This is a genomic window from uncultured Mesonia sp. (genome assembly GCA_947499595.1).
GTDB classification, from domain to species: domain Bacteria; phylum Bacteroidota; class Bacteroidia; order Flavobacteriales; family Flavobacteriaceae; genus Mesonia; species Mesonia sediminis.
In genome coordinates, this window is record CANMOY010000010.1 from 1 (window position 1) to 56694 (window position 56694).

59 protein-coding genes and 2 tRNA genes (1 of these 61 only partly in view) are annotated in these 56694 nt (G+C 35.8%); 30 read left to right on the forward strand and 31 right to left on the reverse strand.

What is annotated here, in order from left to right:
• Positions 1-186: 186 nt before the first annotated feature.
• The 5 genes from ACH2AZ_RS10735 to ACH2AZ_RS10755 all read right to left on the reverse strand — a co-directional run bounded on the left by ACH2AZ_RS10735 (position 187) and on the right by ACH2AZ_RS10755 (position 5516).
• Positions 187-1383 carry a tyrosine-type recombinase/integrase gene (locus tag ACH2AZ_RS10735; protein WP_394907837.1) on the reverse strand — a complete coding sequence of 399 codons (1197 nt, stop codon included), beginning with the start codon at positions 1381-1383 and terminating at the stop codon, positions 187-189.
• A 498-nt stretch (positions 1384-1881) separates the two neighbouring features.
• Positions 1882-1957, reverse strand: a tRNA-His gene (locus ACH2AZ_RS10740).
• A 58-nt stretch (positions 1958-2015) separates the two neighbouring features.
• Positions 2016-2732, reverse strand: a complete 717-nt coding sequence (bshB1, locus tag ACH2AZ_RS10745) for a bacillithiol biosynthesis deacetylase BshB1 (RefSeq protein ID WP_394907838.1) — start codon at positions 2730-2732, stop codon at positions 2016-2018.
• Positions 2729-4213, reverse strand: coding sequence for a Na+/H+ antiporter NhaC (gene nhaC, locus ACH2AZ_RS10750; RefSeq protein ID WP_394907909.1), 1485 nt, complete (start codon positions 4211-4213; stop codon positions 2729-2731). Before nhaC ends, bshB1 begins: the two co-directional genes overlap by 4 nt.
• Before the next feature lie 79 nt (positions 4214-4292).
• The gene (locus tag ACH2AZ_RS10755; RefSeq protein ID WP_394907839.1) at positions 4293-5516 is read right to left on the reverse strand and encodes an aminotransferase class I/II-fold pyridoxal phosphate-dependent enzyme; all 1224 of its coding nucleotides are present in this window, start codon (positions 5514-5516) and stop codon (positions 4293-4295) included.
• A gap of 160 nt (positions 5517-5676) precedes the next feature.
• On the opposite strand from ACH2AZ_RS10755, the gene ACH2AZ_RS10760 reads away from it, so the two are divergent.
• Positions 5677-6138, forward strand: a complete 462-nt coding sequence (locus tag ACH2AZ_RS10760; RefSeq protein WP_394907840.1) for an Lrp/AsnC family transcriptional regulator — start codon at positions 5677-5679, stop codon at positions 6136-6138.
• Positions 6139-6337: 199 nt separating this feature from the next.
• A complete protein-coding gene (gene lpdA, locus ACH2AZ_RS10765) occupies positions 6338-7738 on the forward strand; it encodes a dihydrolipoyl dehydrogenase (RefSeq protein ID WP_379046635.1) in 1401 nt (466 codons plus the stop codon).
• A 112-nt stretch (positions 7739-7850) separates the two neighbouring features.
• Here the strand turns inward: lpdA and ACH2AZ_RS10770 are convergent, their stop codons facing one another.
• Positions 7851-8786, reverse strand: coding sequence for a YeiH family protein (locus tag ACH2AZ_RS10770; protein ID WP_394907841.1), 936 nt, complete (start codon positions 8784-8786; stop codon positions 7851-7853).
• Positions 8787-8859: 73 nt separating this feature from the next.
• On the reverse strand, positions 8860-9747 hold the full coding sequence (locus tag ACH2AZ_RS10775) for a LysR substrate-binding domain-containing protein (RefSeq protein WP_394907842.1): 888 nt from the start codon (positions 9745-9747) through the stop codon (positions 8860-8862).
• A gap of 92 nt (positions 9748-9839) precedes the next feature.
• Here ACH2AZ_RS10775 and ACH2AZ_RS10780 point away from each other — a divergent pair, with 92 nt between their 5' ends.
• The 4 genes from ACH2AZ_RS10780 to ACH2AZ_RS10795 are packed head-to-tail and all read left to right on the forward strand — an operon-like array spanning position 9840 to position 15074.
• Positions 9840-10379, forward strand: coding sequence for an NADPH-dependent FMN reductase (locus ACH2AZ_RS10780; protein WP_394907843.1), 540 nt, complete (start codon positions 9840-9842; stop codon positions 10377-10379).
• A gap of 1 nt (position 10380) precedes the next feature.
• On the forward strand, positions 10381-11673 hold the full coding sequence (locus ACH2AZ_RS10785; protein ID WP_394907844.1) for an anthranilate synthase component I family protein: 1293 nt from the start codon (positions 10381-10383) through the stop codon (positions 11671-11673).
• 12 nt (positions 11674-11685) lie between these two features.
• On the forward strand, positions 11686-13002 hold the full coding sequence (gene tilS / locus ACH2AZ_RS10790; RefSeq protein ID WP_394907845.1) for a tRNA lysidine(34) synthetase TilS: 1317 nt from the start codon (positions 11686-11688) through the stop codon (positions 13000-13002).
• Entirely contained in the window at positions 12999-15074 is a 2076-nt protein-coding gene (locus ACH2AZ_RS10795; protein WP_394907846.1) for a cytochrome c biogenesis protein CcdA, read from the forward strand. The genes tilS and ACH2AZ_RS10795 overlap by 4 nt, the downstream gene beginning before the upstream one ends.
• A 57-nt stretch (positions 15075-15131) precedes the next feature.
• On the opposite strand, the gene ACH2AZ_RS10800 is transcribed toward ACH2AZ_RS10795, so the two are convergent.
• Positions 15132-15707 (reverse strand): non-canonical purine NTP diphosphatase, encoded by a 576-nt coding sequence (locus ACH2AZ_RS10800; RefSeq protein WP_394907847.1) that lies wholly within the window; start codon positions 15705-15707, stop codon positions 15132-15134.
• A 2-nt stretch (positions 15708-15709) separates the two neighbouring features.
• Positions 15710-16183 carry a 23S rRNA (pseudouridine(1915)-N(3))-methyltransferase RlmH gene (gene rlmH, locus ACH2AZ_RS10805; protein ID WP_394907848.1) on the reverse strand — a complete coding sequence of 158 codons (474 nt, stop codon included), beginning with the start codon at positions 16181-16183 and terminating at the stop codon, positions 15710-15712.
• 213 nt (positions 16184-16396) lie between these two features.
• Between rlmH and nadC the strand changes: the two genes are divergently transcribed.
• The 4 genes from nadC to priA all read left to right on the forward strand — a co-directional run bounded on the left by nadC (position 16397) and on the right by priA (position 21312).
• Complete coding sequence (gene nadC, locus ACH2AZ_RS10810) at positions 16397-17257, forward strand: carboxylating nicotinate-nucleotide diphosphorylase (protein WP_394907849.1); 861 nt, start codon at positions 16397-16399, stop codon at positions 17255-17257.
• Positions 17257-18174: a YihY/virulence factor BrkB family protein gene (locus ACH2AZ_RS10815; protein WP_394907850.1), complete on the forward strand. Its 918-nt coding sequence runs from the start codon at positions 17257-17259 to the stop codon at positions 18172-18174. Before nadC ends, ACH2AZ_RS10815 begins: the two co-directional genes overlap by 1 nt.
• Before the next feature lie 27 nt (positions 18175-18201).
• Positions 18202-18762 (forward strand): chalcone isomerase family protein, encoded by a 561-nt coding sequence (locus ACH2AZ_RS10820; protein ID WP_379046603.1) that lies wholly within the window; start codon positions 18202-18204, stop codon positions 18760-18762.
• Positions 18763-18852: 90 nt separating this feature from the next.
• Entirely contained in the window at positions 18853-21312 is a 2460-nt protein-coding gene (gene priA / locus ACH2AZ_RS10825) for a primosomal protein N' (protein WP_394907851.1), read from the forward strand.
• On the opposite strand, the gene ACH2AZ_RS10830 is transcribed toward priA, so the two are convergent.
• Positions 21309-21995, reverse strand: a complete 687-nt coding sequence (locus ACH2AZ_RS10830) for a LytR/AlgR family response regulator transcription factor (RefSeq protein ID WP_394907852.1) — start codon at positions 21993-21995, stop codon at positions 21309-21311. The genes priA and ACH2AZ_RS10830 overlap by 4 nt on opposite strands.
• 172 nt (positions 21996-22167) lie before the next feature.
• Here ACH2AZ_RS10830 and rpsF point away from each other — a divergent pair, with 172 nt between their 5' ends.
• The 4 genes from rpsF (at position 22168) to ACH2AZ_RS10850 (ending at position 23818) form a co-directional block, all read left to right on the forward strand.
• Entirely contained in the window at positions 22168-22506 is a 339-nt protein-coding gene (gene rpsF / locus ACH2AZ_RS10835) for a 30S ribosomal protein S6 (protein WP_147860745.1), read from the forward strand.
• 2 nt (positions 22507-22508) lie between these two features.
• Entirely contained in the window at positions 22509-22805 is a 297-nt protein-coding gene (gene rpsR / locus ACH2AZ_RS10840) for a 30S ribosomal protein S18 (RefSeq protein ID WP_147860746.1), read from the forward strand.
• 13 nt (positions 22806-22818) lie between these two features.
• Entirely contained in the window at positions 22819-23268 is a 450-nt protein-coding gene (gene rplI / locus ACH2AZ_RS10845; protein WP_147860747.1) for a 50S ribosomal protein L9, read from the forward strand.
• A 79-nt stretch (positions 23269-23347) separates the two neighbouring features.
• Positions 23348-23818 (forward strand): DUF6495 family protein, encoded by a 471-nt coding sequence (locus ACH2AZ_RS10850; protein ID WP_394907853.1) that lies wholly within the window; start codon positions 23348-23350, stop codon positions 23816-23818.
• 48 nt (positions 23819-23866) lie between these two features.
• Here ACH2AZ_RS10850 and ACH2AZ_RS10855 read toward each other — a convergent pair whose 3' ends face one another.
• Entirely contained in the window at positions 23867-25108 is a 1242-nt protein-coding gene (locus tag ACH2AZ_RS10855; RefSeq protein WP_394907854.1) for an ABC transporter permease, read from the reverse strand.
• Between the two features lie 99 nt (positions 25109-25207).
• Here ACH2AZ_RS10855 and hisS point away from each other — a divergent pair, with 99 nt between their 5' ends.
• Complete coding sequence (gene hisS / locus ACH2AZ_RS10860; RefSeq protein WP_394907855.1) at positions 25208-26581, forward strand: histidine--tRNA ligase; 1374 nt, start codon at positions 25208-25210, stop codon at positions 26579-26581.
• Positions 26582-26695: 114 nt separating this feature from the next.
• Here hisS and ACH2AZ_RS10865 read toward each other — a convergent pair.
• A tRNA-Met gene (locus ACH2AZ_RS10865) sits at positions 26696-26769 on the reverse strand.
• Between the two features lie 127 nt (positions 26770-26896).
• On the opposite strand from ACH2AZ_RS10865, the gene ACH2AZ_RS10870 reads away from it, so the two are divergent.
• Together ACH2AZ_RS10870 and ACH2AZ_RS10875 are read left to right on the forward strand one after the other, a co-directional pair.
• Complete coding sequence (locus tag ACH2AZ_RS10870; protein WP_147860751.1) at positions 26897-27292, forward strand: START-like domain-containing protein; 396 nt, start codon at positions 26897-26899, stop codon at positions 27290-27292.
• 51 nt (positions 27293-27343) lie between these two features.
• The gene (locus ACH2AZ_RS10875) at positions 27344-28189 is read left to right on the forward strand and encodes an aminotransferase class IV (protein WP_394907856.1); all 846 of its coding nucleotides are present in this window, start codon (positions 27344-27346) and stop codon (positions 28187-28189) included.
• Here ACH2AZ_RS10875 and ACH2AZ_RS10880 read toward each other — a convergent pair.
• The 5 genes from ACH2AZ_RS10880 to ACH2AZ_RS10900 form a co-directional block, all read right to left on the reverse strand.
• Positions 28186-28746 (reverse strand): YqgE/AlgH family protein, encoded by a 561-nt coding sequence (locus ACH2AZ_RS10880; RefSeq protein WP_394907857.1) that lies wholly within the window; start codon positions 28744-28746, stop codon positions 28186-28188. The genes ACH2AZ_RS10875 and ACH2AZ_RS10880 overlap by 4 nt on opposite strands.
• A 99-nt stretch (positions 28747-28845) precedes the next feature.
• Positions 28846-29118, reverse strand: coding sequence for an HU family DNA-binding protein (locus tag ACH2AZ_RS10885; protein WP_147860754.1), 273 nt, complete (start codon positions 29116-29118; stop codon positions 28846-28848).
• Positions 29119-29302: 184 nt separating this feature from the next.
• Entirely contained in the window at positions 29303-30253 is a 951-nt protein-coding gene (gene fmt / locus ACH2AZ_RS10890) for a methionyl-tRNA formyltransferase (protein WP_394907858.1), read from the reverse strand.
• Positions 30240-32153 carry an ATP-dependent DNA helicase RecQ gene (locus ACH2AZ_RS10895; RefSeq protein ID WP_394907859.1) on the reverse strand — a complete coding sequence of 638 codons (1914 nt, stop codon included), beginning with the start codon at positions 32151-32153 and terminating at the stop codon, positions 30240-30242. The genes fmt and ACH2AZ_RS10895 overlap by 14 nt, the downstream gene beginning before the upstream one ends.
• 12 nt (positions 32154-32165) lie before the next feature.
• Positions 32166-32693, reverse strand: coding sequence for an AAA family ATPase (locus ACH2AZ_RS10900; RefSeq protein WP_394907860.1), 528 nt, complete (start codon positions 32691-32693; stop codon positions 32166-32168).
• 87 nt (positions 32694-32780) lie between these two features.
• Between ACH2AZ_RS10900 and ACH2AZ_RS10905 the strand changes: the two genes are divergently transcribed.
• The 3 genes from ACH2AZ_RS10905 to murA all read left to right on the forward strand — a co-directional run bounded on the left by ACH2AZ_RS10905 (position 32781) and on the right by murA (position 35129).
• Complete coding sequence (locus tag ACH2AZ_RS10905; RefSeq protein WP_379046562.1) at positions 32781-33071, forward strand: DUF493 family protein; 291 nt, start codon at positions 32781-32783, stop codon at positions 33069-33071.
• A 100-nt stretch (positions 33072-33171) separates the two neighbouring features.
• Positions 33172-33816, forward strand: a complete 645-nt coding sequence (locus ACH2AZ_RS10910; RefSeq protein WP_394907861.1) for a DUF4290 domain-containing protein — start codon at positions 33172-33174, stop codon at positions 33814-33816.
• 2 nt (positions 33817-33818) lie between these two features.
• Positions 33819-35129, forward strand: a complete 1311-nt coding sequence (murA, locus tag ACH2AZ_RS10915) for a UDP-N-acetylglucosamine 1-carboxyvinyltransferase (protein ID WP_394907862.1) — start codon at positions 33819-33821, stop codon at positions 35127-35129.
• 75 nt (positions 35130-35204) lie between these two features.
• Here murA and ACH2AZ_RS10920 read toward each other — a convergent pair whose 3' ends face one another.
• Positions 35205-36659, reverse strand: coding sequence for a TonB-dependent receptor (locus tag ACH2AZ_RS10920; RefSeq protein WP_394907863.1), 1455 nt, complete (start codon positions 36657-36659; stop codon positions 35205-35207).
• 99 nt (positions 36660-36758) lie between these two features.
• On the opposite strand from ACH2AZ_RS10920, the gene ACH2AZ_RS10925 reads away from it, so the two are divergent.
• Together ACH2AZ_RS10925 and ACH2AZ_RS10930 are read left to right on the forward strand one after the other, a co-directional pair.
• Positions 36759-37520, forward strand: a complete 762-nt coding sequence (locus ACH2AZ_RS10925; protein ID WP_394907864.1) for an MBL fold metallo-hydrolase — start codon at positions 36759-36761, stop codon at positions 37518-37520.
• 101 nt (positions 37521-37621) lie between these two features.
• The gene (locus ACH2AZ_RS10930) at positions 37622-38023 is read left to right on the forward strand and encodes a hydrolase (protein WP_394907865.1); all 402 of its coding nucleotides are present in this window, start codon (positions 37622-37624) and stop codon (positions 38021-38023) included.
• Here ACH2AZ_RS10930 and ACH2AZ_RS10935 read toward each other — a convergent pair.
• The 7 genes from ACH2AZ_RS10935 to ACH2AZ_RS10965 form a co-directional block, all read right to left on the reverse strand.
• Positions 38020-38679, reverse strand: a complete 660-nt coding sequence (locus tag ACH2AZ_RS10935) for an alpha/beta hydrolase (protein ID WP_394907866.1) — start codon at positions 38677-38679, stop codon at positions 38020-38022. The genes ACH2AZ_RS10930 and ACH2AZ_RS10935 overlap by 4 nt on opposite strands.
• The gene (locus tag ACH2AZ_RS10940) at positions 38676-39011 is read right to left on the reverse strand and encodes a hypothetical protein (RefSeq protein WP_394907867.1); all 336 of its coding nucleotides are present in this window, start codon (positions 39009-39011) and stop codon (positions 38676-38678) included. Before ACH2AZ_RS10940 ends, ACH2AZ_RS10935 begins: the two co-directional genes overlap by 4 nt.
• Positions 39008-40267 (reverse strand): dihydroorotase family protein, encoded by a 1260-nt coding sequence (locus tag ACH2AZ_RS10945; RefSeq protein WP_394907868.1) that lies wholly within the window; start codon positions 40265-40267, stop codon positions 39008-39010. The genes ACH2AZ_RS10940 and ACH2AZ_RS10945 overlap by 4 nt, the downstream gene beginning before the upstream one ends.
• A 2-nt stretch (positions 40268-40269) precedes the next feature.
• Entirely contained in the window at positions 40270-42195 is a 1926-nt protein-coding gene (locus ACH2AZ_RS10950; RefSeq protein ID WP_394907869.1) for a BatA domain-containing protein, read from the reverse strand.
• Positions 42185-43402 carry an ATP-binding protein gene (locus ACH2AZ_RS10955; RefSeq protein WP_394907870.1) on the reverse strand — a complete coding sequence of 406 codons (1218 nt, stop codon included), beginning with the start codon at positions 43400-43402 and terminating at the stop codon, positions 42185-42187. Before ACH2AZ_RS10955 ends, ACH2AZ_RS10950 begins: the two co-directional genes overlap by 11 nt.
• Before the next feature lie 68 nt (positions 43403-43470).
• Positions 43471-44226, reverse strand: a complete 756-nt coding sequence (locus ACH2AZ_RS10960) for a TIGR02757 family protein (RefSeq protein WP_394907871.1) — start codon at positions 44224-44226, stop codon at positions 43471-43473.
• 403 nt (positions 44227-44629) lie between these two features.
• Complete coding sequence (locus ACH2AZ_RS10965; RefSeq protein WP_394907872.1) at positions 44630-45289, reverse strand: ABC transporter ATP-binding protein; 660 nt, start codon at positions 45287-45289, stop codon at positions 44630-44632.
• An 86-nt stretch (positions 45290-45375) separates the two neighbouring features.
• On the opposite strand from ACH2AZ_RS10965, the gene msrA reads away from it, so the two are divergent.
• Together msrA and ACH2AZ_RS10975 are read left to right on the forward strand one after the other, a co-directional pair.
• Positions 45376-45912, forward strand: coding sequence for a peptide-methionine (S)-S-oxide reductase MsrA (msrA, locus tag ACH2AZ_RS10970; protein WP_394907873.1), 537 nt, complete (start codon positions 45376-45378; stop codon positions 45910-45912).
• A gap of 29 nt (positions 45913-45941) precedes the next feature.
• Entirely contained in the window at positions 45942-46235 is a 294-nt protein-coding gene (locus ACH2AZ_RS10975) for a hypothetical protein (RefSeq protein WP_394907874.1), read from the forward strand.
• A gap of 43 nt (positions 46236-46278) precedes the next feature.
• Here the strand turns inward: ACH2AZ_RS10975 and ACH2AZ_RS10980 are convergent, their stop codons facing one another.
• The 6 genes from ACH2AZ_RS10980 to ACH2AZ_RS11005 all read right to left on the reverse strand — a co-directional run bounded on the left by ACH2AZ_RS10980 (position 46279) and on the right by ACH2AZ_RS11005 (position 51068).
• Positions 46279-46611: a hypothetical protein gene (locus tag ACH2AZ_RS10980; protein ID WP_394907875.1), complete on the reverse strand. Its 333-nt coding sequence runs from the start codon at positions 46609-46611 to the stop codon at positions 46279-46281.
• A 74-nt stretch (positions 46612-46685) separates the two neighbouring features.
• Entirely contained in the window at positions 46686-47057 is a 372-nt protein-coding gene (locus ACH2AZ_RS10985) for a hypothetical protein (protein WP_394907876.1), read from the reverse strand.
• A 2-nt stretch (positions 47058-47059) separates the two neighbouring features.
• Positions 47060-48256, reverse strand: coding sequence for an alanine dehydrogenase (locus tag ACH2AZ_RS10990; RefSeq protein WP_394907877.1), 1197 nt, complete (start codon positions 48254-48256; stop codon positions 47060-47062).
• A gap of 54 nt (positions 48257-48310) precedes the next feature.
• Positions 48311-48856 carry a hypothetical protein gene (locus tag ACH2AZ_RS10995; RefSeq protein ID WP_394907878.1) on the reverse strand — a complete coding sequence of 182 codons (546 nt, stop codon included), beginning with the start codon at positions 48854-48856 and terminating at the stop codon, positions 48311-48313.
• Positions 48857-49093: 237 nt separating this feature from the next.
• Positions 49094-49510: a tRNA (adenosine(37)-N6)-threonylcarbamoyltransferase complex ATPase subunit type 1 TsaE gene (gene tsaE / locus ACH2AZ_RS11000; RefSeq protein ID WP_394907879.1), complete on the reverse strand. Its 417-nt coding sequence runs from the start codon at positions 49508-49510 to the stop codon at positions 49094-49096.
• A gap of 10 nt (positions 49511-49520) precedes the next feature.
• A complete protein-coding gene (locus tag ACH2AZ_RS11005) occupies positions 49521-51068 on the reverse strand; it encodes a response regulator (protein WP_394907880.1) in 1548 nt (515 codons plus the stop codon).
• Positions 51069-51102: 34 nt separating this feature from the next.
• Here ACH2AZ_RS11005 and ACH2AZ_RS11010 point away from each other — a divergent pair, with 34 nt between their 5' ends.
• The 6 genes in view from ACH2AZ_RS11010 to ACH2AZ_RS11035 are tightly spaced (at most 34 nt apart) and all read left to right on the forward strand, a layout consistent with a single transcriptional unit that may run on beyond the window.
• Positions 51103-52323, forward strand: a complete 1221-nt coding sequence (locus ACH2AZ_RS11010; protein WP_394907881.1) for an HD domain-containing protein — start codon at positions 51103-51105, stop codon at positions 52321-52323.
• A gap of 34 nt (positions 52324-52357) precedes the next feature.
• A complete protein-coding gene (gene lpxD, locus ACH2AZ_RS11015; RefSeq protein WP_394907882.1) occupies positions 52358-53380 on the forward strand; it encodes a UDP-3-O-(3-hydroxymyristoyl)glucosamine N-acyltransferase in 1023 nt (340 codons plus the stop codon).
• A gap of 11 nt (positions 53381-53391) precedes the next feature.
• On the forward strand, positions 53392-54783 hold the full coding sequence (locus ACH2AZ_RS11020) for a bifunctional UDP-3-O-[3-hydroxymyristoyl] N-acetylglucosamine deacetylase/3-hydroxyacyl-ACP dehydratase (RefSeq protein WP_379046504.1): 1392 nt from the start codon (positions 53392-53394) through the stop codon (positions 54781-54783).
• 4 nt (positions 54784-54787) lie between these two features.
• Positions 54788-55570, forward strand: coding sequence for an acyl-ACP--UDP-N-acetylglucosamine O-acyltransferase (gene lpxA / locus ACH2AZ_RS11025; RefSeq protein WP_147860781.1), 783 nt, complete (start codon positions 54788-54790; stop codon positions 55568-55570).
• Between the two features lie 8 nt (positions 55571-55578).
• The gene (gene efp, locus ACH2AZ_RS11030) at positions 55579-56142 is read left to right on the forward strand and encodes an elongation factor P (RefSeq protein WP_394907883.1); all 564 of its coding nucleotides are present in this window, start codon (positions 55579-55581) and stop codon (positions 56140-56142) included.
• Positions 56142-56694 carry the 5' portion of a UDP-3-O-(3-hydroxymyristoyl)glucosamine N-acyltransferase gene (locus ACH2AZ_RS11035; RefSeq protein ID WP_394907884.1) on the forward strand. The gene runs 383 nt beyond the window's last position, so only the first 553 of its 936 coding nucleotides appear in the window; its start codon is at positions 56142-56144; the stop codon falls past the right edge of the window. The genes efp and ACH2AZ_RS11035 overlap by 1 nt, the downstream gene beginning before the upstream one ends.

A 56694-nucleotide genomic window follows, 5' to 3' on the forward strand; every position in this document is an offset into this window, starting at 1 on the left:
GAATTTGGTCAACGACTAAAAGTTTGGTTTCTAGATTGACTTTTTGATAGCTTTTTTTTCGCCAGTGGTCTTTTTTTGTTTTCATAAGTGACTATAATTAAGGGTTTAATTTTTAGTCAACCTATTTCAGGAAAGTTCATTTTTTGGATGCCTCACAACTGGTTATATCGAGTCAAATATACACTTTTATAGGTTAATATTTCCGGATAAAGATACTTTTTTGGTATCATAGCCTTGTTGATTAAGTTGCTGTAAAGCAGAATCTAATGGACTCTTTATTTGTAGCAACTGCTTACGACTTACGTGCGTGTAAATCATGGTGGTTTCGGGTTTACTATGCCCCAACAATTCTTGTATATAACGCAAGTCTACTCCGGTTTCAAGTAAATGGGTAGCAAAAGAGTGTCGCAGGGTATGCGGAGTTACCGTTTTGGTTATTTTAGCGCGTAAAACAGCACGCTTTAATGAAGCTCTAACACTGCTAGCTTGATAAGCGTATCCAGAACGACCTTCTATTAAAAAATGTCGGGGTTGATAAGTGTTTAAATAATTATATAATAAAGGTAAAATGGTATCGGCTAATATAACTACGCGGTCTTTTCGCCCCTTGCTGCGATGTATGAAAATTTGTCGGCGTTCAATGTTTAAATCGCTTACTCGTAAGGATAGGGCTTCTCCAATTCGTAAACCAGAAGAGTAGAGGAGAGCAAAAATAAACCTATGCTTTAGGTTTTTTGTGGCTTGTAATATTCGCAAAACCTCTTCTAAAGATAATACGCTAGGTAAAGACTTATTGCGCTTGGGGCGCAAGTGGTTCAAATCTTCCTGTAATTCTATGTTAAACAAAACTACATAATGCTTTAATGCACTAATACACTGCCTGTGTGTACTTATAGAAAATTGCTTGGCAGCTATTTCATCTTCTATGAACCGATTAAAATCGGTTAAAGCCAATGATAAAGGATCTTTTTTAGTGTAATGCTCAAATTTTAAAACAAAACTGCAGTAAGTGGCTAAGGTACTTTGGCTATAACGCTTCCCGCGTAAATATTTATAGTACTGTTTTAACCTATGACGCCCCTCTTGGCTTAAATTGTCTGCATTTACAACATTTTGCGTTTTAGGTTGAGGTCTCGCTTTGTTTTTGGGAAGCTTAAATCCGCTTAAAGCGCTATAATCTACATAGTGATTCTTTTTGCGAAAATAAGCATACAAATTGGCGCCGGTCTCTGGCTTTTGTAAAACATAAAAACAACGCTGCGTACTAGAATATTTAACCTTAGCTATCTTCTTGGTATAAGCAATCAATTCGCGATTGTATTCAAAAAAAATACCAATACAATGGGCCTCGCGATGAAAAATAGGTTTTAAGGTTATACGCATTTTGTTTTAATTTTATTAACCGTACAATTTAACAATAATAAAATTAAAAAATCATTAATACGCTTTAAAAAATAGTTTAAACGATGTTTTTATCTTATTAAATGCATATTATTTATAATTTAATCAATTGCGTGTTGCACTGGTATTAATAAAACAAGAGTAGAGTAATGATGGAGATTATTTAAGGTTAAACCGGATTTTGAGAAGCTAGCTTGCTTGTTTATTGGGAAATAACATTATTCCGATTGATTAAATTTCATAAGTTAAACCGAATTAAAAGCTTGAAGCTGATTTTTTAAAGTGCGTCCCGATGAATAAAATTCAACTTAAAAGTTCATTCTGTTAAATGGGTGTGTATGTTTTAAGGCCACTTGTTTCGCTGAGGCGAATAGAAAAAATCTATCCTGATAAAACCCTTAATAATTTCGTCGTAAGTAGAAGGAGTTTTATGCAGTAAATAGCAAAAAAAAAGCCTCGCTAAAAAGCGAGGCTTATAAAGGGTGGAAGATCGGTCTCGAACCGACGACCTCCTGAACCACAATCAGGCGCTCTAACCAACTGAGCTACAACCACCATTTGTTTGCGGGTGCAAATCTAAAAAATAATAACCATTCTGCCAAGAAAAAAATACATTAAATTAAATCGAATGCAGAATTTAAAGCAATGGGTCTTTCGCTGGTAAAGCCTTCGGCATAATCGGTGCCAATTAGTCTACCTAAATTTTGAGCTCTATAGGTCACACTGTCAAGAAAATTGGTGCTAGATATAGGTGTCTCAGGCTCATTGGCATGGGCTTGATAAAACTGTGAACCATATGCTTTTACTGCCTTAATTTTTGTTTCAATGTGAGCTCCAATATCTAGAATTATATCGGGCGTTATTTCCTGCCATTGTATATAATGCAAGACCAAACGCGGGCGCCAAGCGGCTTGAGGTTTACCTTCCCATTGAGTTTCAATTTTACGTAACCCGCTTAAAAAGCAGGCGTCACTTACCAGTTTGCTTCCCTTTCCGTGGTCTATATGCCGGTCTCTTATAGCATTGCAAAAAACAATTTCGGGCTGAAAAGCACGAATTTGTTTAATTACTTCTAGTTGATTGTCTTTGTTGTTGGTGAAAAAACCATCGCTAAAACCTAAGTTATGTCGGTAACTTACACCTAACAAATCGGCAGCAGCTTGTGCTTCTTGAGCACGAAGCTCAGCACTTCCTCGAGTACCTAATTCACCTCGGGTTAAATCTACAATTCCTACTTTTTTACCAGCTGCAATCTCTTTGGCTAAAGTGCCACTGCAACCCAGCTCTACATCATCGGGATGGGCTCCGAATGCTAATATATCTAATTTCATGCGAGGCTTGTTTTGTTATTTTTAAGTTGTCTTATTTTTATATTTAATGCGGCAAACAATAACGTCATAAACGGACTTAAGTAATTGAAAATCGCATAGGTGAAGTAACTCAATACAGGAACACCTAAAACACCACTATGGTAGGCTCCGCAAGTATTCCAAGGGATTAGCACAGAGGTAACTGTAGCAGAATCTTCTAACGTACGGCTTAGGTTTTCTGGCGCTAAGCCTTTGTCTTTATAAGCTTTAGCAAACATTTTACCAGGAACCACAATAGCTAAGTATTGGTCTGATGCGGTTACATTTAGGGCTAGACAACTTATTACGGTGCTGCTAAACAACCCAAAGGTTGAGTGAAACAAGTTGAGCAAAGCTTTGCTTATTCTACTTAAGGCCCCAATAGCATCCATTATTCCGCCAAAAGTCATAGCACAAATAATTAGCCAAATGGTACCGAGCATACCATACATTCCGCCCGAGGAAAATAAATCGTTTAAAGCGGTGTAGTTGGTGGGTACTTCTACACTCACAGTGATCGAGTCAATTATTCCGCGATAAGCGCTAGAAATACTCAAAACATCGGTTCCGGCAATTTGATTTAAAACGTGAGGTTGAAAAAAAATGCTAGCTATCGCTGCCAATAGAGTTCCTAACAATAAAGCCACTAATGGGGGTGTTTTTTTAATGATTAAAAAGACTACCAAAAGAGGTACGGCAAATAACCACGGACTAATGGTAAAAGCGCTGTCTATCGCATTCAATATTTTTTGGGTATTTACTTGATCTGGGGTGTCTAAATTTAAACCGATTATAATAAAGACAATTAAAGTGATTATTATAGAAGGTACAGTGGTGTATAGCATATACCTAATATGGGTAAACAAATCTGTACCAGCCATAGCAGGGGCCAAGTTTGTAGTATCACTTAATGGAGATAATTTGTCACCAAAATAAGCTCCACTTAGTATGGCACCGGCCGTCATTCCTAAAGATATGCCTAATGCCTCAGATATGCCTATCAAGGCAATACCAACCGTAGCAGAGGTGGTCCAGCTACTTCCTGTGGCAACAGAAATAATGGAGCAAATCACCACGCAGGCTGCCAAAAATATGCTGGGGTTTAATAATTGCAATCCGTAGTAAATCATACTAGGGATAATACCGCTAACCAGCCAAGTACCCGATAGGGCGCCAACCATAAGCAGAATCAAAATTGGGCCAGAAGTAGATTTGATGTTTTGCGCTACCTCTTCTACCATAGTTTTGTAGGATACACGATTAAAATAACCTACAATAGCCGCAACCGCTGCCCCCATAAGGAGAATAAATTGATTGGACCCGTCTAGGGCACTATCTCCATAAACATAAACGTTGTAAGCGAGCATGCCTATTAATGCAAAGACAGGCAAAAGTGCCTGTCTTAGACTCAAATTATTTTCAATAATGTGTTGGTTATTCGGATCAGATGATTGGGTGTCCATTTTTTTTTTACTGGCTTTATAGCGAATTAAGGCTAGTAAAGTAAACATTTTTTTAATAATTATTTGCGCTTAATATTAATTAATTTGCATTTAGTAAATCAGAGGCTACTATGCCGCTGGCTTCCAGGCACTTTTTAATGCCATCCCAACTTTGTGCAATGCTATGATCTAGACCAATAGAAAAACGTATCAAACCATTGCTTAAGCCCATAGCTGTTTGTTCCTCTTCAGGGATTTCAGAAGAAGTTGATTTTCCAGGGGCGCTGAATAGCGTTCGGTAAAATCCTAAACTTACCGCTAAATCTCCTAAGTTATAAGCTTGCATCATTTCTAGAAAAACATTGGCTTTTTCAAAACTTCCTACATCAACCGTAAGCATCCCCCCAAAACCAAAATCACTGTAATGTTTTGCCTTAAAATAGGCGTGACTTTTATGTGATGCTAAACCAGGATAAACCGTTTTTAAGCCTAAGCTTTCAAATTTTTTGGCCAAAAAAAGTGCGTTTTTACTATGTTGTTGAATACGTACCGGTAGCGTTCTTAAATTCTTGAGTATAGAAGCGGCACGTAGACTATCTAAAGTTGCTCCCAGTAACATGGCAGCACCTTCATTTACATCACGTAAACTCAGTATAAATTCTTGCTTAGCACAAATCACTCCGCCTAAAGTGTCACTACTGTCATTTATGTACTTGGTAAGGGAGTGAATCACCACATCGGCACCCATTTGGGCGGGACAAAAAGATAAAGGAGAAAAAGTGTTGTCTATCACCAATTTTAAACTATACTTTTTTGCGATGACATTTAGAGCATCTATATGAGCTACTTCTAGTAGTGGATTACTCAGCGTTTCGGCATATAGGACTTTTGTTTGTGGGGTAATACTGGCTTCTACCTCTTGTAAGTTTGTAATATCTACAAAGCGCGTTTTTATACCTAAGCCTGGCATAAAGTTCTTCATGAACGCATAAGTACCTCCATACACGGTACGACTGCTTACCACCTCATCTCCCTGCTGGCAAAGTTGCAACAAAACAGCGGTAATTGCACCCATGCCACTGGCGGTAACCAAGGCATCCTCGGTACCCTCCATGCGAGCGAGTGCTTGTTCAAGATAAGATAGAGTAGGATTGGAGTGTCGAGAATATAAAAATAAGCCTTCGGTTTTGCCTTCAAAGGTTTCAAACATTTCTTGTGGGTTGCGAAACCTAAACGTGCTCGAGTCGGCTATAGGCGGATTAACCCCGCGGTCTTGAGTAGCTAATTGTAGCTCCTGTAATGCAATTCCTGGATGATGCTTCATAGTGCAATGTATTTTATAATAAAAATAAAGATAATCCAAGCTTAAATGATTTACTATAGGTATTATTTTATTTAGTATAAAATTCGATAAAAACATAATTTATAGAATATTATTCTGTATTTTTAATTCTTTACGGATTAAAACGGAATAAAATAAACTTATGCTTGATACTACTGATAAAAACCTGTTGGCCTTACTGCAACAAGATGCTAAACAAACCATTAAAAGTTTAGCATTTAAATTGAGCCTTTCGGTCACAGCGGTGCACGAACGGATTAAAAAACTGGAGAGAAATCAGACCATCTCCCAATATGTAGCTTTGATTGATAAAAATCGCGTTAATAAAAGTTTTATGGTGCTATGTCACCTTAAACTCAATGAACATACCCGCGAAAATATAAGGCGCTTTGAAAAAGAGGTAACACAATTACCCGAGGTGATGGAGTGTTATCACGTGAGCGGAGATTATGATTTTATACTAAAAATTCTAGTGAAAGATATGCCTGCTTATCGCGAATTTTTGGTCGATAAACTCACTGCTTTGAGTGGCATAGGAAGCACTCAAAGTACTTTTATAATAGATGAAGTGAAAGAGACTACGCAAATTGCTTTGAATTATTAAAATAAATTCAGAACAATTAAACCGAGTGCTGCGCTAACAGAGCAAGGGAATTTTATTTGAAGGGTGACAAATTTGAATTTTAGGAAAGTTTATAACCAAAAACATCGCTTTAATCAAAAAACAAATAATAAGCCGCTAACTTGGTCATTCTTGTAGATGTTGTATTTTTGTAATCGTTTAAAAAAACCACAAAAAAATTATGAACACGTACGATGTTGTTGTTATTGGGTCTGGACCTGGAGGTTATGTTGCCGCTATTCGTTGCGCACAACTAGGGCTAAAGACGGCCATTATAGAAAAATATGCTACTAAAGGTGGTACTTGCCTTAATGTAGGTTGTATCCCTTCAAAAGCATTGCTAGATTCATCACATCACTATGAAGATGCCATTAAGCACTTCGAAGAGCATGGAATTGAAATCGCTGGAGAGGTGAAAATGAATCTTGAAAAAATGATGGCTAGAAAAAATACCGTTGTGGAGCAAACCACCAAGGGTATTGATTTCTTGATGGATAAGAATAAAATAGACACTTACCAAGGAGTAGGGTCTTTTAAAGATAAAAATCATATAATTATCAAAGGTGAAGAAGAGGTAACTATTGAAGCAAAAAATACCATTATTGCTACCGGTAGTAAACCAGCTAGCTTACCTTTTATTGAGATAGATAAAGAAAGAATTATTACCTCTACCGAGGCGCTAAAAATGAAAGAAGTGCCTAAACATTTATTGGTTATAGGTGGCGGTGTGATTGGTTTAGAGTTGGGCCAAGTGTACAAAAGACTTGGGGCAGAGGTTACCGTAATTGAGTACATGGACCGTATCATACCCACTATGGATAAAGCTCAAAGTAAAGAGCTTATGAAGGTGCTTAAAAAGCAAAAAACAAAATTTGCACTTTCGCACCAAGTTACTGCCGTAGAAAATAAAGGTGATGAAGTAGTGGTAAAAGCCAAAGACAAGAAAGGTAACGAAGTAGAATTTAAAGGTGATTATTGCTTGGTTTCTGTGGGAAGAAAGCCTTTTACAGCTGGTTTAAACGCAGAAGCCGCAGGCGTAAAATTGAACGATAGAGGTCAGGTTGAAGTGAATGAAAACTTGCAAACTAACGTAAGCAATATTTATGCGATAGGCGATGTAGTAAAAGGAGCGATGCTGGCACATAAGGCCGAAGAGGAGGGTACTTTTGTAGCCGAAGTAATTGCTGGTCAAAAACCACATATCAATTACAACCTTATTCCAGGAGTGGTTTATACCTGGCCAGAGGTTGCTTCTGTAGGAAAAACCGAAGAGCAATTAAAAGAGGAAAAAGTAAACTATGCCAGTGGGCAATTCCCTATGCGTGCCTTGGGTAGATCACGAGCTAGTGGAGATATCGATGGTTTTGTAAAAATCTTAACCAATAAAGAAACAGATGAGGTGCTAGGGGTACACATGGTAGGCGCACGCGCAGCCGATTTAATTGCCGAAGCTGTTACCGCAATGGAGTTTAGAGCCAGTGCAGAAGATATTTCAAGAATGAGTCACGCTCATCCTACCTATGCAGAAGCAGTAAAAGAAGCTGCACTTGCCGCAACTGGCGATAGAGCTTTGCATGTTTAGTATAAATTTTATTTCCGCTTAAAGCGGATATTATACCCGTAAAAAACCCCTGTAATATTCAAATTACAGGGGTTTTTTGTAAACCAAAAATAAATGAAAAACTAAATCAATTTTAGAGGTACAAAATGTATGCCAGAGAGGTAACTGAAATGGTTATCCATAAACTTAGTCCGAGTAAAATAGGCTGAAAACCACTTTCTTTTATTGACTGTATACTTAATCCGGCACCGACCAAAAATAAGGTAAGTACTAATAATTTTTTAGATAGAAAAGGAATGCCAGTTACAATAAAGTCTGGTAAGTGAACATAAGAACTCAAGATCACAGCGCCTACAAAAAGCAAAATGAACCAAGGAATCTTAATTTTACCGGTTTCACCTCTAAAGAAAAACATCGTAAGAATACTTAATGGTATAATCCATAAAGCTCTGGCCAATTTAACGGTAACCGCAATATCTAAAGCTTCTTCGCCGTAAGCTAAGGCGGCTCCAACTACAGAGCTGGTATCATGAATGGCTATCGCACTCCATAAACCAAAATCGGCTTGAGATAGGTTTAATGCATGCCCTAGCATAGGGAATACCAATAAAGCCACTGCATTTAAAAAGAAAACCACGCCCAGTGCAATTGAGATTTGCTTTTCTTTGGCTTGTACTACAGCAGAAACCGCTGCAATTGCACTTCCGCCGCAAATGGCCGTTCCCGAGGAAATCAAATAGGATATAGCTCGATTTATGTGCAAGGCTTTACCAATAAAGTAGCCTAAAATGAGTGTGGTACTTATGCTTAAAACGGTAAGTAGTAATCCTTCTTTTCCTACCGCTAAGGTATGGTTTAAATCCATTCCAAAACCAAGGCCAACTACGGCTATTTTTAATAGCCACTTCACCACTTTTCCCGTATGCGCTTTAAACGGATTGTAGAGTAGATTAGTCATTAAAAAACCTAGGAGCAAAGCAATGGGAGAGCTGATGAAAGGCGTAAGACATAGTACAGCCAATACTATAAATATTATTTGGGTAAACTTATCGGGCAAACGGTATTTCACGGTATTCTATTTTTAATTGCTACTCAAAATTAAGCAGGAATACCGGAGGGCAAGCAACGCAATTTATTATACCTTATAACTTTTGGTTATAGCTTCGTTTAAAAAAGCGTTTGATTAAATCGTAAAACATAGATTGGTATCCTTGCTTGCTTACAAAATATAAGGGTCTAGAAAAACTTACATCATCTATGTCTACTATCTGCAATTTGTTGTGCTTCAATTCTTCAATGATAGAGAAAATAGAAACAAATGCGTAGCACTGTGTATAAAGTAAATAAGTCTTTATACTTTCTGTACTGCCCAAAATCATATCTACTTGCAGTTTTTTAGGCGATAAACCTTCGCTACTAAGCCTTGCTTCTAGAATAGCACGCGTACCCGACCCTTCCTCGCGTAACACAAGCGGCAGCTGGGTAAGTTGGTTGAGTTTGATTTGCGGTGAGGCATTTCCAGCACGGGTAACCAGTACCAGTTCATCGTCTAGGAACTTTTCGTATTGTAGTAAAGGGTTGTGGTTTCGGCCTTCAATTAATCCAAAATCCAACCGGTTGTTAAAAATCTTCTCCTCAATTGTAGCCGAATTATCATTGATTAAAGTAAAATTCGTTTCGGGGTAACGTTGTTTAAAGTCGGCTAAAAGTTGAGGAACAATATACTGGGCTATGGTGGTACTGGCACCCAATTTTACATAATTGGGTAGTTCTTGCTGCTGTAGTAAAAAATGGTTCTCTAAATCGTTATATAAATTTACAATTTGCTCGGCATAACTTAAAAACTCTGTTCCTGCTTGCGTTAGTGCAATCCTATTTCCTTGACGTTCAAATAATTTAATACGGTATTTTTGTTCAATTTCTTTAATATGTTTAGAAACAGCTGGCTGCGATAGGGGTAGATTTCTTGCAGCTTTTGAGAAACTTAAAGCCTTGGCAACTTCAATAAAAACACGCAGTCTAAAATCCATAATTAAATGTTATAGCTCAAAAATACGAATAGTTTTTGTAGGATTTGTGTATGTGGCTATTTTCTGTTTATTTTACAATATATACTTAAAAAATGAGTGAGATTATTGCCTTTGCAGGTTCAAACAGCACAAAATCCATCAATCACCAGTGGGTGAGTTTTCTTAGTCAACAATTGGTAGAACCAGTTAATGTGATTCGGTTAACCGATTATCAAATTCCTATGTATGGTATAGATTACGAAAAGGAAATCGGTTTTCCTAAGGAGGTTAAGCGTTTATATAAGGATATTAAATCGGCTAAAGCCATCATTCTTTCTGTAAATGAACATAACGGTGCGGTGTCTAGTTATTTTAAAAATGTAATGGATTGGTTGTCGCGGTATGACCGGATTTTTTTAGAAGATAAACCAATTTTACTTACGAGTACCTCTCCAGGAAAATTGGCTGCAGGTAAAGCCCGAGAGTATGCCGAAATTGCGGTAGAACGTTTTGGCGGTAAGTTAATTGCCAGTTTTGGTTTACCATCTTTTGAAGAAAATTTTGATAGCGAGCAGCAAACCCTAAGAGATGAAACGCTTTTGTTAGGTGTTAAAGATACATTGTCACAATTTCAACAAGCTATAAAATTTTAAAGTGCGCACCGAACAATCTTTTCAAATAACAGACTTAAAACAATTTAAAGAACAGCTTTTGGCTTGGGCACAGCAGTTTGATGAGGTGGTTTGGCTAGACTCCAACCAATACCCCAACCAAAGCTATGAGGCATTGCTCGCTGTTGAGGCTTTTACCGCTATAAAAACAGATGCATTCGATGCTTTTAAAGATCTTGAAGAGTATCAAAAAACAACAAAAGATTGGATTTTCGGCTATTTAAGTTACGATTTAAAAAACGATATAGAGCCTCTAAAATCTAAAAATTTTGACGGATTGCACTTCCCGGATTTATATTTTTTTCAACCTCAAAAATTAATCAGTTTACAGGGTCAAACAGCCACTTTTAAATATTTAAATGCTGTCGCCGATGAAATTGAAACCGATTGGCAAACTATTTTACAAAAGGACAAACCATTCAACTTGCCACCTCCGGCCAACATCGAGTTAAGACCGAGAATCAGCAAACAAAATTACCTGAACAAAGTAAATCAGATGAAAGAGCATTTGCAGCGTGGCGATATTTATGAAGCCAATTTTTGTCAGGAATTTTATGCAGATCAGGTTCAGTTAGATATATCTGCTACTTATCAAGCTTTAAATGCAAAGTCTGAACCTCCTTTTGCTTGCTTTTTAAAACTAGAAGAGTTTACAGCCTTATGTGCTAGTCCAGAGCGCTTTTTAAAAAAACAAGGCGAAAAAATTATAAGTCAGCCCATAAAGGGTACCGCTAAAAGACATAAAGACCCAGAACAAGATGCACATCTTGCCAGCCAATTAGAAAAAGACCCCAAAGAATTATCAGAAAATGTAATGATAGTCGATTTGGTGCGTAATGATTTGTCTCGAACGGCACAAAAAGGTAGTGTAGAAGTGCAAGAACTTTGTAAACGCTATACGTTTAAGCAAGTGCATCAGCTCATTAGTACGGTCACTTCAAAATTGAGTCCAACTTGTTCGATACGCGAATTATTTATGACCACCTATCCCATGGGAAGTATGACCGGTGCACCAAAACTTTCGGCCATGCAAATTATAGAAGAACTAGAAGAAACTAAGCGAGGTCTTTACAGTGGGGCTATCGGGTATATTGACCCAGAAGAGAATTTCGATTTTAATGTGGTCATTCGAAGTATTTTATACAACCAAGAGCAAAGGTATCTCTCCTGTTCGGTAGGTAGCGCTATTACGATTAAATCTGATGCCGAAAAAGAATACGAAGAGTGTCTTGTTAAAGTGGAAGCGCTAAAACAATCGGTGCAAAGCCCGCAATAAATACGATAGCTTATGCTACATAAATTTCGAGAAAACCTAGAACAGCACTTCACTTCGCTTTTGAAGAATATTCATTTATTGGCCATTAGTGGCGGAATCGATTCGGTGGTTTTGTGCCATTTGCTAGTTGCAGCAGGGGTGAAGTTTGATTTGGCCCATGTAAATTTCGCTTTACGCGGAAAAGAAAGCGATGAAGATCAACGCTTTGTTGAGGCTTTAGCAGCACGATTAAAGCTAAAAATTTATACGCAAAAATTCGATTGTAAGGCTTATGCCCAAGATCACAAAGTATCCATACAAATGGCTGCGCGTGAATTACGTTACAATTATTTTAAAACCTTAACGCAAAACCATTCGTATATAAAAATAATTACAGCGCATCACGCTCACGATCAAATAGAAACTTTTTTTATTAATTTAATACGCGGCACGGGAATTGCAGGGCTCACCGGTATGCCTCAGGAGAATAACATAATAGCAAGACCATTGATTGGATTTTCGCGAAAGCAAATTGAAACCTATGCCAAACAACACCACATTAGATGGCGTGAAGATAAAACAAATGCGTCAAACTATTATTTGCGCAATAAAATCAGGCATCAAATCTCACCGATTTTAGAACAAGAAAATCCTAATTTTTTAAGAGCTTTTCAAGGAACCCAGGACAAACTAAAGCAAATAGAGCAATTGGCCGAAGATTATGTGAGTTTGATTTATGATAAAATAGTACGAGAGACTTTTTCTGGGTTTGAGATTAATTTAAACGTGCTCAACACTTTGCCGCATCCCAATGCGGTATTATATCAACTACTAAAAGAATTTGATTTTAGCGATTGGGAATCGGTTTATGCGTTAAGAAAGGCACAACCCGGTAAAAAAGTAGAAACTGGTGCTTATGTCTTGCATAAAGACAGAGACATCCTTTTACTAAAAAAACAAAAAGTAGAAACATTAGATGAACCCGAGTCGTACTTGCTTTATCCTGAAAAAGAACTTGTTTTTCCTTTGGGTCGACTGCAAATAAGCAATGTAGATAAAATGGAGAGTTTTGCAGATACAGTAGCTTATTTGGATGCCAATAAGTTAAAATATCCGCTTATTTTGCGAAAATGGCAAGCAGGAGACTATTTTTACCCGCTCGGAATGAAAGGGAAGCAAAAAATTAGCGATTTTTTAATTAATAATAAAGTGGCGCTTCAAGACAAGGAAAATATCTATGTCTTGTGCTGTGATAAAGAAATAATTTGGTTAGTTTCACACCGAATTGACGAGCGCTTTAAAGTGCAAGACAAAACTCAAAAGATAACAAAAATTACTTTAAAATCATGAAGGTATACCTTAAACTATTAATTGCATTTTTAATTACTAGTGCGTCCTATGCTCAATTTGGGATGGGGCAAAATCAACAATTAAAGCCCACAAAATGGGAAGGTAAAATTAACAAACTGTCTGATACTTCATACGAGTTAATCTATGAACTGAGTATAGAGCCAGATTGGCACGTTTACAGTCAGTTTACTCCAGAAGGCGGTCCCATTCCGTTAGCATTTGATTATGTTGACAAAGAGGGAAATTACGAAATAGAAGAGTTTGCCAAAGAAAGCGAAACCAAAACACAGTTCAACGAAACTTTTGGAGTAGATGAGATGTATTTTGAAAACCAGGCAACTTTTAAACAAAAGGTTACTCTAACCAATCCAGACACTCAAGTGATAAAAGCGCAAATATTTTATCAATCTTGTATAGATGTTTGTATCAACGAAGAATACTATATGGTATTCGACCTCAAAAACAATAAAGCACAGGTATTTTCAAACTATGATGAATTTGAGGCTTACCAAGCTTCAGGAACCGCTAAAAATCCAGAAACCCAAAAAACAGAAGAGCAACTTAGTGCCGATGATGATGAGGTTCCACAAGCTTTGCTTGATGCCCAAGCGTCTGTTTCTAATGAAGATGGTAGTAAAAAGGGACTTTTCTCTATTTTCTGGATTGCCTTTTTATCTGGTTTCGTAGCCCTGCTTACTCCTTGTGTTTTCCCAATGATTCCTATGACGGTTGGTTTCTTTACCAAACAAAGTAAAACAAAGGCCAAGGGGGTTAGTAACGCTCTTCTTTACGGATTTTTTATTGTGGTAATTTATGTATTACTAGGTTCTTTAGTCACTGGTATTTTTGGTGCCGATGCGTTAAATGCGCTATCTACTAATGTTACTTTTAATATTGTATTTTTTGTTATTTTGATAATTTTTGCCGCATCTTTTTTAGGAGCTTTCGAAATTATGTTACCTAATTCTTGGGCTAACAAAGTAGACAGTCAAGCCAATAAGGGTGGGATTATCGGAATTTTCTTTATGGCTTTAGCATTGGCTATTGTTTCCTTTAGCTGTACCGGACCCATTGTAGGAACGCTGTTGGTTGAAGCGGCATCAAAAGGAGGAATTGCACCTATAGTAGGTATGCTTGGATTCTCCTTGGCTATTGCAATTCCTTTTGCATTATTTGCGATGTTCCCAGGTTGGATGAATACTTTACCAAAATCTGGCGGATGGTTAAACTCAGTAAAGGTAGTTTTAGGTTTCCTAGAATTAGCTTTAGCACTTAAATTTTTATCAAACGCCGATTTAGTTTTAGAGGCGCATTGGTTAGAGCGCGAGGTGTTTTTAGCACTTTGGATTGCTATTTTTGGCACCCTTACCCTGTATTTATTTGGTAACATTAGCTTGCCTCACGACTCTCCGCTAAAACATATTTCAGTTGGAAGACTAGGCTTAGGTTTAGTAACCTTATCTTTTACCATTTACCTGATTCCAGGATTATGGGGTGCTCCTTTAAAAATGATAAGTGGTTTTCCACCACCGATGAACTATTCTGAATCTCCATATGGGGTAGGAAACACCAAAGGCGGAGGAACAGCTACTGCAACCAATAAAAGTGATTTCCCCGAACACGCCGAGCTAGGACCACATGATATTTTAGCTTTCAACGATTATGATGCGGGAGTAGCGTATGCTAAGAAAAATAACTTACCTATTTTGCTTGACTTCACAGGAAAGGCTTGTATAAACTGTAGAAAGATGGAAGAAAGAGTTTGGAGCGAACCTCAGGTTTTGAATAAACTGAAAAATGATGTTGTTCTTATTAGTTTATATGTAGACATCAAAGAGCAATTGCCTAAAGAGGAGCAATACACCAGTGAAACTACCGGTAAGCGAGTTCGTACTATAGGTAATAAATGGAGTGATTTTCAAATCAAACACTATGGTATAAATGCCCAGCCTTACTATGTTTTACTAGACCACCAAGAAGAAGAACTAAATAAACCAGTGGGTTATCTACCCGATGTAGACGCTTATAGTGCTTGGTTAAAAGATGGAATTACTAAATTTAAGAATCAATAAAAAGCACCTTTTTGGTAATTGAATAAAAAAAACTCCCCCTTTAAGGGAGTTTTTTTATTAGTTGGTGTTTAAATAATTTAAGAGTTGTTTAAAAGCTAAAGCACGATGACTGATAAGGTTTTTATTTTCTGCAGTCATTTCGGCAAAAGTTTGTGATTTATGTTGAGGTACAAATATTGGGTCATAGCCAAAACCACCTTCGCCACGGAGTTCATTGATTATTTGTCCAGGGCAAATTCCGGTAAAGTCTTTTTGTGCTCCGTCAAAATATAAAGCAATTACGGTTTTAAATTGAGCCCTTCTGTCCTCTTTATCGGTAAGTTCGCCTAATAATTTAGCGATATTGGCTTGGTTGTTTTTTGGCTCCCCAGCATAGCGGGCAGATAAAACACCGGGTGCCCCGTTTAAAGCTTTGACCTCTAAGCCGGTATCATCGGCAAAACAGTCGTAACCGTATTTTTCTTTTACATATTTGGCTTTGAGCCATGCGTTACCTTCGATGGTGTTTTCGGTTTCTGGAATTTCTTCGGTACAACCGATATCTTTAAGCGATAACAATTCGATATGTTCGGGTAAAAGTTGTTTTATTTCTGCCAATTTGTTGGCGTTATTGGTGGCAAATACAAGTTTCATAATTATTGATGATGATAGGGTTCATTTTTAAGAATAGTAAATCCTCGATAAATTTGCTCAACAAAAAACAAACGTACCATTTGATGAGAAAAAGTCATTTTTGATAGACTAATCTTCTGCTTTGCTTGTTGGTAAACAGCATCTGAAAAGCCATAGGGGCCGCCTATTACAAAAACCAACTGCTTAGTACCGGCATTTAATTTTTTTTGTAATTCTTGCGCAAATTGCATTGAGGTAAAAGATTTTCCTGCTTCATCTAATAAAACCAACCAGTCTGAAGTGTTGATTTCTTTTAAAATAAGCTCACCTTCTTTTTGTTTTTGTTGTTGTACATCTAAATGCTTAGTTTTTTTTAAATCAGGTATTACTTGCAACTCAAACGGAATATAATGTGTAAGACGTTTACAATAATCTGCGATTAAATCCTGCAACGGACCTTTATCTGTTTTTCCAACGACAATCAGTTTTATTTTCATAGTTATATACTCTATGCACAAAAATAAATGACTCTCCCGACTTTTAATCAAATTGTTTTATTTTTTCGAGTTTAAATCCGCGTTAAGCGAAACTAATAGGCAACTGTTGAGCTTAGTAAATTAAAATGTCTTCGTTTCTACTAAGAATAGATATCAAGATTCAACTACAATTTGAGAATACTTTATTATTTTAGCAGATAGAAATACCTTTTTATGATAGCACACGCCCAAATTGAAAAAGAGATACAATTAATTATAGAAAATGCCATTCGTGAAGATGTAGGAGTAGGTGATCACAGTTCTCTAGCCTGCATACCAAAAAATGCGACCGGTAAAGCCAAATTATTGGTTAAAGATACCGGTGTTTTAGCGGGTGTTGATTTTGCTAAACAGGTTTTTAGCTATGTAGATCCGGAATTGAAAGTGGAGACCTTACTCGAGGATGGAAGCCCTATACAATACGGAGATATAGCTTTTTATGTTTCGGGTAGCAGTCAGTCTATCTTAAAAGCCGAACGCCTGGTGCTTAACGCCATGCAGCGTATGAGTGCAATTGCTACTAAAACAAATGCTTTTGCGGAATTGCTTAAAAATACCAAAACCAAAATTTTAGATACACGAAAAACAACTCCAGGCATACGCGCACTAGAAAAATGGGCGGTAAAAATAGGAGGTGGGGTAAATCACCGGTTCGCCTTATACGATATGATTATGCTTAAAGATAACCATATTGATTTTTCAGGTGGAGTAGGAGCAGCAATAGAGAAAACCCAAGCTTATCTCCGAGAAAATTCGCTTGATCTAAAGATTATTGTTGAAGCTAGAAATTTAGAGGAAATCAAAGAGATTTTAAATTACGACGGCATTCATCGAATATTAATTGATAATTTTAATTATGAAGATACTCGGGCAGCTGTAGCTTTGATCAATGGAAAAACCCAAACCGAATCGAGTGGAGGAATTACCTTAGAAACCGCCGCTGAGTATGCAGCTTGTGGAGTAGATTATATAAGTAGCGGGGCCTTAACGCATTCGGTTCATAACCTTGACCTTAGCTTGAAGGCAATAGATTAATGACAAAAAAGCAAGAAATAAGTTTCAAAAAAACGCCTTTAGCTTGGTTTGAGGCCAAGGCTAGGAGCATTAAGTTACCTGGCTTAAACGGTTTAAGCGTTTATGACTTGGGTGAGTTATATGCGCTGGGTATTATAAAAGGAACTTTTTCTACGCGAGCCAGCTCTATTGCATTTAGCTTCTTTATGGCTATTTTCCCGTTTTTGCTATTTGTGCTAAACTTGATTCCTTTTGTTTGGTTTATAGACGATTTTCATTTAGTGCTTTTGTCCTTTATAGATTCATTCTTACCTCCCCAAACTTCTGGTTTTTTTAATGAAATTTTTGCAGATATTTTTAATAATCCACGAGGTGGTTTATTGAGTTTTGTATTTATACTTTCTATTTTTTTAATGGCCAACGGTGTAAATGCAATTTTTACCGGATTTGAATTTTCTTACCATACGCATATCAATCGATCGATTATTCGGCAATATATAGTTGCTGTAATCACCGCAATTATACTGGCTATTCTGGTTCTGGTCGCCGTTATAGTGCTTTTTTACTTAACTTTCATTATAGAAAATTTAAAGGCCCTAGGTTTGTTTACAGATGGCCTGCAATGGGCGCAATTTGGTAGGTATGTAGTGGTAATACTCCTCATTTATAATGCTGTTGCTATTTTATACTATTTTGGAACTAAAGAGGGCAGACAGTCTAGGTATCTTTCACTTGGCGCGCTTTTCACCACCTTATTAATCTTGTTGAACACCTATTTATTCAGTATTTACATAGAAAATTTTAATAATTACAATGAGCTTTACGGAAGTATTGGTGCTTTACTAATTCTGCTTATATATATATGGCTAAATGCAAACATCTTGTTATTAGGCTTTGAATTAAATGCAACTATTTATAGATTAAAACAAAAAAAGTGATAAATTAGGCTTACAAATCTGAACACTATGAAAACACACATTAATTTATTATTGGCGCTATTTATTGCTTTTACAGGCTATAGCCAAACACAAGTAGAAGGGGTAACTTTGCCCAATACAATGAAAATAGGAGAACATCAAACCGTACTTAACGGTGCTGGAGTAAGAGAAAAGCTATGGATAGACCTTTATGTGGGGGCGCTTTATCTTACGGAAAAGAAAAGTAGTGCCAAAGAAATCTTAGATAGTAATGAACCAATGGCGGTACGTCTTCAAATCGTTTCAAAATTAGTTTCGAGTAGTAAAATGATTGAGGCCGTGGAAGACGGCTTTAAAAAATCAACCAACAATAATGTAGCTCCACTTCGCAAACAAATCGATCAATTTATAGGTTTTTTTGAGGAAGAAATTGTCAAAGGAGATATTTTTGATATTACCTACCAACCCGAGCGTGGCGTAGTAGCCTATAAAAATGGAGAGCAAAGAGGGGTAATACAAGGTAAGGCATTTAAACGAGCATTATTTGGTATTTGGTTAGACAAAAAGCCTGCAGATGACGATTTAAAAGAAGGCATGTTAGGTAAATAAGTTAGACTGTTTAAATAAATTGAAGCTATTAAAGCTTTTGGCTTGTCTATGAGTCATAATCTTTAATAGCTTTGTGTTTTAATAAGCTTTATGAATTTTTATATAGATGTAATTATCCCCTTGGCTATAAACAATACCTTTACTTATGTGATAAGTCAAGAGGAATATGATTTATTGCAACCCGGTATGAGGGTGGCAGTACCTTTTGGTAAATCTAAAATCTATACCGGTATCGTTGCAAAAATACATCAGCAGCACCCAGAAATTTATACGCCAAAATTTATAGAAACCATTCTTGATCAATCGCCGATAGTAAGCAAAATTCAATTGGAGTTCTGGAATTGGATTAGCTCTTACTATCTATGTAGTCTAGGCGAAGTAATGCGAGCGGCTTTGCCTGGTATTTTTCTACTTGAAAGTGAAACTGTGATTCAACGCAATAACCAACACGATGCCATAGATCTTACCAATCATCAGCTTAGTGACGAACAATTTTTAGTGCTTGAGGCATTGCAAAAACAATCGCATTTAAAAATCAAAGAAGTGGGGCAATTGCTGGGTAAAAAAAATGTATTACCCATTTTGCAAGAAATGGCTCAGAAAAAGTATATTCTATTAGAGCAAGAAATCTTTGAGCAATACAAGCCTAAATTGATTAAGTATATGCGTTTAAGCGAATCTTATGAAAATCCGCAGGCTATGCATGTAATGTTAGAAGAATTGGGAAGAGCACATAAACAAAAAGAGATTGTGATGCAATTCTTTACCTTAAAAGCACAATCGAATAAACCTATTTCAAGAAAAAAACTAAAGGAAAAAGCTCAAGCTTCAGATGCCTCGTTAAATGCTTTGGTTGATAAAGGTTTTTTAGAAGAATATACGCTTCAAATAGATCGGGTGCAAAACCAAAGCCAAATAGCACAACAAACAATTGATTTAAGCGCAGAACAGCAGGCGGCCTTGAACCAAATTGAGGCCAACTATAAATCTTCAAAACCTATATTATTCCATGGGATAACCTCTTCGGGTAAAACCGAAGTGTACATTAAGTTGATAGATAAGCAGATTAAAAAAGGCAAACAGGTACTTTTTTTAGTCCCCGAGATTGCGCTAACCACCCAGCTCATCAAACGTTTAGAAGCCTACTTTGGCCAGGAGGTGATGGTTTATCATAGTAAATACTCACAACAAGAACGCTTTGAGACCTACCTGCATATTTATAATCAAACTAAAGGAAAAATTATCGTAGGAACGCGTTCGGCTTTATTGTTACCTTTTCAGGATTTAGGATTGATTTTGGTTGATGAGAGTCACGAGAATTCATTTAAGCAATTAAATCCCGCTCCACGGTACCACGCAAGAGATGCTGCAGTAGTACTTAGTCATCTCTGTAAAGCTTCCATTGTTTTGGGTACGGCTACTCCGAGTATAGAATCTTATTACAATACTCAAATAGATAAGTATGCTCTGGTTAATCTAAAAAAGCGCTATGGACAAGTAGTGCCCCCTGAAATTCATTTGATCAACCTTAAAGAAAAATATAAGCGTAAGCAGATGAAAGGTCATTTTTCTGATGTGCTTACCGAGGCAATTGAGCAAACTTTATTGGCAGGTAAACAGGTTATCCTTTTTCAAAACAGAAGAGGATATTCCCCCACGCTAGAATGTCATACTTGTGGGCACAGTCCGCATTGTCCCAATTGTGACGTGAGTCTTACCTTTCATAAACACAATAATAGTTTGCGTTGCCACTATTGTGGTTACCATATTGCCATGCAAAAAGCATGTATGGCTTGTGGGAGTAGCGAGGTAAGTACCAAAGGATTTGGAACAGAGCAAATAGAAACCGAGTTAAGTACTTTGTTACCCAAAGCTCGTGTTGCCCGAATGGACTTGGATACCACCCGAGGTAAAAATGCTTACGATAAAATTATAGATAAATTTGAACAGCATAGTATAGATATTTTAGTAGGTACACAAATGCTAACCAAAGGACTTGATTTTAGGAATGTAGATTTAGTGGGCGTAATGAATGCCGATAATTTATTAAACTTTCCCGATTTTAGGGCTCATGAGCGTAGCTTTCAAATGTTGGTTCAAGTGGCCGGTCGAGCCGGAAGAACAGCCAAGCAGGGTAAAGTACTTATTCAAACCTTTAATCCGCATCATCAGATTTTACAACAGGTAACCACCAATAGCTATGAAGATATGTTCAAAGAGCAGGTGTATGAACGTAAGAATTTTAAATACCCTCCATTCTATAGACTAATAAAAATTACCTGTAAACAGAGGGATTACAATGCCGTAGAAGAGGCATCCTTATGGCTTTCGGAAGCTTTACGTCAAGGTTTACGCGATAATGTTCTGGGTCCAGAGTTTCCTGCGGTTGCACGTGTACGCAATGAGTACCGCAAAAATATTATTATAAAAATACCGATGAATTATTCCGTAAAGAAGACAAAAGACTTTATTTTGAAAGTAAAAAAGTCTTATGAGTCTATAGGAAAATTCAGAAAAGTTAAGTTAACGATAGATGTAGACCCTGTTTAAGAGATTCCGATACTCGCCATAGCAAAATCTAACTCTTTCTTGCGGTTACGGCTAATAGGTATTTCTATATCTTTAATCCAAAGGTTTTTTGACTCATATTTCTTTATTTTGCTTAAGTTTACAATATATGATTTATGTACTCTTAAAAATTGATCACTAGGCAAACGCTCGTTAAACCCTTTTAAGGTAGAAAGAACGGTGTACGTTTGTTCCTTGGTTACAACTTTCACATAATCACCAAAAGCTTGAACAAACTTGATGTCGTCTAAAAACACTTTAAAATTTTTAAAATTGCTTTTAATCATGATGTAATTATCGTCTGAGATACGCTCTTTTTCAATACGCAATTTAAAGAAATCGAGCACCTTGCTTATAGCAAAATCAAAGCGTTTGGCACTAACGGGTTTTTGCAAAAAATCGATGGCTTTGTAATCAAAAGCTTTAAAGGCATACTGAGTTTTACCCGTAATAAAAATAATTTGTGGTTGTTTTTCAAGATTATCGAGTAAATCAAAACCAGAGATAATGGGCATTTCAATATCAAGAAAGATGAGATCGATATCTTCATTCTTTAAAGTTTCCTTAACTTTAATAGCGTTATTATGTTCGGCAATTAACTCTAAATTTGGATGATCTTTAACCAATTTGGTGATTGAAATTCGTTGAATGGTAGAATCATCCACAACTATGCAATTTAATTTAATATCATCCACAGGTTATTGGTGTTGGTTATATGTTCTAAATGTAAGCAACTTTCGATTAACTCACAAATTATAGGAATAAAAAAATAAGCCAAACTTGCTTATTCGATAAAAAAACGTATTTTTGCATCCAAATTTTATTAAATCATACATTATGAATCATTATGAAACTGTTTTCATCTTGAATCCCGTTTTATCTGAAGACCAGGTAAAGGAAACAGTAAAGAAATATGAAGATTTTCTTGTTTCTAAAGGGGCGAAGATGGTTAACAAGGAGAACTGGGGGCTTAAGAAGCTTGCCTATCCTATCCAACACAAAAAAAGTGGATTTTACAACTTATTTGAATTTCAAGTAGATGGTGAAGCTATCGAGCCTTTTGAACTTATGTTTAGAAGAGACGAGGCGGTGATGCGATATCTTACGGTGAAATTAGATAAGCACGCCATCGAATGGGCACAAAAAAGAGTTAAAAGAAACAAAGAAAAAGCGTAAGTATGTCATCTATAGAGCAACAAGCTAAAGGAAAAAAAGATGGGGAAATTAGATATTTAACGCCTTTAAATATCGAAACCTCGAAAACAAAAAAATATTGTCGTTTTAAAAGATCAGGTATCAAGTATATCGATTACAAAGATCCAGATTTTTTAATGGCTTTTGTAAATGAGCAAGGTAAATTGTTACCTAGAAGATTAACAGGAACTTCTCTTAAATATCAAAGAAAAGTAGCTGTAGCGGTAAAAAGAGCTCGTCATTTAGCATTAATGCCATACGTTGGTGATTTATTAAAATAAAAGAAACGACATTATGGAACTGATATTAAAGAAAGACGTTGAAAATTTAGGATTTATTGATGATATCGTAACCGTTAAGAACGGCTATGGTAGAAACTATCTAATCCCACAAGGATATGCAGAGTTAGCTACACCTTCGGCTAAGAAAATGTTAGCAGAAACTTTAAAGCAACGTGCATATAAAGAGAAGAAGTTTGTTGAAGAAGCACAAGAACTGCAAGCTAAAGCAAATAAGTTAGAGCTTACTTTGACAGCCAAAGCAGGAGCTGGAGATAAGATGTTTGGTAGTATTACTGCAGCAGACTTGGCCGAAGCCTTAGTAAAGAACGATGTGAACATCGATAAAAAATACATCACTATTTTGGGTGGTAACATTAAGCGTTTAGGTCAATACGAAGCTAAACTACGTTTCCATAGAGAAGTGGTAGCCGATTTTACTTTTGAAGTAGTTGGTGAAAATTAATCTTACCTGAAAAACTTAAAGCCTATCTATGCGATAGGCTTTTTTTTTATCTTATTTTTAAAATAAATACTTTTTGTTTATGAAATATCAACGTCTAAGCCAAGAACAATTTAAAGAAATGCATCAAGAATTTATTAATTTCTTGGCCAGTCAGTCTATTACAGCCAATGAATGGGAAGAGATTAAAAAAAACAAACCTGAAGTTGCCGAAGAAGAGCTCGATATCTTTAGTGATTTGATTTGGGAGGGAGTGTTGAGAAAAGTAAAATATCTAGAGCATTATTCACCGCAGCATTTATTTCTTTTCTCTATAGATGAAGACTTTATAACGCTAATTGGTATTAAGGTTAAGAATGAAACTATTAATATAACCACCCGTGAGGGCTATCGTTGGCTACAACAAAATTTGACCCATGAAGATGTAGAGCTATACACGTCGAAAAAGGCTTTAAAAGCCGACCGTAATAAAGATGTATTCGCCTTGATTCAACAAGGGGCGCAGATAACTAAAGGAGAGTTATTTACCTATTTTCAAAAAATAGTTGATTAGGGTCAAAATACTTCAAAGGTATGAATAGGCTTTAGGTCTAACCTTAGTTTATTCATACCTTAAAGACTCTATTGGGTCCTGTTTGGCGGCTTTTATAGCGGGGTAAGAGCCAGATATTATAGCAATTAAAAGAGAAATAATTGTGGCCCAAATGATGGCTACCCAGGGGATGCTAAATTGAAAGTCAAAACTTTGAGCTACCGCAAAACCAATGAGCATACCCAGAAAAATACCTATGATGCCTCCCAACTGACCAATAATTATTGTTTCGCTAAAAAACTGCAGTGCTATAGTGTTTCTTTTTGCGCCAAGTGCTTTTCTAACTCCTATTTCTCGTGTGCGTTCGGTTACTGATACCAACATAATATTCATTAAAGCAATAGAGGAACCCAGAATAGTTATAATTGAAATTATCCAGGCGGCAAAATCTAAGACACCAGTTATTTTGTAAATTTCGTTCAGTAGACTATCGCTGCGTTCAATTCCAAAATTATTTTCTTCTTTAGGTTTGAGTTTTCTAATCTTTCTAAATGTGATAACTGCCTCGTCTTGCGCACCCTCTAAAAAATTTTTATCGGCTACTTTTATACTGATGTTGTAATTGGGTTGAATACTAGTGAACATACTTCGGGCCTTTTGAAGAGGAATAAGTACCCTTAAGTCTTCGTTATTTCCAAAAGTTGACCCCTTACCTTCTAAAACTCCTATTATTTTAAATTTGGCACCTCTAATACTTATGGTTTTTTGAAGAGGATCACTGTTTTTGAATAAACCTTTTTTAAAATCGGCACCTACAATACACACATTAGAATTGTTTTCTATATCAAAAAAAGAAAAATCACGCCCTTCTTCCAATTGCAAACCACTATTGCTTAGGAAGTGCTCATTAACGCCAATTACGCGTACCTCAGGATCTGTTTTATCTTGTTTATACTTTACTTCAGCTTGGCTGGTACCTGTAAAGGATATACTAGTAGTAGCATTTGGGAACTGAAAATTTTCTTTAAAATCTATCGCATTCCTGTAAGATATAATGGGGTTGATTTTGTTTCGTTCTCCACGCCCGCGAGTTTGTACACTAAAATTATACCGTTGAAGATTAAAAGTGTTGGCACCCATAGAGGTGAAATCGCTGGTTATTGTGTTTTCTAAAGCATTAACTGCACTTAAGATACCTACTAGCGCGGTAATTCCTATGGCAATAATAAGAACGGTTAAAATTGTTCTTAAAAGTTGTGTTCTTATGCTATCTAATGCAATTCTTACATTTTCCCGAAATAAACCAAACATAGGTGCGTTTTAATTGTTGTTTATAAGACGAGTGAAAGTACAAAAAGTTACTTATTTTTTCTGATTTGTTTCAGTATATTTGGACTCTAAAAGAAAACTATGGCTCAGAAACCTTCAATACCAAAAGGAACGCGTGATTTTTCTGCGCAAGAAGTAAATAAAAGACACTACATAATAAATACTATAAAAAACCAATTTACAAAATTTGGATTTCAACCCATTGAAACACCTAGTTTTGAGAATTATGATACCCTAATGGGAAAATATGGGGAAGAGGGCGATCGGCTTATTTTCAAAATTTTAAATAGTGGTGATTTTCTTAAAAAAGTAAACCCCAATGATATTAAGTCTGAAAACACTCTGGCAATAACGCCTAAAATTGCCGAGAAAGCTTTGCGTTATGATTTAACGGTTCCATTTGCACGCTACGTGGTACAACACCAAAATGAACTAGACTTTCCATTTAAACGCTATCAAATTCAACCAGTATGGCGTGCCGATAGACCTCAAAAAGGAAGATTTAGAGAGTTTTATCAATGCGATGCAGATGTGGTAGGAAGCCAGAGTTTATGGCAAGAAGTAGAGTTTGTTCAACTTTATGACGAAGTTTTTACTCAGCTCAAATTAGAAGGTGTTCAAATAAAAATTAATAATCGTAAAATCTTATCGGGTTTTGCCGAAATTATCGGTCAGTCAGATAAGCTGATTGATTTTACCGTTGCACTCGATAAATTAGATAAAATAGGAGAAGAGGCGGTTATAGAAGAAATGAAGGCCAAAGGTATTACAGCTCAAGCAATTGATACTATACAGCCTATTTTTAACTTAAAAGGTGATTTTAGCGAGCAGATAGCCAGCTTAAAAAATATTTTGCTAGCATCTAAGAGTGGTTTAGAAGGCTTACAAGAACTAGAGTTTATCCAACAAGCCATAGAGAATATGCCTTTAAAAACAGCAAAATTAACACTAGATGTTACCTTGGCTCGTGGTTTAAATTATTACACCGGCGCTATTTTTGAAATTGCAGCACCACCGCAAGTAAAAATGGGATCTATTGGTGGAGGAGGTCGCTATGATGATTTAACCGGTATATTCGGGTTAAAGAATATGAGTGGGGTAGGAATTTCTTTTGGTTTAGACCGAATTTATTTAGTGCTTGAAGAATTAAAACTATTTCCAAAAAAGACTGATGCTCAAACTCAAGTAATCTTTATAAATTTTGGACATCAAGAAGCCTTATACGCTATGCAAGCGATACGACTGCTAAGAGATGAGGGGGTAGCCGCTGAATTATACCCAGATGAGGCTAAAATGAAAAAACAAATGAATTATGCCAATAAAAGAGCCATACCATTTGTAGTATTAGCTGGTAGTAAAGAGATGCAGAAAGAACAATTTACATTAAAGAATATGATGACCGGTGAGCAAAACAATGTAAACCTTCAAGAGCTTAAAAAACTGGTTAAAGCTTAGTTTTTTGTTGAATAAAATTAAAAGGAGAAACAGCAACAATAATTTCTCCTTTTTTTGCTTAAAAATTAAATTAAAAAAACCTTAAAGTTATATACCTTAAGGTTTTTTATTTTGTAGCGAGACCGAGATTTGAACTCGGGACCTCCGGGTTATGAATCCGACGCTCTAACCAACTGAGCTACCTCGCCGTTTGCGGGTGCAAATATAAAATTATTTTACAATAACCCAAATATCTTTTAGAAAATAAAAGCAACTTTTTTTCATGGTTTTTTAATAAAGAATATATATATTGCCTCACAACTAAGAATAATCGTTATGGATAAAGTAAAATATGAAATGGAATTTCCAATACAAGCTTCACCGGCTTTATTGTATCAATATATATCAACTCCATCTGGTTTAAGCGAATGGTTTGCCGATAATGTGAACTCCCGTGGCGAGGTGTATACCTTTATTTGGGAAGGCTCTGAAGAGAAAGCAAAGTTGTTGAGTAAAAAAAGCGGTGAGAGAATTAAATTGCGATGGATGGAAGATGTAGAAAACGAGGATGCTTATTTCTTTGAGATGCGTATCCAAGTTGATGAGATTACTAAAGACGTATCTTTAATGATTACTGATTTTGCCGAAGACAACGAGGATGAAATTAACGAAGGGAAAATGTTGTGGGAAAATATGATTTCTGACCTAAAACATGTTTTAGGATCGGCTTAAAAAGCAACCAAAAATGTATATTTGCCTTGATTAATCAATCAAGGTTTTTTTATGCTTAATTTTAACGGAGAACTTACAAATTCTAAAGCAACATCTTTCTTAGCCCAAAATAGAGGTTTTCAATATGGTGATGGTGTATTTGAAACACTACGCGTACTTGGAGGAAAAATTGTTTTTTGGGAAGATCATTATTTTAGATTAATGGCTTCAATGCGTATTCTCCGAATGGAAATTCCTATGGATTTCTCACCCGAATTTCTTGAAAAAGAAATTTTAAAAACTATTGAAGCTCAAGAGAATCCGCAGACTAATTTTAGGGTAAAATTGGTTGTTTGCCGTAAACCAGGAGGATACTATTTGCCTCAAAACTTAGAAATAGATTACCTCATAACGCTAACCGAACTAGATCATCCCTTTTATCTTGCCAATAATTTAGATTATAAGGTAGAACTTTTTAAAGATCATTATATCACCTCAGGTCTTTTATCTAGCCTAAAGTCAACTAATAAAATAATCAATATTCTAGCCAGTATTTACGCTCAAGAAAATGATTATCAGAATTGTTTATTGCTTAATGAAAGCAAAATGGTAGTCGAAGCTGCCAATGCCAATCTTTTCTGGGTGAAGGGGAAACAAATAAAAACACCGCCAGTAAGTGAAGGTTGCTTAAACGGTATTATTAGAAAAAAACTTATTGAGATTATTGAAAAATTACCGGCATATAATCTTGTAGAAGATAAAATAAGTCCGTTTGATTTGCAAAAAGCAGACGAACTCTTTTTAACCAATAGCATTCAAGGAATACAATCTATAAGTGTTTACCGTAAGAAGCAATTTAAACATGCAGTAGCCGATGAGTTACGCGGTAAATTAAATGCATTAGCACGTTTAAGTTAGTTGTAATTAGGATTTTCGGGTGCATTAGCCCAGATTAAATAGTCACCACCCAATTCCTGAAGCATTTCTTTCCAGTAGTTTTCTTGATTGTGTGCCAAGAGATCATTCTTGTTATACTGATTAACAGTAATCCAGTGGTTAGCTTTCATTTCTTCCTCTAATTGTTTGGCTGCCCAACCTGAATAACCCAAAAAGAATTTTATGTCTTGAGATTTAATAAGGTTATTGCTGATGAGTTTTTTGACTGCTTGAAAATTACCACCCCAATAGATTCCATTGCTTATTTCAATACTATCGGGAATGAGATTGGGAATATGGTGAATAAAATAAAGATTATCTTGTTCAACAGGGCCTCCGTTGTAAACAGGAAAATCTTGCTTAAGATCTGGAATTAAATCGGTAAGTGTTAAATTTAAATTTTTGTTCAGAATAAACCCTACTGCTCCTTGCTCGGTATAATCTGCTAAAAGAACTACAGAACGATTAAACGTGACATCGCCAAATATAGTTGGTTCTGCAATTAATAAAACGCCTTTATTGGGTTTTTCGTGTTTCAAATTTGAAGATTTTAAATTAAAGCTATTAAAATAAATCCATAAAACAAAAAAAAGACCCTTAATTTAAGGGTCTTTTGTATAAATTATCGACTAATTATTTTAGTTAACCGATTTCTGTAAATCAGAACCAGCCTTAAACTTCACTACATTTTTAGCAGCGATTTTAATGGTTTTACCAGTTTGTGGGTTTCTTCCTTCACGAGCTGCTCTTTTACTTACAGACCATGAACCAAAACCTACTAGAGAAACTCTATCACCTTTCTTAAGAGCTCCTTCAATGTTTTCTAAAAAAGATTCTAAGGCTTTTTTTGCTGCCGCTTTTGAGATTCCAGCATCTTCTGCCATAGAATCAATTAAATTTGTTTTGTTCATAATTTTGTTTTTTAAAATTAATGTTGGTTAAACGATTATGTATTCTTTACAAATTTAATAGCTTTTCGCTTCTATGCAAGGCTTGGCAAGGGAAATGCATAAAATTGTTAATAACTATAGTGAATTGTTAATAAAAATACTTGAAAATATCAAATATTTGCTAAGCTTAGTAAATTTAAGGGTTTCAAGACAATTTTATTTCTTTATCTAAATTAAATCCGTTAAGGAAATCAATCGCACTCATTTTTCTTTTTCCCTGTAATTGTAAGCTAATTATTTGAAGCGATTTGGTTGGAGTGCTAACTAGAAGCTTGTTGTTCTCTTTAAATAAAATACCTGGTGGTCTATTTGAAGGTAAATCGGTTTTTTGGGTTTCAAATACCTTTAAGCGTAATTTTTCTTGATTTTCGTTGTTTAGAAAGGTATATGCCACAGGAAAGGGAGACAGGCCACGAATGAAATTATATATTTGTTCTGCCGGTTGTTGCCAATCAATTTTTGTGTTTTCGGCGTTAAATTTATAGGCTGTTTTTAAATCTTCACTTTTGGGTTGTTGTATGGGTTTTGCTCTGTCCTTAGCTATTAGTTCTAAGGTTTCCAATACGGTTTCGGCTCCTAAATGCATGAGACGATCATGTAAATCGCCTGCACTTTCATGTGGATCTATGCTGGTTTTCTTTTGCAAAAGAATTGCCCCGGTATCTATTTTTTCGTCTAAGAAAAAGGTAGTTACTCCGGTTTGTGTTTCTCCGTTTATAATGGCCCAATTTATAGGAGCTGCACCACGGTATTGAGGAAGAAGCGAGGCGTGTAAATTAAAAGTTCCAAGAGGTGGGAGTGACCAAATACGTTTGGGGAGCATTCTAAAGGCTACCACCACAATAACATCTGGTTTTAGGGCTTTTAGTTCTTGGTAAAAATCATCAGATTTAAGGTTGGTGGGTTGTAAAATAGGAATACTTGTTTCTAGCGTGTAGGTTTTAACAGCAGACTGATTTATTTTTCGTCCTCTACCGGCAGGTTTGTCTGGCGCGGTGATTACACCAACAATTTGATGCTTTTCTTGAATCATTCGGTCTAAAATGCATACCGCAAAATCGGGCGTACCCATAAATACAATTCTAAGTGACTTCATTTTTTAAACGGATTATATCGTGAATAGATTTTTCTATTATTTTTTTCTCATGCATTAAACGCAAGGTGTACAGAGAATCTGCTTCATTAAAAGGTGCGTTTAATACTAGATCTTTTAAATAGGTAGGATTTTGATTTAAAACTTGACAAAAGTAAGTTTTGATCTCCTTTATATTACTTTCTGATTTAGATGATTTCTTTTGGTTTAGACACCAACTGCATTGCCTACAGGGTTTAGTTTTTTCTTCGTCAAAATACTCTAATAATTGAATAACTAAACAATTATCTTGTGATAGTACGTAATCTTCAACGGCTTTAATTTTTAATTCTTTGTTTTCTTTTTGAGCGCGAATGTATTTGGCAAAGGGGTTAATGCTGCGTTCATCTTCCCGCGGTACCAAGAAAGTGAGGGTTGTATCTTGATTTTTATGACTTAAGTCGATAAGTTCTTGATTGGCCAATTCTTGTAATTGCTCAATAATTTTTGATTTATCTAATCCGGTTTTTTCTGAAAGGCGCTCAAGAGGTACTTCTTTTTTAAATTCGAAAAAACCACCTTGTATTCTAAATAGGTTTTCGAGTAAAAAGGAATAACTGCGATGTCGCTCTAGAAATGCAAAAAGTTGCTTGCTGGAAATCAAAAATTGAAGTGCTGTTTTTTGCGAATATTCGCCCGCAAAAGTGAGTATTCCTAAACGTTCAAGTGTATTGAGCGCCAAGTAGGTTTTTTGCGTATTTAATTTGTATTTTTTGCAAAAACCAAAAAAACTAAAGTTATATGTCTCATTTAATCCTTCCCCAAAGGCAATACTAAACATGGTGTTTAGTTTTTTATAGACATGCTTTATTTCTTTTACGCTAGGTAGAGGAAGCAAAAATTGATTTTTTAGTAACATAAAATCACTATCGTTATAGAGAATTATAGCCCGTGCGGGCATTCCATCTCTTCCGGCTCGACCGGCTTCTTGATAATAACTTTCTAAAGATTCGGGTAAATGAAAATGAATAACGTGGCGCACATTGGCCTTGTCTATACCCATACCAAATGCTGTAGTGGCTACGATAACTTGCAACTTTTCTTTTTGCCAATCGGTTAGAATATTGTCTTTTTCTTGACTAGGTAAACCTCCATGAAAAGCTTGGGCTGAGATGCTTTGTGCTCTTAAAAATTGGGCCAACTCCAAGGAGGTTTTACGATTTCTAACGTAAATAATGCCTAATTCCTTATATTTATTAAAATACCATTGCAAGTAATAACGTTTGTCTTCATAATGCTTTACCACAAACTGAATATTGGGACGCTCGTAACTTTGCCTAAAAATAAACGGCTTCTCAAGTGCCAGCTGTTCAACAATATCCTTTTCAACTTTTTTTGTCGCCGTGGCAGTGAGGGCAATTACAGATATACCTGGCAGATAGTTTCTAAGTTGGTTTATGTTTCTAAAAGCCGGCCTAAAATCGTGCCCCCAAGAAGAGATACAGTGCGCTTCGTCTACGGCAATAAAAGAAACATTCATTTGTTGAATTCGTTCTAAAACAAGGTTTTGCTGTAAGCGCTCTGGTGATAAGTATAAAAACTTATAATGGCCATAAATGCAGTTATCAAGCGTGCGGTTAATATCATCATAGCTCATACCGCTTTTGAGTTGAAGTGCTTTAATTCCTTTTTTAGTTAAACTTTCAACTTGGTCTTGCATTAGAGCCAGAAGTGGCGAAATAACAATACAAATACCTTCTTGGTAAATACCTGGTAATTGATAGCATAAAGATTTACCACCGCCTGTAGGTAACAAGGCTAAACTGTCTTGGCCGGCAAGAACTGCATCTATCAGCTCTTTTTGTCCTGGTCTAAACGCAGAATATCCCCAGTGTTTCTTTAGTAAATCTTTGATCTTAGTCATAAAGAGATTGAGTTAACAATGACTCAAAATAAAATTAACCCGGTTTGCCACATTGTCTTGGGGTACAGCAATTAAATCATAACCTAAATTGCGATAGGTTTGCTCTAGAAAGGCTTGAATTTCTTTTGCTTCAGTTCTGTTTTCATAACGCTCGTTGTCTCCAACATATATATCTTCCCAAAATGGAAACAGGAAAACCAAATCATAACGGTATTGTAAATTGGCTTCTTTGAAATAAGTAGGATAGGTGTCTTTTTTATAATCCAGGTAGGCAGTAACATCGGGAATACCACGGTCTATAAAAACTGTACCTTCCTGCATTTCAGCTTTTTTAAACTGATTGATGCGTCCTTCTAAAAGTCGCTGGCTAAATAGTAGAGGGTCGGTTAAAAACAATTGTTCTATTCCGTTTTTCTGTGCATCTAAAATAACCTCTCTAGAAATTTCTGGATAACATGTGTAACCTTCCTTTTCTAAAGCTTTTAAAGTTGTAGATTTGCCCGTACCTGGTCCTCCAATAATCAATACCTTTTTACCCATTTTTAATTGATTTTGTTTTTTACGTTTGGCAAGTTAAAAAAATGCATCAATAAGCTTATATTTGTTGCAAAAAGATAAACAAATTTTATGAGTAAAGAAAATGCCGAGGCTTTTTATAAGAAGTTGAAAATCAAATTAAAAGATACCAGTAATTGGCCTTCAAAATATTTGTATAAATTTATTGTTCCTTCTAAACCGCAGAAAATTAAGCAGGTAGAAGATATTTTTGATAATATGGGGGCGGTTATTCAAACTAAAACTTCTTCTAAGGGCACCTATACTTCGGTGTCTATTAATGTAATTATGGCCAATCCTGATGCGGTAATTGAAAAGTATAAAGAAGTAGGCAACCAAGTAGAAGGGGTGATTTCTTTATAATTTTTTTTACTTTACTAAAGTAGACTTATAAATATTTATTATTTTGCAAGCGGAGCCAAGTAAATTAAGGGCTCTTATCACCTTATTATAATTTTCGATTTTGACATACGATTTAGAATACAATTCAGAGAGAACTACCTTGCATATTCCCGAATATGGTAGACATATCCAAAAAATGGTTGAATATGCGGTTAGCATTAAAGATAATGAAGAACGCAATAAAGTGGCTAAATCTATTATAGCCGTAATGGGTAATTTAAATCCGCATCTTCGTGATGTTCCCGACTTTCAGCATAAGCTTTGGGATCAACTGTTTATAATTAGCGATTTTAAACTAGAAGTAGATTCGCCTTATCCTAAGCCTTCGCGAGAAATGTTAGAAGAGTCTCCTGCACCCTTAGATTATCCGCAAAACCATCCAAAGTATAGGTTTTACGGGAACAATATTAAGCGTATGATTGATGCAGCCTTAAAGTTTGAAGAAGGTGCTTTGAAAGAGGCGCTTATTTTTAATATTGCTAACCATATGAAAAAGTGCTATTTAAATTGGAATAGGGACACGGTAGAAGATAAGGTGATTTTTGATCATTTGTTCGAACTCAGTAATGGCCAAATTAACTTAAATAAAAAAGAAGAAGACTTGGCAGAAGCTGCAGACTTGATTAAGGGCAATAATAAAAAGCAATACAATAAAAGCAAGTCTAAAAAGAATTACCGCAACAATAAGGGCAGAAAAAGATACTAAACATGGCAACTTTTCAAATAGAAGGGGGTATTCCTTTAAAAGGAGAAATTCAACCCCAAGGTGCTAAAAACGAGGCATTGCAAATTTTATGTGCTGTTTTATTAACCAAAGAAGAGGTAAGGATAGATAATATCCCAGATATTGTAGATGTCAATAAACTAATTGATATTTTAAGTAATCTAGGAGTTAAAATCCGTAAAAACGGAAAGGGTAGCTATTCTTTTATTAGTGATGATTTACAACTTGATTATTTAGAGAGCGAATTATTTAAGAAAGAGGGGTCTAGCTTACGCGGATCGATTATGATCGTGGGACCTTTGTTGGCCCGCTTTGGTAAAGGATATATTCCCAGACCTGGAGGAGATAAAATAGGAAGACGTAGATTAGACACCCACTTTGAGGGATTTATTAAACTAGGAGCTAAATTTAGGTATAACAAAGAAGAACGCTTTTATGGTGTTGAAGCACCAAATGGTTTAACCGGAACTTACATGCTTTTAGAAGAAGCTTCGGTAACGGGAACAGCAAATATTGTAATGGCTGCCGTAATGGCTAAAGGTAAAACTACCATTTATAATGCAGCTTGTGAGCCTTACATTCAACAACTTTGCTCTATGCTGGTTGCAATGGGGGCTAAAATAAAAGGGATTGGTTCTAACTTATTGGAAATAGAGGGAGTTGAAGAACTACATGGTTGTACGCATACCATTCTTCCTGATATGATTGAAATAGGATCTTGGATAGGATTGGCGGCAATGACCAAAAGCGAAATTACCATTAAAAATGTAAGCTGGAAACACCTAGGCCTAATACCTTCTACCTTTGCTAAACTTGGTATTCAAATTGAAAAGAGAGGAGACGATATGTTTATCCCCGCTCACCGAGATGGTTACGAAGTTCAAAGTTTTATTGACGGATCTATCATGAATATTAGCGATGCACCATGGCCCGGATTTACGCCCGATTTATTGAGTATTATGTTGGTGGTGGCCACGCAAGCTAGAGGTAGTGTTTTAATTCACCAAAAAATGTTTGAAAGCAGATTGTTTTTTGTGGATAAATTGATTGATATGGGAGCGAAGATAATCTTGTGCGATCCGCATCGTGCTACCATAATCGGACACGATTTTAAATCTCAATTAAAAGCCACCGTTATGAGTAGTCCAGATATTAGGGCTGGTATTTCTTTGCTTATCGCTGCCTTGTCAGCGAAGGGTACATCGACAATTCATAATATTGAACAAATAGATCGTGGTTATGAAAATATTGATGGTAGATTAAAAGCTCTAGGAGCAAAAATCACGCGGATATAATTTTTAGTATTGTACTAAAAAAGCCGTTTAATTTTTTTAAACGGCTTTTTTTTTCTAATTTTTATGAATCATATATTATACAGCGTGTTCGTGGTCTTTTTTTCGGTAACCAAAAAGCTCTTGTTTTTTTATCATAACAGCGGTATTTTTGGGTAACATCTCTTCCCATCCCGCTTGTTTGTCTGCAATCATTTGAAGCACTTTACGCGAGTAAATATCCAACACCGCTGGATCGGCATCCTTGATGTCAATAACTTTTCCATTGTATTTAAAAAACTTATAAAGCTCTTTCATACGCGGATGTACTTTTAAGTTATTTGAATCGATGACTTCACCAGTTTTATCATCTTTCCAAGGGTAAAGGTAAACTTTTAAGTTTTTAAAGAATAATTTACCAAAAGCCTCAAGAATTCCCCCGCTTAAATGACGATAATATTTCTCATCAAAAATATCGATAAGGTTGTTTACCCCCATAGCAAGGCCCATTCTTTCTTTTGTAAAGCGAGAGAAATACTCTACCACTTTATAATACTGCTGGAAATTAGAAATCATTACAGTTTGCCCCAGTGAGCAAAGTAATTTAGCCCGATCCATAAAATCTTTTTCATCAATTTCGCCCTCGGCCCTTAAGTTAGATAAGGTTATTTCAAAAATACTGATTGCATTTTCGGGATTCACTCTGTTTTCATTTAAGAACAGCTCTAATGAGTTTTTATAAATGTCCATATTTACATTGGTCACCGGCCTAAAACTACCACGAAGCGCTAAAACATTCTTTTTGTAAAGCACTTTTGCGGGTAAGACATTTTTACCATCGGGTGAGAACATCACGGCTTCGGTCATACCATTCTTAACCAATTGCAATGACATCAATCTATTATCAACATCTTTAAAAATAGGTCCCGAAAAATTTATGGTATCAATTTCGATTTGGTCTTTGTCTATATGATCATAAAGATAGCGCAGTAATTTTTTGGGAGAATCATACTTGTAATAGGCTCCATATATTAAATTGACACCTAATATTCCCAGGGTGTTTTGCTGAAGTCTTGCGTCATTCTCGTGAAAACGAACGTGTAATATAATTTCATTGTACTCGCCATCGGGGGTTACTTGATAGCGTAAACCAACCCATCCGTGACCTTTATATTTTTTTGCAAAATCTATAGTGGCAACGGTGTTGGCGAAACTAAAAAAAAGCTTATTAGGATGTTTTTCTCTAACAATGCGTTCTTCAATAAGGCGCATTTCGTGCGACAACATTTTTTTTAAGCGGGCCTCGGTTACATAGCGATGGTCGTCTTCAACGCCATAAATTGCATCGCTAAAATCCTTATCATAAGCACTCATGGTTTTAGCAATAGTACCCGAAGCACCTCCGGCCCTAAAAAAATTTCGAACGGTTTCTTGACCAGCACCAATCTCTGCAAAAGTACCGTAAATGTTTTTGTTTAAATTTATGCGTAAAGCTTTGCTTTTAATAGAAGGAATATTTTGAAATTCCCGATCTCCCATTATTGTTATTGGCATATTTTCTGGCTACTTAATTAATCAAGTTTGTCTTTATCAAAGGTAAACAATTGCTTTTTAAACAAAAAAATATCCCTACATTTGTGTTTAAAAAATATTTTGGAAATTACTTTTCTTGGTACTGGAACTTCTCAGGGTATACCCATTATCGGTAGCAAACATCCTGTATGTTTAAGTCAAAATCCAAAAGATAAACGTTTACGGGTAAGTTTGTTGTTAGAATGGGACGCCTACACTTTTGTAATTGATTGCGGTCCAGATTTTAGGCAGCAAATGCTTAACCAAAATGTCGAACAACTTGACGGTATTCTATATACCCATGAGCATAATGATCATATCATTGGGCTAGATGATGTACGTCCCTTTTATTTTAAACAAGGAGATATAAATTTATATGCTAGCGAAAGGGTGATAAAAGCTTTAAAAAAACGTTTTGACTATGTTTTTGAAAGTTATAATAAATATCCAGGAGCACCCAGTGTTAATCTTAATGAAATTGTGAATAAGCCTTTTGAAGTGGGAGGCAAGCAAGTAACCCCCATTGAAGTGATGCACAATACGTTACCAATTTTTGGGTTCAGGGTTGATAATATGGCTTATATCACCGATGCAAAAACCATTAGTACTACCGAAAAGCAAAAGTTAAAAAATTTAGATGTATTAATTTTAAATGCCTTGCGAAGAGAGCCACACCCTTCTCATTTAAATCTAGAAGAAGCTCTGGCGCTTATAGAAGAATTAAAACCCAAAAAAGCCTATTTAACCCATATCAGCCATTTGCTTGGCTTTCACGATGAAGTCGAATGCGAATTACCTGAAAATGTTCATTTGGCATACGATAACCTTAAATTAACTCTTTGATTATTATGAGAAAAAGTATCTTTCTTTATCTTTTTTTGTTCACCTTATTATTTGTTATTTTTCAATATAGCAATTCTAAGAAAACTTTTGAACGCCTTAATTTGAAAATCACTGAACTGAAAGACGAAAGAGATGAAGCGCTGCTTTTGCGAGATTCAATTATGAATTTGGAAACAGCACATCAAGAACGATTTACCCTGCAAAGCAATGACAAAGCTAGAATGTACGTTGAAGATTTAGGCTTTGAAGCTACAAAACTTGCTCAATTGCTTGAACAAAAAATTGTTGGGGCCAATGGTATAGATCAAGATAACCCTTACGTTCCTTACCAAGGTTTAAACGGAGTTATGCGCATTAATAGTGTAAAAGTTTTAAACCATAAATGGGTAATTGCCGAGTTTACCGATGGCACTTATTGGGGTGAGGTGCTACTCAATTATTTTATCAATGAAGATCAGACAATTGATATTGAGGTGAACAACGGCTTGCTTTACGCTAATTAATTCCAATTGGTGCGTTGCGTTAACCACTGCTTAAATTCTTGAAAATTAGGAGGACAAACACCGTGACCCACTGGAAATTCAGAATACGTATAAGCAATGTTTTTTTGGGCTAGATAATCTTTGTTTTTTCTGGCCCAGCTAACCGGAATAACCTGATCAACGCTCCCGTGCGAACCGTATATTTCAACTTTATTCTCTTGCGTCGTTGCGGATTTTATAATTGGTTCGTGAATATATCCGCTTAAAGCTATAACATTTTTTACTAATCCGGGGTACGACAATGCGGTAGCGTAACTTAAAATCGCTCCTTGACTAAACCCCAGCAGCGTTATTTCTTGAGGATTAACTGGGTAAGCCTCCAGCGCTTCTTGAATAAATTGATGAACCAATTCTCGTGAAGCAATGGCTTGCTCATCGTTAGTAAATTTGTTTTGATTCGCGTCAAAATTTATTTCGTACCAGGCGTGCCCATAGGGTACCATGTCTAAAGGTGCTTGAACCGATAGAATGAGGTAGCGGTCGTCTAGTTCTGGTGAAAAACTAAACAAGTCTTCAGCGTTGCTCCCATAACCATGCAGCACAATAATAGTAGGAGCGAGGGTGCTTAAACTTGAAGGTCTCACAAGATGCTTTAAACATAAATCTTTTGTTGTCATGGTGCTATAGTTTTAAACCAGTTTTGAAAATAATTACCCACTAGAGGTATGAGTACACGTCTTCCTTGAACGGCTCCTAAAAATGCATAGAACCACAAAACGAAGAACAAAATCCAGAAAGGGAAAATGAAAACTAAATTATTAAATCCGCTAATGATTATAAATACCGAAATTTGTAGAAGATGTAACCCAATGGCTTGCCGAATATGAAAACTGGCAAATTTATTTTTTTCTTCGGCGTTCATGAACAAGGCAATTAATCCGCCAACAAAAGTGATATAGCTGATGATAGCTGTATTTTTACCTTTATCTATATTTGCATCTGTTTTCATAATTGTTTTAGCAATAATTGATTGTTGTGAATTACACCTATAGCTTTTCCTTTTAATTTTTCGCCGTAAAAAATACTGTTTTTGTTGCTACTAATTACGTCCTGCTCAGAAAATGTATAATCCTCATTTGGTAAGAATAAGCTTAAGGAGGCTTTTTGCCCTTCTTGAATGCTAAATTCTTGTAGCTGAAATACTTTTCTGCTTTGAGTGAGAAGGCTAATCGCTTTTTCGAGTCCAAATAAGCGGTTTAACGCGCCAAAAGCCGATTCTAAACCGATACTACCCGGTAGCGCATGCTCAAATTCTACCTGTTTCTCTTCGGGTGTGCGAGGTAGGTGGTCGCAGGTAACGCAATCTATAATGCCAGATTCTACTCCCTCAACCAGCGCCAACCGATCTTCTTCATCGCGTAGCGGAGGCATAACTTTTTTTGCCGTATCAAATTCGTGTAAAACGGCATCATTGTAAAACAACTGGTGTATTGCAACTCCACAAGTCACTTGAAGACCATCAGCTTTAGCTACTTGAATTAGTTGGAGTGCATTTTTTGTAGACACAAATGGGATGTGTAATTTACCGCCAGTATAAGCCAAAATGGCTAGGTCTCTTTTTATTTGTATTTCTTCTGCAAAGGCGGGTATTCCTTTCAGCCCCAATTGCAGGCTGTTGAAGCTTTCATGTACCTGTGCTTCTCTTGCTATTTGTTTTTCTAAGGGGTAAGATTGAACAAGACCTCCAAATCCTTGTGCGTATTGAAGTGCAATTTTTAGGATATTGGGGTTTTCAATAGATTGTTTATAGTCTGTAAAAGCAATGGCTCCGGCTTGTTGCATTTCAAATAACTCAGCCAAATCTTTACCTTTTGCCTCTTTGGTTAAAGCACCTAAAGGAAATACCTCAACTGCTTGTGAGGAGTTATATTGTTGTGCAAAGCGAATGCCAGTTTGAGTATCGGTTACTGGACTAGTATTGGGGTTTAAGCCAATTTGGGCAAATCCGCTAAGGCCCGCAGTTTTAATTCCATTTACCAAAGTTTCTCGGTCTTCAAAACCAGGTTCACCAAAAGAAACACTAGGATCAAACCAAGAAGGAGATAAGTGTAGGTCTTCAATGGCTATCAATTGTGCCTCGGAGTCCTCAATGCTATGATCAATTTTAATAATGGTTTCATTTTCTATTAAAATGTCCTGAACGCTTTGATGGTGTTTGGAGTTTACGTCTATTATACGTACAGCCTTAAGAATTATTTTTCTCATAGTTATTTGAGGCGTTTTAAAAGCAAAGTTTCTATCAGTAAAAACAGCAAGGCAAAAATAATAAACCATTTCCAAAGTTTTTGTTCCTCACTTTGTTTATTTATCAAATATGTAAAATCGGCTATAGATTTGTGTTTTTTAAAAGTTTCAAAAGTTTTATATTCACTTTTAGTTAGTTTAGACTCTGTTCGCGGATGGTTGAAAGCCAACCGTCTGAGTGTATCTGTCCCTTTTAAAAGCTTATAAAAACCGGCAAAGTAAGGTTCTTGATTCAGCGATATTTGCAAGTAGTCATCAAAGATGCGTTGCCTAGGTATAAATTTTTCTTGAGGATGAATTAATTGAACAATTTGGTCTTTTTCTAAACTATAAGGCAAACGAATTTCTTGATTGGTGTATGTAGTATGGTACAAGACCTCTTGTGCACCACTATTTTTTGCGATAGTGTATAAACTGGGCACAATGAGCGGTGAGCGTTTATAATTAGAATTTTCTTTATTAAAAGCAGCAGCAAAGGCATACACATTTTCTTTCTTTACAAGAAAAGGTTCGCCTGTTGAAAAACTAATTATTTTATCTTGAATCCCAGCTAAACTGTAATATGAGCTAACCTTTGGGTAATCAAAATTGGTTGTTTTCTTTTTGAAAACATCTTTTAATAGCGGGTGCTCGTAGTTTATTTTTGCGATTTTTAATTCGTTCTGATTTAAATTCTTGATACGTATTCCTTGAGCTTTTGTAAATTGTCTTAAATTTTCATCGATTGGCTCGTCGGGCAGAATAAAAATCAATTGCTTTTCTTTATTAACGTGCGTCTTTAAGTGACCCGATAAGGCGGTAGGAATACCTTTTATTTCATTAAGAGCAATTAGGTCAGCCTCTTGCAGTACTTTATAGTCAATAGCATTTAAGGAGAAGTTATGGTAAGAAAATTCGGAATCGTTTAAGAAGATATGTTTTAAAAAATCATCGCTAACCGAATTTATACTCACAATATTTATGGGTTGAGCTTTTTGCTTAGTGAAATAAAGATAATTGTCATATGCCAGATCATTTTGGTCTACCTCAATTCGACCTTGTTGTATGCTGTTCTGATTTATAGTGAATTGCAAGGTTTGCTTTAAACTATCTTTAAAAATTAAGGTGCTTTTGCCTAATAATTTGTTGTCATCATAAACACTTACACTTATGGGTTGATCATTTGTAGTGTTTGCGCTAAAGCTAGCCCATAAATTTAGTGTTTCATTGCTATTTTGCTTAACAAAGGCTGTATCTACCTTTACGTTGTCTAGCCTTTCGGCTTGATAATGAACCCAATGAAGGTCGGTTGTCTTTCCTGTAAAAGATTCAGAATTATTAGAAGAGTGTAAACCATCGCTTAACATTAAGAAGGTAAACGGAAGTTTAGGGTCTTCTTGTAAACTTTCTACTTTTAAATAAACTTCTTCAAATTCAGGTTGAAAGGGACTATATTCTAAATCAAATAACTCTTTTTGAAACTCATTTAAGTTTATGTTGGCATAAGTTTGGTTGTTTGTAACCAGATTAAAGGTTTTATCTTTTGGTAAGTTCTGAAGCAATTCTTGTTTGGCTTGTTCAAATAGACTTAATCCCTGGTGTTTTTGTTGCATACTCAGTGAATTGTCTAAATAAACATAAAGGGGTTGGTCTTCGTACTTTTTTGTCTTAGCTGGTATAAATGGTTCAGCAAAAGCTAAAATTATGGCCGATAACATAAAAAGCCTAGAAAGCAATACCAACCATTTTTTTAATTGAGAGCTTTTTCTTGATTGCAACTCGATTTTTTTTAGAAAAGCAACATTGGTAAAGGGTATACTTTTAAATTTTCTAAACTGAAAAAGATGAATAAAAATGGGAATAAGCAGTAGGAATAACCCGTACAAAACGGCTATATTTTTAAATGCCATTGTCTATCACTTTTTTTAAAGTAAAACTAACGCTAGTGTATTTATTTTCTTCAGATTCTAAACATACCTCTCCGCCTAATTGCTTGACTAGTTTTTGTACAGTTGGTAAGCCAATACCGGTGCCTTTATTGCCATTTCGGTCCTGTTTATCTTCAGTAAAAAATAACTTAAAAACATCTTTTTGTTTGTTTGTCGCGATTCCCATTCCATTATCGGTTACTGTAATCAAATAATTCAAATCGTCTTCTTTAATTTTTATATCAATCACGATCTTAGGCTTGTCGTTATACTTTAAGCTATTGCCTAACAAATTCAGTAAAATCTGTTCTAATAGAACCTTATTGGTTAGTATTTCGGTGTTTTTTTCGGGGATGTTAATTTCGCATGGCTGATTGATTTGTAGCAGATCGATAATATCTTCTAGCAGATAATTAAAATCAACAATTTCCAACTCGTTATGCGCCTCTTCTTCTCGGGCATAATAAGACAATACTCTTTCGGTATACGCACTTAACTTTAAGCCTGATGATTTTAGATAATTTAAATAATTTTTACCCGTATCATCGATATTTTCTTGATATTTCGCCTTGAGCAAATCTATGGTTAGTACAATATTTGCTAAGGGCATTTTAATATCGTGACTCACTTGATTGGCGAACTGTTTAAGTTCTTTATTTTTTTGTTCCAGCGACTTTTTTATGCCATTTAAGGATTGCAAACTTTTTCTGAGCTCCAGTAAATTCATCACTTGATTGGCCAAATAGCGCATAGATTGCTTTCTAGAAGCACTTAATGAATTGGGTTTAAAATCTACCACGCATAGGGTGCCTAAAACATTTTGTTTTTTATCGTACAACTTCATGCCAAAGTAATAGCGAATAGGACTTTCTTTTTGCTGCACAAAAGGATTTTTGATAAAGCGATTGTCTTTGAACGTATCGGTTACTTCAAAAAAATCTCGGTTTTGAGAAATAGTAAATTTACAAAAGGAGTCTTCTTTAGGCGTTTGTTTTATATTTAAACCATAAAAAGATTTAAACCACTGCTTGTCCTCGTCTATAAATGAAATAAAAGATACGGGCATTTGACATAAAGTAGCCGCTAGCCGAGTCAACTCATTATAAGACTGCTCATCGGGACTATCGATTATATCATAGGTTTTTAACGACTCTAACCTTCTTACTTCTTTTACCTTGCTTTTGCTCATAAAGCGATTGGGGCTTAAACTAAAATTTTAGTAAATATAAAAAACAAATCCTTGGATTGGTGCTAATATTAGAATTTCTCAAAAACTCCCAATCCAAATAAGGCAAAATCATATTTTACTGGGTCAATTGGATCTAATTCTCGAAGTGCGTGATCTAATTCTTGTACTGCTTTTAAATCATTTTGCTTGCGTTTTAAAAGATCCAATTTTCTTGCAACGTTTCCCGAATGTACATCTAATGGGCAAGACAATTGCGCTGGTTCTAAGCCTTGCCATAATCCAAAATCAACTCCTTTATCTGAGGGTCTTACCATCCACCTTAAAAACATATTGATACGCTTTGCAGCTGAATTTTTTAAAGGATCACTTACATGTTTTTGCGTTCTTTTTAAGTGCGGAATACTAAAAAATAACGATTTGAATTGGTGAATACCGTGTGGCATTGGATTTTGATTTTCAAAAACCTTTTGTAAACCGCCATGTCGCTTATAAATATTTTGTAAAGACTTGATAAAAAATATAAAGTCTTCACCATTGAAGGTACGGTGTTTAAAGTTTAAAAGGTCTTTTAAATCGGTGTCTTGATGATTCATCACAAAATCGAATGGCGACTCTTGTAAAAGCTGATTCATTCTGAATCCGTTTTTTACTATACTTTTACGATTTCCCCAAGCAATTGTTGCAACCAAAAATGCACTAATTTCTACATCTTCTTTTTTACTGAATTGATGCGGAATGACAATTGGGTCGGTTTCAATAAAATCAGGTTGTTCGTAATATGCGGCTTTCGCATTTAAAAAGTCTTTCAAGTCTTGTTTGTTCATCGATTAATTTTAAAAATTCCACTTTGATTTAAACGATTAAAGCGCTCAATTCCAAAAAACTTAATTAAAATATTCAGCTTACTGGTAAATATCAATTCGAATTAAAATTCTTAAGATTGTCAATCCTATTATAAGCTAAAATCGTCGCTTGGCTACAAAATATACGAGTTAAAATAAGCAATAGCATCTAATTAAAATTTTCAAAAAAGTAAAATAAGTTATTACCCACTATTTATGGCTTTAAAGCCGATTCTTTTGATTGTGAAAATTTAAATTCTACCAATAAGTCCTATTAATACTTTTGTTTAATTTTTGTTTTTGATAAATACCGTACTGGAAAGTTATTTAAAAAATGGAGATTTGCACTAGAACTAAATCTGCGTAAGCTTTATGTTTAACTTGATTACACAATTGCGCCATCTACCATAGTTAATTTTCTGTCGGCCATATCGGCAAGTTCTCGATTGTGCGTTACAATTACAAAAGTCAGCCCAAACTCCTCTCTCAATTTAAAGAACAATCGGTGTAAATTATCAGCCGACTCCGAATCTAAGTTTCCAGAGGGTTCATCGGCCAAAATAACAGGAGGGTTGTTGATTAAAGCTCGGGCAACCGCTACTCGCTGTTGTTCGCCTCCGCTCATCGCAGAGGGTTTGTGGTTCGCCCTGTCTTTTAAACCAAGAAAACTTAATAATTCTAATGCGCGCTTTTCCAGCTGATTTTTAGGGGTTCCTTTTATAAATCCAGGGATACAAACATTTTCTAAAGCGGTGAATTCTGGTAATAATTGATGAAATTGAAAAATGAAGCCTATATTTTCATTTCTAAAAGCCGCTAACTCTTTTTTGCTAAGCTTTAGGGTGTTTATTCCGTTTATTATTACCGCAGTATCTTCTTTTTTAGCTGGTTTGTCAAGTGTTCCTAAAATTTGCAATAATGTGGTTTTTCCTGCCCCAGAAGCACCTACAATAGATATTATTTCGCCGGCTTGAACTTGTAAATCTACAGCATTCAATACGTGAAAATCATCATAAAATTTATGTAAATTATGAACTTGTATCATGGACTAAATTTAAAAACTAATATATTTAGCTAAAATACTTGAATTGTGCTAAACGAGGCACAAACTTAAGGAAAAGCTTTAAAAATATGACACAAGAGGTTATTACTTTAGCCAATGGTTGCTTTTGGTGTACAGAGGCGGTTTTTCAACGATTAAAGGGAGTTGAGAAGGTGGTTTCGGGTTTTAGTGGAGGTAAGATAAAAAATCCGCCTTACCGCGAAGTGGTGCAGGGTAGAACTGGGCACGCCGAGGCTATTCAGCTTTATTTTGATCCCACAATTTTAAGCCTTAAAGATATTTTAGCTGTATTCTTTAGCACCCATGATCCTACTACCCTAAATCGACAAGGTAATGATGTGGGTACACAATATCGCAGTGCTATTTTTTATCATTCATCTGAACAAAAAGAAATATCCCAGCGATATATTGAGTATTTAAACAAACAGGTTTTTGGGGGTAAAATTGTTACAGAGGTGACGTCTTTTTCTGGTTTTTATCCTGCAGAAGAAGAACATTATAATTTTTACAATCGTTTTCCAAATCAGCCGTATTGCCAATATATCATTGATCCAAAAATAAAAGTACTAAGAGATCAATTCGCTCACTTAATAAATTCCAATTAATCTGGTATAGTTTTTGATTTTTTGGAGTTATGATAGATCAAAGAAATAAAAAAAAGCTACTGTTTAAAAGTTTGCTTTTTGACGGAATCGGAATGTTAAGTATGCTTATACCGGGTATTGGCCCTTTTCTAGATATTGTATGGGCGCCAGTTGCCGCTAAAAAAATGACAGAAATGTATCCTGGGACAAAAGGCAAGTGGGCGGCTGCTATAGTTTTTCTAGAGGAGGTTTTACCTTATACAGATGTACTGCCAACTTTTACTTTAATGTGGTGTTACCAGTATTTATGGTTATCTCGTTCAAAGCCGATAGAAGTACAATAAAAAAGCCACCTTTTGGGGTGGCTTTCAAATTTATATGTATTAATTATTCATCATCATCATCAGGGAACTCTTCTTTCAACTCAGCATCGTCAACCACTTTTTTGTTATTGCTGTCTAGCTCTACAATAGGCTCGTCAAAATCTTCATCTTCATAGTCATCCTCCTCAAAATTGGCCATGGTATTTTCTAAACGTGTGCTAACTTTTACCAAATAGATGGCATCCTCGGTTTTTACCTCTACTGCCTCTACAGTTTCATTTTTAGCATTTTTAAAGGTAATAATGTGTTTATCATCATACCCGTCTGGGTACTTGTTTACCAGGAGAGTCAGTATTTCTGGTGTTAATTTCTTATAATCGACAATGACCCTTTTCATATTTCTTAAGCATTTATTTTAGTTCACAATGATAAAAAAAACATGTATACTATTATAAAACAATTGGAATATTTTTATTTTATTTCTGTCTCGATTATTCGAGCCTCCTGGGTACAATTTTCAACCTTAATTCTTAATTCTCTATGCTCAATTTCGGCTTCAATTACATAGAGTTTACAAGAATCTAAACTGGTATTACTCGCTCCAAAATCTACATTTCCAATTTGAAAAATTTTTCGCATATCGGCGGTGTCGATCTGTGCAGCCCTTAGCTGTTCTAAAGTCTCTGCTTTATACACTAAGTTTTTTTGTCGAATATTTTTAAGCACTCTATCATTGGGGGAATAGTCGCAGGAGGTTCGTTTACCACTAAAAAAGAAAATAAGAATGATGATTCCAAAAAAAAGTCCGACAGAATAATAGGCGAAACGGGTAATTAATTTCATGTTTAAAAAATAAGTAAATGTATATCTCTATAAGGTAAATCAAACCAATTAGCTACAGATCTATTGGTTAAAATTCCGTGGTAAAAATACAAACCATTTTTTAAACCTTTGTCACATCGCAAGGTATTTTCTAAGCCTCCGTTTTCGGCGATATGTAACAAGTATGGAGTGCAAATATTACTCAATGCTATTGATGCTGTTCGAGCAAATCTAGACGGGATATTGGGCACCCCATAATGTATGACACCATGTTTTATCAAGGTAGGGTTATCATGACTGGTGATTTCTGAAGTCTCTACACAGCCACCCATATCTATACTCACATCAATAATCACCGATCCGGTTTTCATTTGCTCCACCATGGTCTGATTGATAATAATAGGTGCACGGTGATTTCCGCGTACCGCAGTGATTACCACATCTGCTCGCTTCAAAGCTTTTAGTAAATACTTTGGTTGTAGGGTAGAAGTGGCTAATGGCCGACTCAGTTTATATTGCAACGCATTGAGCTTTGTAAGAGAATTGTCGAAAAAACGCACATTAGCACCTAATCCCAGCGCTGCTTTTCCGGCGAACTCGCCAACGGTACCCGCTCCAATTACCACTACTTCAGCTGGTGGAACGCCATTGATGTTCCCAAATAATAAACCATTTCCTTTAGGTTTAGAAAGCAGTTCTGATGCAATGAGAACCGCTCCCGTGCCAGCGATTTCACTTAACGCTTTAACGGCCGGATAGGAATCGTCATGATCTTGAATAAACTCAAAAGCTAACGCCGTAATTTTTTTCTCTTTCAACTTTTCAAAATAACTTTTATTTAAAGTTTTTAGTTGAAGGGCCGAAATTAAAGTGCTGTTTTGCTGCATATAGCTGAGCTCCTTAAGGCTAGGAGGTTCAACTTTAAGAACGGTTGGACAAGCAAAAATCTTAGCGGTATCTTTGGTTATCTCGGCACCTGCCTCAGAATAATCTCGATCGCTAAAGTTTGTATCTGCACCGGCATTATGCTCAACTAGAACCCTGTGCCCATGTGCCGTTAATGCTGCAACCGCATCTGGAGTTAAGCATATTCTTTTCTCTTGATATGAAGTTTCACGCGGCAGACCTATAAACAACTTACCCTTCTTTTTTTGAATTTCAAGGGTTTCTTCTTGCGGAATTAATTCGGAGTGGCTAAAAGGCGTATTGGGCTGACTCATAACAGATTATAGCTTAAGTATTACTAGTTCTAAAGCTAGCAATAATTATTAAAACTACCTAAAGAGATCTTTTAATTGTTCCCAAACTGTTTTCTCCTGCATTAAATCCGCTTCAAGCTCATCGAGATTGGTAGGGTTGATGCGCGCAATTATTCGAGCACGTATTAAATAAATAAGTGGAATGGTGGCAAGCATTATGGGGAGTACATAAATGAGCTCGGTTTCATCGGTAATTCTTAAATCATCGTTTAACACGCTTATGAGCTGAAATAAAAACATCCCTGTAGGGATAAGAATTACGTGATACCACCAATGTTTGCAAGTAAGAAACCAAATGATTAAAAGAAATAACGGAATAAATTTGGTCATCATGGTCCAAATACTCACATTTACCTCTTCATAATAATTGCTCTCAAAAGTAAAAAGAAAAGTTTCCCATGTTTTTGTTGATGGGAAACTTTCGTATGAATAAAATAAAAACGGTGTAGCACCAATAAGAAGTGCAATATAACTACCCGTTAGAAGGGATTTTAATTTTTCTTTTTTCGATTGTTGTGGTTTCGGTTTGTCCTTTAATGTTGTCTTCTGTTGTGTGTTCATCAATGGCTTGAGGTGTACAAGATGTTGCTAAAAATACTAATGATACTGCTACGAAGATAAAGTTTTTAATTTTCATTTTAATAAGTTTTATTGTGATTTGTTGATACAAACCTAGGAAGAAAAAACTTATTTCCATGAATTTTCTTTGCCGTACCTTTGCAAACTTTTTTTCCAAAAAACAACTGCCTATCAATGAGTTAACTAGCTTTTGTTAATGAGTTACTTTACCTTTTTTAGCTATTTTTTGTCTAAAATAAGGGCTCTAGAAAATTCATTTTTTTTCATAATTTTTATAAGATAATGTTTTTCGGGTAATAAATTGGTGATTTTTTGAGGCCATTCGATAAAGCACCAAGAATCTTGGTTTAAATATTCTTCGAAACCAATATCATAAGCTTCTTCTTCCTGATTGATACGGTAAAAATCAAAATGAAATATAGGTCCCGATGGAGAATGGTATTCATTCACTAAAGAAAAAGTTGGGCTAGAAACGCGATCCTGGCTATCTAATGCTTTAACCATAGCTTTGATTAAGGTGGTTTTACCAGCCCCCATTTCGCCTTCAAATAAAATAGGCAGTGGTTCCTGCTTAATTTTGTCAATCAATTTTTGGGCAATTTGATCTATGCTCTCAATGGTGTAGGTAAGATTCATAATGTTTAAATTATCGGGGTGAAAAAACAGCAAACGGAATAATCATTTCTTCTAAAGATACACCACCGTGTTGGTAGGTGTTTCTGTAATAACTTACATAATGATTATAATTATTAGGATAAGCGAAAAAATAATCAGACTTGGCAAAAATAAACGAACTACTCATATGTATGCTAGGCAAACCAAATTCTTTCGGGTTTTTAACCGCGATAACCTCTTTGTCTTGGTAAGAAAGACTCTTACCGGTTTTGTAACGCAAATTTAAACTGGTGTTTTTATCGCCAATAACCTTTGACGGATTTTTGGCGTTAATGGTTCCATGGTCGGTGGTGATGATGAGCTGGAATTTCTCTTGTTGCGCACGCTGAATCATCTCAAGTAAAGGGGAGTTCTTAAACCAACTTTCGGTTAAAGAGCGGTACGATTTATCGGTTGATGCTAGCTCTTTTATCACTTCCATTTCTGTCTTGGCGTGCGATAGCATATCTACAAAATTGTAAACAACTGCCGTTAGGTCATTATTCTTTAACTGCTTAAAATCTTCTACCAACTTTTTACCACCTTTTAAACTGGTTATTTTGTGATAGTCCATGACAAAGTCCAAGCCTAAGCGTTTCATTTGTGCTTGTAAAAAATCTTTTTCATGAAGGTTTTTTCCTCCTTCGTCGGTGTCATTAAGCCACCAGTCAGGGTGTAGCTTTTGCATATCGGCTGGCATGAGTCCAGAGAACAAAGCATTTCTAGCATATTGCGTAGCTGTAGGAAGAATACTATAAAAAGAGTCTTCTTGTATTTTTTTAAAATATTTGTTTATTAGCGGCTCAATACTTTTAAATTGATCGTAGCGCAGGTTGTCTATTACAATAAGCAAGGTGGGTTGTTTTTTGCTTAAAATAGGAGCAATTCTCTGTTGAAACAAAGTATGCGATAAGGTTGGTGCATCTTCACCGTTTAGCCAGTTTTTATAGTTTTTATCAATAAACTTAAAAAATTGATTGTTGGCCTCAGTTTTTTGAGACTCTAAAATTTCAATCATCCCGCTGTCCTCAATATGCTCTAACTGCAGTTCCCAATACACGAGTTTTTTATATAAATCTACCCATTCTTCGTGGGAGTTGATCATATTCATATCCATAGCAATTTTTCTAAATTCTTGCTGGTAGCTGGCTGTGGTTTTTTCGGAAATTAACCTAGAATGATCTAAAATCTTCTTTAAACTAAGTAAGATTTGATTGGGATTTACGGGCTTAATTAAGTAGTCGGCGATTTGGGCTCCAATGGCTTCTTCCATTATATACTCCTCTTCACTTTTGGTAATCATAACCACAGGTAAGTTGCTCTTTACGGATTTTATTTCAGATAAAGTCTCTAATCCCGTTATACCAGGCATATTTTCATCTAAAAGCACTACATCAAAATTATGAACAGCAACTTCTTCTAAAGCTTCGGCCCCGCTTTGACAGGTAGTGATTTGGTATCCTTTTTTTTCTAAAAACAGTATATGAGGTTTTAATAAATCAATTTCATCATCAATCCAAAGTATGCTAATTTTATTCATATATGTATATTTGCGTTTAATTAAAATCGTTTACTTGAACAATACAAACAAACTTAAAATATTTAACGACCCAATTTACGGATTTATTACTATTCCAAATGAGGGTATTTATGATATTTTAGAGCACCCATACTTTCAACGCTTGCGCAGAATTTCGCAAATGGGTATGTCTTATTTGGTTTATCCAGGTGCACATCACACCCGATTTCATCATGCCTTAGGCTGCATGCATTTAATGCGAAAAAGTATAGAAGTACTTCGTTTTAAAGGTGTTGCCATAAATGAAGAAGAAGAGAATGCGTTGCTTATTGCGATACTGTTACACGATATAGGCCACGGTCCTTTTTCTCATGCTATGGAACATTCAATCGTAGAAAACATTGATCACGAATGGATTTCCTTGCGTTTTATGGAGGCTTTAAATCAAGAATTTAACCAAAGTTTAACGCTGGCCATCAAAATTTTCAAAGGTGAATACCATCGTAAGTTTTTCAAACAATTGATTGCGAGTCAACTGGATATTGACCGCCTTGATTACCTTAAGCGAGATAGCTTTTATACCGGTGTAGCAGAGGGCAACATAAACAGCGAGCGTATTATTAGTATGTTAAATGTAGCCAATGATGAGTTGGTAATTGAGCAAAAAGGAATTTATTCGGTAGAAAAATTTTTGGTAGCTCGTAGGCTGATGTATTGGCAGGTTTATTTACACAAAACCAGTTTAGGAGCCGAGCAACTGTTAATTCGTGTGCTTAAACGCGCAAAAGAATTGGTAGCTCGTGGCGAAAAATTAAACGCTAGTGAAGCCCTGCATTTTTTCTTGAACCACCAAGTTACTACCACAAGTTTTGATACCGATGTTTTGAAACGATTCAGTAATTTAGACGATATAGATGTTTTGGCTGCAATGAAATCCTGGAAAAATCATCCAGATTTTGTTTTGCAAAATCTTTGTAGTATGCTATTGAATAGGGATTTGCTTAAGGTGAAACTGAAAAATAAACCCATTGGAAAGAAAAAATTGGCAGCCAAAAAAGAAAGCTTAATGCAGAAATATGGTATTTCGGCACATGAAGCGGAATACTTTGTTTTTCATGGTAAAGTGAGTAATTTGGCTTATGATAATCACCAAGCCCCCATAAAGATTATGTATAAAAACCACAAGATTAAAGACGTAACTGAAGCTTCAGATCAACTGAATTTAAAAGCTTTGGCCACTCCGGTTTTAAAATACTATATCTGTTATCCAAAATAATCAGAAATTAACAATTTTTTATATTTTTGTCAGAATGAAATTTACTGCACAACAAATAGCCGAAATATTAGAAGGAGAAGTCGAAGGTAATCCCTTGGTAGAAGTTTCTAGTCTTTCGAAAATAGAAGAAGGAAAAAAAGAGAGTCTTACTTTCTTGTCTAATCCTAAATATGAAGCTTACTTGTATACCACACAAGCTAGTATTTGTATTGTGAATAAATCGCTTGAATTGCAAAAGCCAGTGAGCGCTACTTTAATCCGTGTAAACGATGCATACAAGGCATTTACACAGTTGCTTACTTATTACAATGAGGTAAAATTAAGTAAATCTGGAATTGAACAGCCACATTTTATTGGTGAGCAGTCGAGTTATGGTGAAGAAGTGTTTATTGGTGCGTTCTCTTATATTGGAAATAATGTGCAAATAGGAGATAAGGTGAAAATTTATCCGCACGCCTATATAGGAGATAATGTGCGTATAGCCGATAACAGTATTGTATTTGCTGGAGCTAAAATATATTCAGAATCGGTTATTGGTGAAAATTGTGTTATCCACGGAGGGGCTGTAATTGGTTCAGATGGTTTTGGTTTTGCTCCCGATGAAAAAGGAGAGTATCAAAAAATACCTCAAATAGGCAATGTAATTTTAGAAGATAATGTAGAGGTTGGTGCAGGAACAACCATTGATCGCGCAACTTTGGGTTCAACAATTATCCGTAAAGGGGTTAAGCTTGATAATCAAATACAAATTGCTCATAATGTAGAGATTGGCGAGCATACCGCTGTTGCAGCTCAAACAGGAATTGCTGGTTCGACAAAAATAGGTAAACATTGCCTTATTGGGGGGCAAGTAGGAATTGTAGGCCATATTAAAATTGGAGATAGAGTAAAAGTACAGGCCCAAACGGGAATAGGTAGAAATGTAGATGATGATGAGGTACTGCAAGGTTCACCAGCGCTTGGTTATAATGATTTTAATAAATCTTATGTACATTTTAAAAATTTACCCACTACTATAAAAAGAATTAACAAAATTGAAAAAAAGCTTAAAGATTAAGCCTTATTACTATGAAACAGCAAACAATTAAAAGAGAAGTTTCTCTAAAAGGAGTGGGCTTGCATACAGGAAAAGAAGTAGAGCTTACTTTTAAACCAGCTCCTGCAGGTCACGGGTACGTTTTTAAGCGTAAAGACTTAGAAGGTCAACCGCTTATTGAGGCAGACGCTAGTTATGTAAACAACACCCAGCGAGGAACTTCGTTAGAAAAAAACGGCGTGCAGATACTAACCTCTGAACATGTTCTAGCTGCTTGTGTAGGATTACAAATTGATAACTTATTAATTGAATTAAATGCTAGTGAGCCACCTATTATGGATGGTTCATCAAAGTATTTTGTTGAGGCTTTAGAAGAAGCAGGAATAGAAGAGCAAGAAGAGGAGCGCGAGTATTACACCGTGAAAGAAGTTATTTCTTATAAAGACGAAGAAACGGGTAGTGAAATTATGCTTGTGCCGTCTGAAGAATATCAAGTGACTACTATGGTAGATTTTGGCACCAAAGTTTTAGGGACTCAAAACGCCAGTATAGATAGCATTAAGGAGTTTAAAAAAGAAATAGCCGATTCAAGAACTTTTAGTTTTTTACATGAAATCGAAATGCTTTTGGATAATGGTCTTATTCGCGGTGGCGATTTAAACAATGCCATTGTGTATGTAGACAAAGAGTTATCTCAAGAAACTATGGGTAAACTGCAACAGGTTTTTAATAAGGAGAGCATATCTGTTAAACCCAATGGTATTCTTGATAATCTTACTTTACACCATCCTAATGAAGCTGCAAGACATAAGTTATTAGATGTAATAGGTGATTTAGCTTTGATAGGAACACCGATTAAAGGGAAGGTAATAGCTAATAAGCCTGGCCATAAAATCAATACCGAATTCGCCAAGAAGGTAGCTAAGAAAATTAAATTAGAACGTCGCAATAAGGTTCCCCAAATCGATTTGAATTCCACTCCGCTTATGGATGTGAATCAAATCATGAAAATGTTACCGCATAGACAGCCTATGCTGCTTATCGATAAAATTTTTGAACTAAGTGAAACCCATGTGACTGGGGTTAAAAACGTGACCATGAACGAAGAGTTCTTTAAAGGTCACTTTCCTGGAGCGCCAGTTATGCCAGGAGTTTTAATTGTAGAAGCCATGGCTCAAACAGGGGGGATATTAATTTTAAGCACAGTGCCCGACCCTGAAAACTACTTGACATATTTTATGAAAATAGATAATGTCAAGTTCAAGCAAAAAGTAGTCCCTGGCGATACACTAATTTTTAAATGTGATCTAATATCACCCATAAGACGCGGGATTTGCCATATGCAAGGTTATGCCTATGCTAACGGTAAGTTATGTGCAGAAGCCGAATTAATGGCACAAATTGTAAAATCTAAAGAATCTTAAGATTATGAATCAACCCTTAGCATACGTACATCCGGGAGCTAAAATAGCGAAGAATGTTGTGATTGAGCCTTTTACAACCATACATAACAATGTGGTTATAGGAGAAGGCAGTTGGATAGGATCTAACGTAACCATAATGGAGGGCGCAAGAATTGGTAAAAATGTGAGTATTTTTCCAGGTGCGGTTATTTCTGCTGTTCCACAAGATAAAAAATTTAACGATGAAGACACGTTAACAATTATCGGAGACAATACAACTATTAGAGAGTGTGTTACCATTAATAGAGGGACCTCAGACCGAATGAAGACCGTAATTGGTGAGAACTGCTGGATAATGGCCTACTGCCACGTGGCTCACGATTGTGTGGTGGGCGACAACTGCATTTTTTCAAATAACAGTACCTTAGCTGGGCATATTACCGTAGGTGATCACGTTGTGCTGGCCGGTATGGCTGCAGTACAGCAATTTTGCAAAATAGGAAGCCATGCTTTTATTACCGGTGGCTCTTTGGTTCGCAAAGACGTTCCTCCATTTGTAAAAGCGGCACGAGAACCTTTATCTTATGTAGGAATCAATTCTATTGGCTTGAGAAGAAGAGGGTTTTCTACCAAAAAAATAAGGGAGATACAAAATATTTATAGAATATTGTACCAGAAAAATTATAATAATTCTCAAGCAGTGGCAATAATAGAAGCCGAAATGGAGGCCACACCAGAGCGCGATGATATTTTAGAATTCATTAAAAATTCACAGCGAGGCATCATGAAAGGATATTTCTCAAATTAAAATTAACTATGGCAACAACAAGCGATATTAGAAACGGACTTTGTATTCGATACAATCACGATATTTATAAAATTGTAGAGTTTTTACACGTAAAGCCAGGAAAAGGGCCTGCTTTTGTAAGAACCAAACTTAAAAGTGTTACTACTGGTAAAACATTAGATAATACTTTTTCGGCAGGGCATAAAATTGATGAAGTGCGTGTAGAAACGCATAAATTTCAATTTTTATATCAAGACGGTGAATTCTATCACTTTATGAATACCGAAGATTACACCCAGATTAGATTATTAGAAGCGGCACTAGATGCTCCTAAATTACTTAAAGAAGGAGAGGTGGTAACCGTTTTAATCAACACAGAAGATAACGCACCACTTTCTGTTGAAATGCCTCCGCATGTAGAACTTAAGGTGACCTTTACAGAACCAGGGGTTAAGGGTAATACGGCCACAAACGCCACAAAACCTGCAACGGTTGAAACCGGAGCCGAAGTAAATGTCCCATTATTTATTAATGAAGGCGACATGATTAAAATAGAGACAGAAAAAGGCACCTATAAAGAGCGTATTAAGTAATGCAGTTTCCTAAGCCTTACACTTTGGCGCAAATAGCTTCTATTTTAGACATAGAGTTTTTGGGCGATGCGGAATTTCCAATTACCGGTATCAACGAAATTCACGTTGTTACTCCGGGTGATATTGTTTTTGTAGATCACCCTAAATACTATGATAAAGCATTGCAATCTCAAGCTAGTGTGGTTTTAATAAATAAAAAAGTAGACTGCCCAGCAGGTAAGGCGCTGTTGATCTCTAAAGATCCTTTTACAGATTTTAATCGCTTAACCCAACACTTTAAGCCTTTTCAAAAATCATACGATTCGGTAAGTAAAACCGCCAAAATAGGAAATAATACCATTATCCAACCTAATGTTTTTATAGGTAATCATGTAAAAATTGGCTCTAACTGTATAATTCACAGTAATGTGAGTATTTATGATCATACCATAATTGGCGACAACGTAGAAATTCACGCTAACACAGTGCTGGGAGCCGCAGCTTTTTATTATAAAAATAGACCAGAAGGTTTTGATCAACTTTTATCGGGTGGTCGGGTTGTCATAGAAAACG

Excerpts from the sequence above, each read along its gene's own strand:
- ACH2AZ_RS10735 (WP_394907837.1), bottom strand. The coding sequence starts at position 1,383 with ATGCGTATAACCTTAAAACCTATTTTTCATCGCGAGGCCCATTGTATT.
- bshB1 (WP_394907838.1), bottom strand. The coding sequence starts at position 2,732 with ATGAAATTAGATATATTAGCATTCGGAGCCCATCCCGATGATGTAGAG.
- nhaC (WP_394907909.1), bottom strand. The coding sequence starts at position 4,213 with ATGGACACCCAATCATCTGATCCGAATAACCAACACATTATTGAAAAT.
- ACH2AZ_RS10755 (WP_394907839.1), bottom strand. The coding sequence starts at position 5,516 with ATGAAGCATCATCCAGGAATTGCATTACAGGAGCTACAATTAGCTACT.
- ACH2AZ_RS10760 (WP_394907840.1), top strand. The coding sequence starts at position 5,677 with ATGCTTGATACTACTGATAAAAACCTGTTGGCCTTACTGCAACAAGAT.
- lpdA (WP_379046635.1), top strand. The coding sequence starts at position 6,338 with ATGAACACGTACGATGTTGTTGTTATTGGGTCTGGACCTGGAGGTTAT.
- ACH2AZ_RS10775 (WP_394907842.1), bottom strand. The coding sequence starts at position 9,747 with ATGGATTTTAGACTGCGTGTTTTTATTGAAGTTGCCAAGGCTTTAAGT.
- ACH2AZ_RS10780 (WP_394907843.1), top strand. The coding sequence starts at position 9,840 with ATGAGTGAGATTATTGCCTTTGCAGGTTCAAACAGCACAAAATCCATC.
- tilS (WP_394907845.1), top strand. The coding sequence starts at position 11,686 with ATGCTACATAAATTTCGAGAAAACCTAGAACAGCACTTCACTTCGCTT.
- ACH2AZ_RS10795 (WP_394907846.1), top strand. The coding sequence starts at position 12,999 with ATGAAGGTATACCTTAAACTATTAATTGCATTTTTAATTACTAGTGCG.
- ACH2AZ_RS10800 (WP_394907847.1), bottom strand. The coding sequence starts at position 15,707 with ATGAAACTTGTATTTGCCACCAATAACGCCAACAAATTGGCAGAAATA.
- rlmH (WP_394907848.1), bottom strand. The coding sequence starts at position 16,183 with ATGAAAATAAAACTGATTGTCGTTGGAAAAACAGATAAAGGTCCGTTG.
- nadC (WP_394907849.1), top strand. The coding sequence starts at position 16,397 with ATGATAGCACACGCCCAAATTGAAAAAGAGATACAATTAATTATAGAA.
- ACH2AZ_RS10815 (WP_394907850.1), top strand. The coding sequence starts at position 17,257 with ATGACAAAAAAGCAAGAAATAAGTTTCAAAAAAACGCCTTTAGCTTGG.
- ACH2AZ_RS10820 (WP_379046603.1), top strand. The coding sequence starts at position 18,202 with ATGAAAACACACATTAATTTATTATTGGCGCTATTTATTGCTTTTACA.
- priA (WP_394907851.1), top strand. The coding sequence starts at position 18,853 with ATGAATTTTTATATAGATGTAATTATCCCCTTGGCTATAAACAATACC.
- rpsF (WP_147860745.1), top strand. The coding sequence starts at position 22,168 with ATGAATCATTATGAAACTGTTTTCATCTTGAATCCCGTTTTATCTGAA.
- rpsR (WP_147860746.1), top strand. The coding sequence starts at position 22,509 with ATGTCATCTATAGAGCAACAAGCTAAAGGAAAAAAAGATGGGGAAATT.
- rplI (WP_147860747.1), top strand. The coding sequence starts at position 22,819 with ATGGAACTGATATTAAAGAAAGACGTTGAAAATTTAGGATTTATTGAT.
- ACH2AZ_RS10850 (WP_394907853.1), top strand. The coding sequence starts at position 23,348 with ATGAAATATCAACGTCTAAGCCAAGAACAATTTAAAGAAATGCATCAA.
- ACH2AZ_RS10855 (WP_394907854.1), bottom strand. The coding sequence starts at position 25,108 with ATGTTTGGTTTATTTCGGGAAAATGTAAGAATTGCATTAGATAGCATA.
- hisS (WP_394907855.1), top strand. The coding sequence starts at position 25,208 with ATGGCTCAGAAACCTTCAATACCAAAAGGAACGCGTGATTTTTCTGCG.
- ACH2AZ_RS10870 (WP_147860751.1), top strand. The coding sequence starts at position 26,897 with ATGGATAAAGTAAAATATGAAATGGAATTTCCAATACAAGCTTCACCG.
- ACH2AZ_RS10875 (WP_394907856.1), top strand. The coding sequence starts at position 27,344 with ATGCTTAATTTTAACGGAGAACTTACAAATTCTAAAGCAACATCTTTC.
- ACH2AZ_RS10885 (WP_147860754.1), bottom strand. The coding sequence starts at position 29,118 with ATGAACAAAACAAATTTAATTGATTCTATGGCAGAAGATGCTGGAATC.
- fmt (WP_394907858.1), bottom strand. The coding sequence starts at position 30,253 with ATGAAGTCACTTAGAATTGTATTTATGGGTACGCCCGATTTTGCGGTA.
- ACH2AZ_RS10895 (WP_394907859.1), bottom strand. The coding sequence starts at position 32,153 with ATGACTAAGATCAAAGATTTACTAAAGAAACACTGGGGATATTCTGCG.
- ACH2AZ_RS10900 (WP_394907860.1), bottom strand. The coding sequence starts at position 32,693 with ATGGGTAAAAAGGTATTGATTATTGGAGGACCAGGTACGGGCAAATCT.
- ACH2AZ_RS10905 (WP_379046562.1), top strand. The coding sequence starts at position 32,781 with ATGAGTAAAGAAAATGCCGAGGCTTTTTATAAGAAGTTGAAAATCAAA.
- murA (WP_394907862.1), top strand. The coding sequence starts at position 33,819 with ATGGCAACTTTTCAAATAGAAGGGGGTATTCCTTTAAAAGGAGAAATT.
- ACH2AZ_RS10920 (WP_394907863.1), bottom strand. The coding sequence starts at position 36,659 with ATGCCAATAACAATAATGGGAGATCGGGAATTTCAAAATATTCCTTCT.
- ACH2AZ_RS10935 (WP_394907866.1), bottom strand. The coding sequence starts at position 38,679 with ATGACAACAAAAGATTTATGTTTAAAGCATCTTGTGAGACCTTCAAGT.
- ACH2AZ_RS10940 (WP_394907867.1), bottom strand. The coding sequence starts at position 39,011 with ATGAAAACAGATGCAAATATAGATAAAGGTAAAAATACAGCTATCATC.
- ACH2AZ_RS10945 (WP_394907868.1), bottom strand. The coding sequence starts at position 40,267 with ATGAGAAAAATAATTCTTAAGGCTGTACGTATAATAGACGTAAACTCC.
- ACH2AZ_RS10950 (WP_394907869.1), bottom strand. The coding sequence starts at position 42,195 with ATGGCATTTAAAAATATAGCCGTTTTGTACGGGTTATTCCTACTGCTT.
- ACH2AZ_RS10955 (WP_394907870.1), bottom strand. The coding sequence starts at position 43,402 with ATGAGCAAAAGCAAGGTAAAAGAAGTAAGAAGGTTAGAGTCGTTAAAA.
- ACH2AZ_RS10960 (WP_394907871.1), bottom strand. The coding sequence starts at position 44,226 with ATGAACAAACAAGACTTGAAAGACTTTTTAAATGCGAAAGCCGCATAT.
- ACH2AZ_RS10965 (WP_394907872.1), bottom strand. The coding sequence starts at position 45,289 with ATGATACAAGTTCATAATTTACATAAATTTTATGATGATTTTCACGTA.
- msrA (WP_394907873.1), top strand. The coding sequence starts at position 45,376 with ATGACACAAGAGGTTATTACTTTAGCCAATGGTTGCTTTTGGTGTACA.
- ACH2AZ_RS10975 (WP_394907874.1), top strand. The coding sequence starts at position 45,942 with ATGATAGATCAAAGAAATAAAAAAAAGCTACTGTTTAAAAGTTTGCTT.
- ACH2AZ_RS10980 (WP_394907875.1), bottom strand. The coding sequence starts at position 46,611 with ATGAAAAGGGTCATTGTCGATTATAAGAAATTAACACCAGAAATACTG.
- ACH2AZ_RS10985 (WP_394907876.1), bottom strand. The coding sequence starts at position 47,057 with ATGAAATTAATTACCCGTTTCGCCTATTATTCTGTCGGACTTTTTTTT.
- ACH2AZ_RS10990 (WP_394907877.1), bottom strand. The coding sequence starts at position 48,256 with ATGAGTCAGCCCAATACGCCTTTTAGCCACTCCGAATTAATTCCGCAA.
- ACH2AZ_RS10995 (WP_394907878.1), bottom strand. The coding sequence starts at position 48,856 with ATGAACACACAACAGAAGACAACATTAAAGGACAAACCGAAACCACAA.
- tsaE (WP_394907879.1), bottom strand. The coding sequence starts at position 49,510 with ATGAATCTTACCTACACCATTGAGAGCATAGATCAAATTGCCCAAAAA.
- ACH2AZ_RS11005 (WP_394907880.1), bottom strand. The coding sequence starts at position 51,068 with ATGAATAAAATTAGCATACTTTGGATTGATGATGAAATTGATTTATTA.
- lpxD (WP_394907882.1), top strand. The coding sequence starts at position 52,358 with ATGAAATTTACTGCACAACAAATAGCCGAAATATTAGAAGGAGAAGTC.
- ACH2AZ_RS11020 (WP_379046504.1), top strand. The coding sequence starts at position 53,392 with ATGAAACAGCAAACAATTAAAAGAGAAGTTTCTCTAAAAGGAGTGGGC.
- lpxA (WP_147860781.1), top strand. The coding sequence starts at position 54,788 with ATGAATCAACCCTTAGCATACGTACATCCGGGAGCTAAAATAGCGAAG.
- efp (WP_394907883.1), top strand. The coding sequence starts at position 55,579 with ATGGCAACAACAAGCGATATTAGAAACGGACTTTGTATTCGATACAAT.